General features: G+C 60.3%; 40 protein-coding genes. 27 read left to right on the top strand and 13 right to left on the bottom strand.

Annotated features, from left to right (window positions below; translation table 11 throughout):
- The 7 genes from GIW04_RS07025 to GIW04_RS07055 form a co-directional block, all read left to right on the top strand.
- The coding region (locus GIW04_RS07025) for an MFS transporter small subunit (protein ID WP_236478951.1) at window positions 1–725 on the top strand (725 nt) is incomplete at its 5' end.
- Window positions 726–1,028: 303 nt separating this feature from the next.
- On the top strand, window positions 1,029–1,625 hold the full coding sequence (gene hisB, locus GIW04_RS07030) for an imidazoleglycerol-phosphate dehydratase HisB (protein ID WP_003187781.1): 597 nt from the start codon (window positions 1,029–1,031) through the stop codon (window positions 1,623–1,625).
- On the top strand, window positions 1,625–2,263 hold the full coding sequence (hisH, locus tag GIW04_RS07035) for an imidazole glycerol phosphate synthase subunit HisH (RefSeq protein WP_003187782.1): 639 nt from the start codon (window positions 1,625–1,627) through the stop codon (window positions 2,261–2,263). The genes hisB and hisH overlap by 1 nt, the downstream gene beginning before the upstream one ends.
- Window positions 2,264–2,521, top strand: coding sequence for a DUF2164 domain-containing protein (locus GIW04_RS07040; protein WP_120247894.1), 258 nt, complete (start codon window positions 2,264–2,266; stop codon window positions 2,519–2,521).
- A gap of 39 nt (window positions 2,522–2,560) precedes the next feature.
- Complete coding sequence (gene hisA / locus GIW04_RS07045) at window positions 2,561–3,298, top strand: 1-(5-phosphoribosyl)-5-[(5-phosphoribosylamino)methylideneamino]imidazole-4-carboxamide isomerase (protein WP_003187784.1); 738 nt, start codon at window positions 2,561–2,563, stop codon at window positions 3,296–3,298.
- A 9-nt stretch (window positions 3,299–3,307) separates the two neighbouring features.
- Window positions 3,308–4,078, top strand: a complete 771-nt coding sequence (hisF, locus tag GIW04_RS07050) for an imidazole glycerol phosphate synthase subunit HisF (RefSeq protein WP_003187786.1) — start codon at window positions 3,308–3,310, stop codon at window positions 4,076–4,078.
- 66 nt (window positions 4,079–4,144) lie between these two features.
- Window positions 4,145–4,900: a substrate-binding periplasmic protein gene (locus GIW04_RS07055; RefSeq protein WP_120247895.1), complete on the top strand. Its 756-nt coding sequence runs from the start codon at window positions 4,145–4,147 to the stop codon at window positions 4,898–4,900.
- Window positions 4,901–5,004: 104 nt separating this feature from the next.
- Here the strand turns inward: GIW04_RS07055 and GIW04_RS07065 are convergent, their stop codons facing one another.
- The 4 genes from GIW04_RS07065 to gpmI form a co-directional block, all read right to left on the bottom strand.
- Window positions 5,005–5,778 (bottom strand): divergent polysaccharide deacetylase family protein, encoded by a 774-nt coding sequence (locus tag GIW04_RS07065; protein WP_120247896.1) that lies wholly within the window; start codon window positions 5,776–5,778, stop codon window positions 5,005–5,007.
- Between the two features lie 2 nt (window positions 5,779–5,780).
- Window positions 5,781–7,094 (bottom strand): S41 family peptidase, encoded by a 1,314-nt coding sequence (locus GIW04_RS07070; RefSeq protein ID WP_003187790.1) that lies wholly within the window; start codon window positions 7,092–7,094, stop codon window positions 5,781–5,783.
- Between the two features lie 30 nt (window positions 7,095–7,124).
- Window positions 7,125–8,420, bottom strand: a complete 1,296-nt coding sequence (locus GIW04_RS07075; protein WP_003187792.1) for a murein hydrolase activator EnvC family protein — start codon at window positions 8,418–8,420, stop codon at window positions 7,125–7,127.
- Window positions 8,421–8,678: 258 nt separating this feature from the next.
- Complete coding sequence (gene gpmI / locus GIW04_RS07080; RefSeq protein ID WP_003187794.1) at window positions 8,679–10,205, bottom strand: 2,3-bisphosphoglycerate-independent phosphoglycerate mutase; 1,527 nt, start codon at window positions 10,203–10,205, stop codon at window positions 8,679–8,681.
- 151 nt (window positions 10,206–10,356) lie between these two features.
- On the opposite strand from gpmI, the gene GIW04_RS07085 reads away from it, so the two are divergent.
- The 3 genes from GIW04_RS07085 to secB are packed head-to-tail and all read left to right on the top strand — an operon-like array spanning window position 10,357 to window position 11,547.
- Window positions 10,357–10,770: a rhodanese-like domain-containing protein gene (locus GIW04_RS07085; protein WP_032901811.1), complete on the top strand. Its 414-nt coding sequence runs from the start codon at window positions 10,357–10,359 to the stop codon at window positions 10,768–10,770.
- Window positions 10,771–11,025 carry a glutaredoxin 3 gene (gene grxC, locus GIW04_RS07090; protein WP_032878355.1) on the top strand — a complete coding sequence of 85 codons (255 nt, stop codon included), beginning with the start codon at window positions 10,771–10,773 and terminating at the stop codon, window positions 11,023–11,025. It abuts the gene before it with no gap.
- A 42-nt stretch (window positions 11,026–11,067) separates the two neighbouring features.
- Window positions 11,068–11,547 carry a protein-export chaperone SecB gene (gene secB / locus GIW04_RS07095; protein ID WP_003187799.1) on the top strand — a complete coding sequence of 160 codons (480 nt, stop codon included), beginning with the start codon at window positions 11,068–11,070 and terminating at the stop codon, window positions 11,545–11,547.
- 159 nt (window positions 11,548–11,706) lie between these two features.
- Here the strand turns inward: secB and GIW04_RS07100 are convergent, their stop codons facing one another.
- Window positions 11,707–12,162 (bottom strand): tRNA (cytidine(34)-2'-O)-methyltransferase, encoded by a 456-nt coding sequence (locus GIW04_RS07100; RefSeq protein WP_003171120.1) that lies wholly within the window; start codon window positions 12,160–12,162, stop codon window positions 11,707–11,709.
- On the opposite strand from GIW04_RS07100, the gene GIW04_RS07105 reads away from it, so the two are divergent.
- Window positions 12,161–12,601 (top strand): hypothetical protein, encoded by a 441-nt coding sequence (locus GIW04_RS07105; RefSeq protein ID WP_003187800.1) that lies wholly within the window; start codon window positions 12,161–12,163, stop codon window positions 12,599–12,601. The two genes, GIW04_RS07100 and GIW04_RS07105, sit on opposite strands and share 2 nt — an antisense overlap.
- 445 nt (window positions 12,602–13,046) lie before the next feature.
- Here the strand turns inward: GIW04_RS07105 and ntrC are convergent, their stop codons facing one another.
- The 4 genes from ntrC to glnA form a co-directional block, all read right to left on the bottom strand.
- The gene (ntrC, locus tag GIW04_RS07110; protein WP_003187806.1) at window positions 13,047–14,483 is read right to left on the bottom strand and encodes a nitrogen regulation protein NR(I); all 1,437 of its coding nucleotides are present in this window, start codon (window positions 14,481–14,483) and stop codon (window positions 13,047–13,049) included.
- Window positions 14,480–15,565, bottom strand: coding sequence for a nitrogen regulation protein NR(II) (gene glnL / locus GIW04_RS07115; protein WP_014716523.1), 1,086 nt, complete (start codon window positions 15,563–15,565; stop codon window positions 14,480–14,482). Before glnL ends, ntrC begins: the two co-directional genes overlap by 4 nt.
- A gap of 363 nt (window positions 15,566–15,928) precedes the next feature.
- On the bottom strand, window positions 15,929–16,465 hold the full coding sequence (locus GIW04_RS07120) for a chorismate mutase (RefSeq protein WP_003187810.1): 537 nt from the start codon (window positions 16,463–16,465) through the stop codon (window positions 15,929–15,931).
- A gap of 204 nt (window positions 16,466–16,669) precedes the next feature.
- A complete protein-coding gene (gene glnA, locus GIW04_RS07125; RefSeq protein WP_003187811.1) occupies window positions 16,670–18,076 on the bottom strand; it encodes a type I glutamate--ammonia ligase in 1,407 nt (468 codons plus the stop codon).
- A gap of 335 nt (window positions 18,077–18,411) precedes the next feature.
- Here glnA and thiI point away from each other — a divergent pair, with 335 nt between their 5' ends.
- On the top strand, window positions 18,412–19,866 hold the full coding sequence (thiI, locus tag GIW04_RS07130; protein WP_034134693.1) for a tRNA uracil 4-sulfurtransferase ThiI: 1,455 nt from the start codon (window positions 18,412–18,414) through the stop codon (window positions 19,864–19,866).
- Window positions 19,867–20,005: 139 nt separating this feature from the next.
- The gene (gene typA / locus GIW04_RS07135; protein ID WP_003187814.1) at window positions 20,006–21,826 is read left to right on the top strand and encodes a translational GTPase TypA; all 1,821 of its coding nucleotides are present in this window, start codon (window positions 20,006–20,008) and stop codon (window positions 21,824–21,826) included.
- A 197-nt stretch (window positions 21,827–22,023) separates the two neighbouring features.
- Here typA and GIW04_RS07140 read toward each other — a convergent pair whose 3' ends face one another.
- On the bottom strand, window positions 22,024–22,458 hold the full coding sequence (locus GIW04_RS07140; protein ID WP_003187815.1) for a YkgJ family cysteine cluster protein: 435 nt from the start codon (window positions 22,456–22,458) through the stop codon (window positions 22,024–22,026).
- Window positions 22,459–22,695: 237 nt separating this feature from the next.
- Here GIW04_RS07140 and GIW04_RS07145 point away from each other — a divergent pair, with 237 nt between their 5' ends.
- Both GIW04_RS07145 and GIW04_RS07150 read left to right on the top strand, forming a co-directional pair.
- Window positions 22,696–25,146 carry a glycogen/starch/alpha-glucan phosphorylase gene (locus GIW04_RS07145; RefSeq protein ID WP_120247897.1) on the top strand — a complete coding sequence of 817 codons (2,451 nt, stop codon included), beginning with the start codon at window positions 22,696–22,698 and terminating at the stop codon, window positions 25,144–25,146.
- A 233-nt stretch (window positions 25,147–25,379) separates the two neighbouring features.
- On the top strand, window positions 25,380–26,390 hold the full coding sequence (locus tag GIW04_RS07150) for a class 1 fructose-bisphosphatase (protein ID WP_003187818.1): 1,011 nt from the start codon (window positions 25,380–25,382) through the stop codon (window positions 26,388–26,390).
- Window positions 26,391–26,447: 57 nt separating this feature from the next.
- Here GIW04_RS07150 and GIW04_RS07155 read toward each other — a convergent pair whose 3' ends face one another.
- Together GIW04_RS07155 and GIW04_RS07160 are read right to left on the bottom strand one after the other, a co-directional pair.
- The gene (locus tag GIW04_RS07155; RefSeq protein ID WP_120247898.1) at window positions 26,448–26,771 is read right to left on the bottom strand and encodes a type II toxin-antitoxin system RelE/ParE family toxin; all 324 of its coding nucleotides are present in this window, start codon (window positions 26,769–26,771) and stop codon (window positions 26,448–26,450) included.
- On the bottom strand, window positions 26,768–27,040 hold the full coding sequence (locus GIW04_RS07160) for a type II toxin-antitoxin system Phd/YefM family antitoxin (protein WP_003171142.1): 273 nt from the start codon (window positions 27,038–27,040) through the stop codon (window positions 26,768–26,770). The genes GIW04_RS07155 and GIW04_RS07160 overlap by 4 nt, the downstream gene beginning before the upstream one ends.
- Window positions 27,041–27,260: 220 nt before the next feature.
- On the opposite strand from GIW04_RS07160, the gene GIW04_RS07165 reads away from it, so the two are divergent.
- Together GIW04_RS07165 and GIW04_RS07170 are read left to right on the top strand one after the other, a co-directional pair.
- Complete coding sequence (locus GIW04_RS07165) at window positions 27,261–27,515, top strand: hypothetical protein (protein ID WP_003187823.1); 255 nt, start codon at window positions 27,261–27,263, stop codon at window positions 27,513–27,515.
- Window positions 27,516–27,545: 30 nt separating this feature from the next.
- Window positions 27,546–28,115, top strand: coding sequence for a lipocalin family protein (locus GIW04_RS07170; protein WP_014716529.1), 570 nt, complete (start codon window positions 27,546–27,548; stop codon window positions 28,113–28,115).
- 126 nt (window positions 28,116–28,241) lie between these two features.
- On the opposite strand, the gene GIW04_RS07175 is transcribed toward GIW04_RS07170, so the two are convergent.
- Window positions 28,242–29,606, bottom strand: a complete 1,365-nt coding sequence (locus GIW04_RS07175) for a formimidoylglutamate deiminase (protein ID WP_120247899.1) — start codon at window positions 29,604–29,606, stop codon at window positions 28,242–28,244.
- Between the two features lie 147 nt (window positions 29,607–29,753).
- Here GIW04_RS07175 and hutC point away from each other — a divergent pair, with 147 nt between their 5' ends.
- The 10 genes from hutC to GIW04_RS07225 form a co-directional block, all read left to right on the top strand.
- On the top strand, window positions 29,754–30,464 hold the full coding sequence (gene hutC, locus GIW04_RS07180) for a histidine utilization repressor (RefSeq protein ID WP_224796965.1): 711 nt from the start codon (window positions 29,754–29,756) through the stop codon (window positions 30,462–30,464).
- Complete coding sequence (locus GIW04_RS07185; RefSeq protein ID WP_003187831.1) at window positions 30,461–31,021, top strand: HutD/Ves family protein; 561 nt, start codon at window positions 30,461–30,463, stop codon at window positions 31,019–31,021. Before hutC ends, GIW04_RS07185 begins: the two co-directional genes overlap by 4 nt.
- Before the next feature lie 342 nt (window positions 31,022–31,363).
- Window positions 31,364–33,034: a urocanate hydratase gene (gene hutU, locus GIW04_RS07190; protein ID WP_014716533.1), complete on the top strand. Its 1,671-nt coding sequence runs from the start codon at window positions 31,364–31,366 to the stop codon at window positions 33,032–33,034.
- Window positions 33,035–33,182: 148 nt separating this feature from the next.
- Window positions 33,183–34,628, top strand: coding sequence for a purine-cytosine permease family protein (locus GIW04_RS07195; protein WP_120247986.1), 1,446 nt, complete (start codon window positions 33,183–33,185; stop codon window positions 34,626–34,628).
- Between the two features lie 69 nt (window positions 34,629–34,697).
- A complete protein-coding gene (locus GIW04_RS07200; RefSeq protein WP_120247900.1) occupies window positions 34,698–35,663 on the top strand; it encodes an ABC transporter substrate-binding protein in 966 nt (321 codons plus the stop codon).
- A gap of 71 nt (window positions 35,664–35,734) precedes the next feature.
- On the top strand, window positions 35,735–36,586 hold the full coding sequence (locus tag GIW04_RS07205; RefSeq protein ID WP_003187838.1) for an ABC transporter permease: 852 nt from the start codon (window positions 35,735–35,737) through the stop codon (window positions 36,584–36,586).
- On the top strand, window positions 36,583–37,407 hold the full coding sequence (locus GIW04_RS07210) for a quaternary amine ABC transporter ATP-binding protein (protein ID WP_014716537.1): 825 nt from the start codon (window positions 36,583–36,585) through the stop codon (window positions 37,405–37,407). Before GIW04_RS07205 ends, GIW04_RS07210 begins: the two co-directional genes overlap by 4 nt.
- 152 nt (window positions 37,408–37,559) lie before the next feature.
- A complete protein-coding gene (gene hutH / locus GIW04_RS07215; RefSeq protein WP_120247901.1) occupies window positions 37,560–39,068 on the top strand; it encodes a histidine ammonia-lyase in 1,509 nt (502 codons plus the stop codon).
- A gap of 26 nt (window positions 39,069–39,094) precedes the next feature.
- On the top strand, window positions 39,095–40,633 hold the full coding sequence (gene hutH / locus GIW04_RS07220) for a histidine ammonia-lyase (RefSeq protein WP_087149707.1): 1,539 nt from the start codon (window positions 39,095–39,097) through the stop codon (window positions 40,631–40,633).
- Window positions 40,634–40,797: 164 nt separating this feature from the next.
- The coding region (locus GIW04_RS07225; protein WP_236478952.1) for an amino acid permease at window positions 40,798–41,917 on the top strand (1,120 nt) is incomplete at its 3' end.

Below are 41,917 nucleotides of genomic sequence, written 5' to 3' on the forward strand. Positions count from 1 at the left end.
GTGTTGATGTGCCATTTGGTCAACTGGATGCTGGTCAACTGGCCTCCATTGCAGCCATTGCCGCTGGTTTTACCGGCCTGTTGAGCTTGTTCAACATCGGTGGTCGGTTCTTCTGGGCCTCGTTCTCTGACTACCTGGGGCGTAAAAACACCTACTTCGTGTTCTTCGCCCTGGGCTTTGCCCTGTATGCGCTGATCCCGAACCTGGGGCATCTGGGCAACGTGGCGCTGTTTGTGGCCGCGTTCTGCATCATCCTGTCGATGTACGGCGGTGGTTTTGCCACGGTCCCGGCTTACCTGGCCGACTTGTTCGGGACCCAGATGGTCGGCGCGATCCACGGTCGCCTGCTGACCGCCTGGGCTGCGGCGGGCGTACTGGGCCCGGTGCTGGTGAACTACCTGCGTGAATACCAGTTGAGCATCGGCGTTGAACGCGCCGCGGCCTACGACATCACCTTGTACATCCTCGCCGGCCTGCTGGTGCTGGGCTTTATCTGCAACCTGCTGGTGCGCCCGGTGGCCGACAAGTACTTCATGACCGATGCCGAACTTGCCGCCGAACAGGCGCTGGGCCATGACAAAGGTGCTGATGCGAGCACCGTGCTGGAGTGGAAGGCCTCCGCCGCCAGCAAGCCGCTGGCGATTGCCGCGTGGCTGGTAGTGGGTATTCCGTTGGCGTGGGGTGTGTGGGTGACCCTGCAGAAGACCGCAGTACTGTTCCACTGATACCGTGGCTGATCGTTGGCTGATCGTTCCCACGCTCCCGCGCTGATCGTTCCCACGCTCCCGCGTGGGAATGCATCCCGTGACGCTCTGCGTCACCCTCTGCGCAGGGCTTGGGCCCTGCGGTGTGATCGGAACGCGGAGCGTTCCTGGCGGCATTCCCACGCGGAGCGTGGGAATGATCGCGCGCACCATGCTGGGGCGCCGAGATTAACTCGTCAGTCTTATCCCCTTCGTTGTTTCTGTTTAGCGCCCGCGCCCCTATAATGGCTGCCTTTTTCGCCCAATGATTTTGCGGAGCTGGTGATGGCCGAACGTAAGGCATCTGTCGAGCGCGACACTCTGGAAACCCAGATCAAAGCCTCGATCAACCTGGATGGCACCGGAAAGGCCCGATTTGATATCGGTGTCCCTTTTCTTGAGCACATGCTGGACCAGATCGCCCGTCACGGGCTGATCGACCTGGATATCGTCGGCAAAGGCGACCTGCACATCGACGACCACCACATGGTGGAAGACGTGGGCATCACCCTCGGCCAGGCGTTTGCCAAGGCCATCGGCGACAAAAAAGGCATCCGTCGCTACGGCCATGCCTATGTCCCGCTGGACGAAGCGCTGTCCCGTGTGGTCATCGACTTCTCCGGTCGCCCGGGTTTGCAGATGCACGTGCCTTACACCCGCGCGAACGTGGGCCGTGGCTTTGACGTCGACCTGTTCCAGGAATTCTTCCAAGGTTTCGTTAACCACGCACTGGTCAGCCTGCACATCGACAACCTGCGCGGCACCAACACTCACCACCAGATCGAAACCGTGTTCAAGGCTTTCGGCCGCGCACTGCGCATGGCTGTGGAAGTCGATGAGCGCATGGGCGGGCAAATGCCGTCGACCAAGGGCGTCCTGTAATGCAGACGGTCGCGGTTATCGATTACGGCATGGGTAACCTGCACTCGGTGGCCAAGGCCCTTGAGCATGTAGGTGCCGGCAAGGTGCTGATCACCAGCGATGCCAACGTGATTCGCGAAGCCGACCGCGTGGTGTTCCCCGGTGTTGGCGCGATTCGCGATTGCATGGCCGAGATCCGCCGCCTGGGTTTTGACAGCCTGGTGCGCGAAGTCAGCCAGGACCGCCCGTTCCTCGGCATCTGCGTGGGCATGCAAGCCTTGCTCGACAGCAGTGAAGAGAACGGCGGAGTCGACTGCATCGGCCTGTTTCCGGGCCAGGTGAAGTTCTTCGGCAAAGACCTGCATGAAGAGGGCGAGCACCTCAAAGTCCCGCACATGGGCTGGAACGAAGTGCGCCGCACCGTCGACCACCCGCTGTGGCACGACATCCCGGACATGGCGCGTTTCTACTTCGTGCACAGCTACTACATCGCCGCCGGTAACCCGCGCCAGGTGGTGGGTGGCGGGCATTACGGCGTCGACTTTGCCGCCGCGCTGGCCGATGGTTCGCGCTTTGCCGTGCAGTTTCACCCGGAGAAGAGCCATACCCATGGCCTGCAATTGCTGCAGAACTTCGCCGCGTGGGATGGTCGCTGGTAAATGGCCAGGAAACCGAAGCAGCCGATCTTGAACCTCGCGCCCGAGCAGGAGCGTGAGGCTACTGACAAGATCAAGCGATTCATGGAGGACCGCTTCGAGCTCAAGCTGGGCTCGTTCGAGGTCGCCGAGATTCTTGAGCTGTTTACCACCGAAGTGGCGCCGCATTATTACAACAGGGCGATTTTCGACACGCAGACGCTCCTTAAAGAAAGGTTCGAAAGCATCGAAAGCGACTTGTGGTCGCTTGAGAAACACTGATTTCCCAAGCATTGCTGAATATCGAATAAGGTTTGCCAGATGCTGATTATCCCCGCTATCGATCTCAAGGACGGCGCTTGTGTACGCCTGCGCCAAGGCCGCATGGAAGATTCCACCGTGTTCTCCGATGACCCGGTGAGCATGGCTGCCAAATGGGTAGAAGGGGGCTGCCGTCGTCTGCATCTGGTGGACCTGAACGGCGCCTTCGAAGGCCAGCCGGTCAACGGCGAGGTGGTTACTGCCATCGCCAAGCGCTACCCGAACCTGCCGATCCAGATCGGCGGCGGTATCCGCTCCCTGGAAACCATCGAGCACTACGTCAAAGCGGGCGTGAGCTACGTGATCATCGGCACCAAGGCCGTGAAAGATCCAGCCTTCGTCGCCGAAGCCTGCCGCGCTTTCCCGGGCAAAGTGATCGTAGGCCTGGATGCCAAAGATGGCTTCGTCGCTACCGACGGCTGGGCTGAAATCAGCACAGTGCAGGTGATCGACCTGGCCAAGCAGTTCGAAGCCGACGGCGTGTCTGCCATTGTTTATACCGACATCGCCAAAGACGGCATGATGCAGGGCTGCAACGTACCCTTCACCGCAGCCCTGGCAGCGGCCACCAAGATTCCGGTGATCGCTTCCGGCGGCATTCATAACCTGGGTGACATCAAGTCGCTGCTGGACGCCAAGGCTCCCGGCATTATCGGCGCCATCACCGGCCGTGCGATCTATGAAGGCACTCTGGACGTCGCCGAAGCTCAGGCTTACTGCGACGCCTACAACGGCTGAGGACTGACCATGGCGCTGGCCAAACGCATCATCCCTTGCCTGGACGTCGACAACGGTCGCGTGGTCAAGGGCGTCAAGTTCGAGAACATCCGTGATGCCGGCGACCCGGTGGAAATCGCCCGTCGCTACGATGAGCAAGGTGCCGACGAGATTACCTTTCTCGACATCACTGCCAGCGTCGATGGCCGCGACACCACGCTGCATACCGTCGAGCGCATGGCCAGCCAGGTGTTTATCCCACTGACCGTGGGCGGTGGCGTGCGCACCGTGCAAGACATCCGCAACCTGCTCAATGCCGGTGCAGACAAGGTCTCGATCAACACCGCCGCCGTATTCAACCCCGAGTTTGTCGGCGAAGCCGCGCAGCACTTCGGCTCGCAATGCATCGTGGTGGCTATCGACGCCAAGAAGGTATCCGGCCCGGGCGAAACCCCGCGCTGGGAGATCTTCACCCACGGCGGGCGCAAGCCTACCGGGCTGGACGCGGTGGAGTGGGCGATGAAGATGGAAGGCCTGGGCGCCGGTGAAATCCTGCTGACCAGCATGGACCAGGACGGCATGAAAAACGGCTTCGACCTGGGCGTTACCCGCGCCATCAGCGATGCCCTGGGCATTCCGGTGATCGCATCGGGTGGCGTCGGCAACCTGCAACACCTGGCCGATGGTGTACTGGAAGGCCACGCCAGCGCGGTGCTGGCGGCGAGTATTTTCCACTTTGGCGAATACACCGTGCCCGAGGCCAAGGCCTACATGGCCGCACGCGGTATCGTCGTGCGCTAAACGCTGCTGGACACCATGGCAGGCTCGCGGCACTCTCTGCGCTTGCCATGGATTCCGGTAGCCTTCATGTTCAAACACCTGCTGCTCGCCCTCGCCAGTTCCTCCATGCTCATGGTGGCTACGGCACACGCCGAACAACCGTCTGACGCCTCCCTGGTGTTGCTGACAGAAAATTTCCCGCCCTACAACATGGCGAAAAACGGCAAGAACTTCGCCAAGGACGAGAACATCGAAGGCATCGCCGTAGACATCATGCGCGAAACCTTCAAACGTGCCGGCATTTCCTACAACCTGACCCTGCGTTTCCCTTGGGAGCGAATCTACAAACTCGCCCTGGAAAAGCCGGGTTACGGCGTGTTTGTGATGGCGCGGTTGCCAGACCGTGAAGCCTTGTTCAAATGGGTCGGCCCCATCGGCCCGGACGATTGGGTGCTATTGGCCAAGGCCGACAGCAAGATCCAACTGGAAAACCTTGAGCAGGCGCGCCGCTACAGGATCGGCGCCTACAAAGGCGACGCCATTGCCGAAAGCCTGGACAAGCAGGGGCTCAAGCCGATTGTTGCCTTGCGTGACCAGGACAATGCGCAAAAGCTCATGGAGGGCCAGATCGACCTGTGGGCCACTGGCGATCCTGCAGGACGTTACCTGGCGCGGCAAGTGGGTGTGAACGGGCTCAAGACGGTATTGCGCTTCAACAGTGCGCAGCTTTACCTGGCGTTGAACAAGGACGTGCCGGATGAGGTGGTGGCCAAGCTTCAGTCCGCGCTGGACCAGTTGCGTGAAGAAGGCCTTATCGACCAGATCATGGCCAACTACCTGTAGGAGCGAGCTTGCTCGCGAAGGACGTCAACGATGACGCGGGTATCCAGGGGGTACGCGGCGGTCTCAAGTTTTTCGCGAGCGAGCTCGCTCCTACAGGGGGGGCGTCAGCGGTAGATGCCGTTCTTGCCATGCCCGGCCATCGCCCGGTTACTGCGCACGCTGATCATCAATTTGATATCGATCCACTCCACGCCCTGCGCCTTGAGCTTGGGCAATTCGCGCTCCAGCACCGCCAGCGTCTGTGGGTAAGGATGCCCGATCATGACTGCCGAACCCTGCTTGTGCGCCAGTTTGATCGCGGTTTGCAGCTGCGTGGTAATCGCCGCTTCGGTGCGTTCGTCGTCGAGAAATACATCCCGCGACACATGGGCCAAACCGATCTTCTGCGCCTCGGCGGCGGCAACGGTTTGCGCGCTGGTGCGGCTGTCGACGAAGAACTTGTGGCGCCGTTGCAACTCACCCATCAGCCAGGCCATCGCCGCCGGTTGTGCAGTCATGCGGCTGCCCATGTGGTTGTTGATACCGGCGGTGTAGGGCACTGCGTCGAACGCAGCGTCCAGGCGCTTGCCCAGTTCTTCGATCGACAGCTCCGGGTGCCAGGCGAATGGGCCGGTGGCCGGGTCCATGGGCATGTGCAGGATCACGATCTTGCCAGCCTTGTGGGCCTCACGGGCGAATTCGGCGGCGTGGGGCGTGTCCGGCATGATGGCGGTAGTCACCGGGCCGGGTAGCGCGAGCACGCGGCGATCCCGAGGCAGGTTTTGCCCCAGGTCGTCGATGATCAGTGTCAGGTAGGCTTTGTGCGGTTCGCCGGCAGGGGCCGCTTGAGCGACCCCTGCCAGGCTGCACAGCACAGCGAGGATCAGGGCAAGGCGCATGATCAACGGCTGCGGGTGATGCTCAAGCCCTTGAGCAGGCTGAGTGCCTGGGCCAGTTGGTAGTCATCGTCCTGCGGCATCGGCTTGGCCTTGGCGCGGCTGCCGGTTGGCTGGTCGGCACCGCCGTTGCCATTGCCCAGGTGACCTTGCAGGTCGGCCTCTTTGTAGTATTCGCCGTCGATCTCGTTGGTGATCTTGGCGCGGCGTACTTCGATGTCCGGCACGATGCCCTGGGCCTGGATCGAGCGGCCGTTGGGCGTGTAGTACAGCGCCGTGGTGATCTTCAGCGCACGCTCGTTGTTCAGCGGCAATACGGTCTGCACCGAGCCTTTGCCGAAGCTGGTGGTGCCCATCAGCACGCCGCGCTTGAGGTCTTGCAGGGCACCGGCGACGATTTCCGAAGCCGAGGCGCTGCCACCGTTGATCAATACCGCCAGTGGCACGTTCTCGCTGAGGTCGTTGCCGGTGGCCGAGAAGCGCAACTCTGAGTTGGCGATACGGCCCTTGGTGTAGACGATCAGGCCCTTGGTGACGAAGTGGTCGACCACCTCGACCGCCGACTGCAACACGCCGCCTGGGTTGTTGCGCAGGTCAAGCACGATGCCGTTGAGCTTCTTGCCGTTGTCTTTGCGCAGCTTGGCCAGGGCCTTGGCCACTTCGTCGCCGGTCTTGACCTGGAACTGGGTGATACGGATATAACCGTAGCCCGACTCCAGCAGCTGGCTTTTCACGCTCTTGACCGTGATGGTCGCGCGGGCCAGGGTCACGTCAAACGGGTTGCCGCCGTCGCGTACCAGGGTCAGGGTGATCTTCTGGCCGAGCTTGCCGCGCATCTTGTCGACGGCTTCGGTCATGGTCTGGCCGCGGGTTGGCTGGCCGTTGATCTTCACGATCAGGTCGCCGGCCTGGATACCGGCCTTGGACGCCGGGGTGTCGTCGATAGGCGAGACCACTTTGATCTGGCCGTCTTCGGAGCCCACTTCGATGCCAAGGCCGCCGAACTCACCGCTGGTGCTTTCCTGCAACTCGGCGAAATCTTCCGGGCCCAGGTAGGCGGAGTGCGGGTCGAGGTTGCTGAGCATGCCCTTGATGGCATTTTCCAGCAGGGCCTTGTCGTCTACGGGTTCGACATACGCTGCCTTGATCCGGTCCATGACCTCGGCAAAGGTACGCAGCTCGTCCAGCGGCAATGGCGCCTTGGTCGTCGCAGCCGTGGCGGGTGCAGCCGGTGCGGCCTGGTCGGCAAAAGCCAGAGGCGCGCCGATCACCAGGGCGATCGTCAGGGCCAGCGAAGTGAGGCGGGACAAATGCAGCATGTCGAACGAACTCCTAATGTAGATGCGACCCTATCCTTGGGACCGGCACCATTGTGCAGGGTCGCTCGGGCGGCCCTGCTGACGAATAGCGAAGTACAGCGCCGGGGTGTCCTGGCCACCACTGTTACCGACAGTGGAGATGGATTCACCGGCTTTTACAACATCACCTGCCGACTTGAGTAATGTCTGATTGTGGCCGTAAAGGCTCAAATAGCCATTACCGTGGTCAAGAATCACCAGCAAGCCGGCGCCCCGCAACCAATCGGCAAACACCACGCGGCCACCATGCACGGCGTGGACCTGGCTGCCGGCAGAGGCGCTGATCATCACGCCATCCCACTTGGCGCGGGTGTCATCGCCACGGGTTTCCCCAAAGCGTGCCAGTAATCGACCATCAACCGGCCATGGAAGTTTGCCGCGCGCTGAAGCAAAAGGGCCGCCGAACGACTCGCCACTGCTGGAAACCAGCGGGCCAGGGGCTGCGCGCGCGGGTTTGCGCGGGGCCGGAGCGTCGGTGGTGGCAGCCAGTTCAGCCTCACGCTGACGCTTTTTTTCGGCTTCCTGCTGGGCGATCAGCGCTTTTTGCCGCGCTTCTTCGGCCTCGCGTGCCTGGCGGGCCAGGGTTTCTTCGATGGTCTTGAGGACTTTGGCCAGGTCGGCCTGGTCCTGCTCGCGGGCCTGGAGCTTGGCGTCGCGGGCTTTTACGTCGCTGTTGAGCTTGGCCAGGGCCTGCTGGCGTTCCTTGCGTACTTTATCGAGCTGGTCGCGCTGGGTGTCGAGGGCGGTTTTCTGGTCGAGTAGCTGGGATTGCTGGTCGGCGATTTCCTGTTCGACATTGGCCAATTGACGCAGGGTTTCGTTAAACCCCTTCAATTGCGCCAGGCGCGCCTGGCTCAGGTAATCGTAATAGGTGAGGGTACGGGCGAATTTTTCCGGATTCTGCTGGTTGAGCAGCAGCTTGAGGTACTCCTGGCGGCCGCTCTGGTACGCGGCACGGGCCTGGATCGCGATCAGGCGTTGCTGTTCAACGCGCGCGCTCTGGAGTTTTTTTTTCTCAGCGTCGAGTCGCTCCAGTTCCGACTCGCTCTTCTTTAGTTCTTTTTGCAGCTCCTGGACCTGCTTCTCCAGCTTGCCCATTTCGGTTTCCGTGCCGCGCAGGTCTTTCTGCACCCCGGATTTTTCTTCCTGGAGCTTGCCGAGCAGCTTTTTCAGCTCGGTAATGTCCTGACGCGTAGCGTCCAACTGTTGTTGGGTTTGTGCGCGCTCATCGGCAAACGCCGGTTGGAGCAGGCAGACAAGAGCAAGGGTTATCAAGGCGCGAAGCATAGAGGCGGGCGACACCAGGGGAAAAGGACGGCCTAGTATGCCCGCCAAGCGCTGCAAAAAAAACGCCCAATTGGGGCTGGTGGGCAAGATAGGTGCCGAGTGGTGCTGGTATGGCAAAAAGATATCTCTCAAAGCGCCACAAACCAATGTGGGAGCGGGCTTGCCCGCGATTGCGGTGGGTCAGCGACATAGATGTCGACTGATTAGCCGCTATCGCGGGCAAGCCCGCTCCCACACTGTTTTGTGGCGTACTTTGGATCAGACCAGGATCGAGGTGCCGGTCATCTCCTTCGGCTGCTCCAGCCCCATCAGCTTGAGCATGGTCGGCGCCACATCCGCCAGCACGCCACCTTCACGCACTTTCAGGTCACGTTTGCCAACATAGATGAACGGCACCGGCTCGGTGGTGTGCGCGGTGTGCGCCTGGCCGGTGGATTCGTCGGACATCTGTTCGCAGTTGCCATGGTCGGCGGTGATCAGCGCTTCGCCGCCGACTTTTTCCAGCGCGTCGACAATGCGGCCAACGCACAAGTCCAGGCATTCAACTGCCTTGACCGCCGCTTCCAGGTTGCCGCTGTGGCCAACCATGTCGCCGTTGGCGTAGTTGACCACGATCACGTCATAACGCTGGTTATCAATGGCATCGACGATCTTGTCGGTGACTTCCGGCGCGCTCATTTCCGGCTGCAAGTCGTAGGTCGCGACTTTTGGTGACGGGATCAGAATGCGCTCTTCGCCGGGGAACGGCTCTTCGCGGCCACCGGAGAAGAAGAACGTCACGTGGGCGTATTTCTCGGTTTCGGCGATGCGCAGCTGGGTCTTGCCGTTCTTGGCCAGGTAGTCGCCCAGCACGTTCTCCAGGCTGCCCGGCGCGAACGCCGAAGGGGCCGGGATGTTGGCGGCGTATTGGGTGAGCATGACGAACTCGACCTTCGGCTGGCGCGCGCGTTCGAAGTCCTTGAAGCCTTCATCGACAAACACATGGCTCAGCTCACGGGCACGGTCGGCGCGGAAGTTCATGAACACCACGGCGTCGCCGTCTTCGACCTTCACCGGCTCGCCGATGGTGGTGGCCTTGACGAACTCATCGCTCTCGCCACGGGCGTAGGCTGCTTCCAGACCTTCCTGGGCGGTGGCCGCGTTGAATTCGGCCTGGCCGTCGACGATCAGGTTGTAGGCTTGAGAGACTCGGTCCCAACGGTTGTCGCGGTCCATGGCGAAGTAGCGGCCCACCAGGCTGGCGATACGGCCCTTGCCCAGAGCGGCGAAGGTGGCGTCCAGCAGTTCGATAGAGGATTGCGCGCTTTTGGGCGGCGTGTCGCGGCCGTCGAGGAAGGCGTGCAGGTAGATTTTGTCAGCGCCGCGCTTGAACGCCAGTTCGGCCATAGCGACCAGGTGATCCTGGTGGCTGTGTACACCGCCGTCCGACAACAGGCCCATGAAGTGCACGGCCTTGCCGGCGGCAACGGCTTTATCAACCGCCGCGCAGATGGTCGGGTTCTCGAAGAACTCGCCATCGCGGATCGCTTTGGTGACACGGGTGAAGTCCTGGTACACCACTCGTCCGGCGCCGAGGTTCATGTGGCCGACTTCCGAGTTGCCCATCTGGCCGTCCGGCAAGCCCACGTCCATGCCGGAACCTGAGATCAGGCCGTTAGGCACGGTGGCGGTCAGACGGTCCAGTACTGGCTTGTTGGCCGAGTAAACCGCGTTGTCGTGGTGGCTTTCACTGTGTCCGAAGCCATCGAGAATTATCAGGACCAAAGGTTTAGGCGTGGTAGTCATAGATCCTCTCGCGGCGTTAATAAAGGAAGACAATTGAAAAGGGAGTGGCAGTTTAAAGCGAAGTTCCAACCACGTCACCGCTTTACGGGGGTTGGCCCCCCCTGGCGGCTGTGTATACTTACCGCCATTTTAACGCCCTGGAACCTCCTTGATGGTTGATCACCTGATTGCATTTGCCACTGCCCACTACCTGCTTGTGGGCGCCTTCGTCATCCTGCTGGCGCTGCTGATCGCTCATGAACTGAGCCGCGGTGGTCGCAGCCTGAGCACGTCGGAGCTGACCGCGCTGGTCAACAAGGATGAGGCCGTCGTCGTCGATATTCGCCCGGCCAAGGATTATGCCGCCGGCCATATCGTTGGCGCCCTGAACATTCCCCAGGACAAGCTGATCGCGCGCCTGGGCGAACTGGAAAAGCACAAGGCCAAGACCATCATCCTGGTCGATGCCCAGGGCCAGCACTCCGGCACCCACGCCCGTGAGATGCTCAAGTCCGGCTTCACCGCTGCCAAGCTGTCCGGTGGTATCAGCAGCTGGCGTGGCGATAACCTGCCGTTGGTGAAGTGAATGAGCCAGGTTGTCGTGTATTCCAGCGATTATTGCCCTTATTGCATTCGAGCTAAGCAGTTGCTCCAGAGCAAAAAGGTTGCCTTCGAAGAGATCAAGGTCGATGGCAAGCCCCAGGTGCGCGCCGAAATGGCCCAGAAAGCCGGCCGCACGTCGGTCCCGCAGATCTGGATCGGCACCCGGCACATCGGTGGTTGCGACGATCTGTTTGCCCTGGAGCGCGCCGGTAAACTTGATGCGCTGCTGTCCGTCTGACTCCTAAACCCTTAAGAACCCCAAGATAAAGAAGGATCTGCGATGACTGATCAACAGAACACCGAAGCAGCGCAAGACCAAGGCCCACAGTTCTCGCTGCAGCGGATCTACGTGCGTGACCTGTCGTTCGAAGCGCCAAAAAGCCCGGCCATCTTCCGTCAGGAGTGGACCCCAAGCGTTGCGCTGGACCTGAACACTCGTCAGAAATCCCTGGAAGGTGACTTCCACGAAGTGGTGCTGACCCTGTCGGTCACCGTCAAGAATGGTGAAGAAGTCGCTTTCATCGCTGAAGTGCAACAGGCCGGTATCTTCCTGATCCAGGGCCTGGACGAAGCGTCCATGAGCCACACCCTGGGCGCGTTTTGCCCGAACATCCTGTTCCCGTATGCCCGTGAGACCCTGGACAGCCTGGTCACCCGTGGCTCGTTCCCGGCACTGATGCTGGCGCCGGTGAACTTCGATGCCCTGTACGCCCAAGAGCTGCAGCGCATGCAACAGGAAGGCGCGCCGACCGTTCAGTAATTTGCTGAGCGGCGCCGTTCTAAAATGTGGGAGCGGGCTTGTGTGGGAGCTGGCTTGCCTGCGATAGCATCACTGCGGTGTGACTGACACACCGAGGTGCCTGCATCGCGGGCAAGCCCGGCTCCCACACAAGCCCGCTCCCACATTTGTTATGCGGTGTTATTTAAAGCCCAGTTGGCGCCAGCCTTCATAGACGGCGACGGCCACGGTATTGGACAGGTTCAGGCTGCGGCAGCCTTCACGCATCGGCAAGCGCAGGCGATGGCCATCGGGCAACGCGTCAAGCACCTCGGCCGGCAGGCCTCGGCTCTCCGGGCCGAACAGAAACGCGTCGCCCTCGGCAAAGCTGGCATCATGAAACGGCCGCGAGCCCTTGGTGGTGAACGCGAACAGCCGTGGGTGGCCCAGGCTCTCCAGGCAACTGGCGAGGTCGGCATGGCGCTTGAGGGTGGCGTACTCGTGGTAGTCCAGCCCGGCACGGCGCAGGCGCTTGTCGTCCATGTCAAAGCCTAAAGGCTCGATCAAATGCAGGTGGCAGCCACTGTTGGCGCACAGCCTGATAACGTTGCCGGTATTCGGCGGAATTTCTGGTTGAAAAAGGATGACGTGAAACATGCACGGCTCCGAAGGCAAAGATGCGCTGCATTCTACCCCCGAAGACGACCCGAGACCGAAGCTATTGCCGAGGGTGTTGGGGTCATTGGCGATTGTCGGCTTGATGATTGGCTTGATGATCGGCCGCTTGACCACCCCCGAACCGCTTGAACTGCAACAGGTAGAACCTGCGGCGGATGGCTTGGTGGTGTGGTTCAACAACGAACCCAAGCTGCACGGCGAGCATATCGACGGCACCGTGGCGCTGCTGTTTGACGCCCAGGGCAAGGCTGCCAGCGGGCAGCTCAAGGTCAATGCCAAGGACGTGAATTGGCGCATACGCAAGACCGATGCTGGCTTGCTGCTGAACCTGGTAGCGGCCCGGCCGTTGCGTGGGGAGTGGAGCGGTGCAGAGGTTGATGGCCGCTGGCGGCTGGAGATCCATCTCCAAGAGCAATAAAAGAGGGAGTTCCCGGCCTGCCTGTACCAGGGCTCCCAAAACGGGGTGAAGCCTGAGGCTTCGGTGTTAAAGAGGGGATTCTCGGCCTGCCTGTACCAAGGTCCCCGAAACTGGGTAGTACAAGGGTTATTGCAGGGGGCGTGCCAAAACTTGCAATTGCGGCTTGAAAAAAATGCCAAAAAGCGCAAAGCCCCGGAATACGGGGCTTTGGTTGTTTCTACGGTTATGAACTTCGCAGCGAAAGCGCTCTGTGAGGTTTCGGGTCTGTGCTCAATGGCGGTTCATCGTGCATTGAAGCGGTGCACAGTCTGCTGGCATTGCACAAAACAAATGTGGGAGCTGGCTTGCCTGCGATAGCGGTGTGTCAGCCCTATATCGGGTGACTGGCACACCGCCATCGCGGGCAAGCCCGGCTCCCACACTGGGCTTTCAGTGGTCTTGGGGTTCAGGCCTCATCACCCTCATCATCATCCCCACCATCCACCTTCATCCCCAATTCCTTGATCTTGCGCGTCAGGGTATTACGCCCCCAGCCCAGCAGCACGGCGGCATCGCGGCGGCGGCCGGCAGTGTGTTTCAACGCAGTCTCGATCATGATCCGCTCGAACGCCGGCACGGCGCTGTCCAGCAGGTTCGACTGGCCGCGTGCCAAGGCCTGGTCGGCCCATTGGCGCAGCGCCTGTTCCCAGTTGGTCACGGGTGCCGAGTCCTGCGGCAGGCTCAGCAGCTCCGGCGGCAGGTCGCTGATGTGTACTTCTCGCCCGGAGGCCATCACGGTGATCCAGCGGCAGGTGTTCTCCAGCTGGCGAACGTTGCCGGGCCACGGCAGGTTCTTGAGGTATTCCTCGGTCTCGCTTTTGAGCAGCTTGGGTTCCACAGCCAGCTCCAGGGCGGCGCGGCTGAGGAAGTGGCGGGCGAGGGTGGGGATGTCTTCGCGACGGTCCGACATGCGCGGGATGTGGATGCGGATCACGTTGAGGCGGTGGAACAAGTCCTCACGGAATTTACCCGCATGCACCAGGGTTTCCAGGTTCTGGTGGGTGGCCGCGATGATGCGCACATCCACCTTGACCGGCGTATGCCCGCCCACACGGTAGAACTCACCGTCAGCCAGCACACGCAGCAAGCGAGTCTGGGTATCGGCCGGCATGTCGCCGATCTCATCGAGGAACAGTGTGCCGCCGTCCGCCTGTTCAAAGCGTCCGCGACGCAGGTTAGCCGCGCCGGTGAATGCGCCTTTTTCATGGCCGAACAGCTCGGACTCCATCAAATCCTTGGGAATCGCCGCCATGTTCAGTGCGATAAACGGCGAGGCCGCCCGTGGGCTGTGGCGGTGCAGCGCATGGGCCACCAGCTCTTTACCGGTCCCCGATTCGCCGTTGATCAGTACGGTGATGTTGGAATGGCTCAAGCGCCCGATGGCGCGAAACACTTCCTGCATCGCCGGTGCTTCCCCGATGATTTCCGGGGTGCGGGTCAGGGTTGGCGGGGCTTCCTGGTTCTGTTGTTCCTGGGCGTGCTGGTTGGCGCGCTTGACCAGCGCCACCGCCTCATCCACGTCGAATGGCTTGGGCAGGTATTCAAAGGCGCCGCCCTGATAAGACGCGACAGCGCTGTCCAGGTCCGAGTGGGCGGTCATGATGATCACCGGCAAGCGCGGATGCTGCTCGCGAATGCGCGCCAGCAAGTCCAGGCCACTGGCGCCAGGCATGCGGATATCGGAAATGATCACATCCGGCTGCTGGCGTGCCAGGCGGCTCATCACCCCATCGGCGCTGTCGAAGCTCTGGGTGGTCATGCCTTCTTGTTGCAAGGCTTTTTCGAGGACCCAGCGGATAGAACGGTCGTCGTCGACGATCCAGACAGTTTCACTACGGCTCATGTCGTGGGGGCTCCTTGTTCCAATGGCAGGAAGATCGAGAACGTGGTGTGGCCGGGGTGGCTCTCACATTCGATCAGGCCCTGGTGCTGGCTGATGATGTTCTGGGTAATGGCCAGGCCCAGCCCGGTACCGTCCGGGCGGCCGCTGACCATGGGAAAGAAGATGGTTTCCTGCAGCTCTGCAGGAATGCCGGGGCCGTTGTCGATGATCTCGACCTTGGTCACCAGGCGATGGCGCACATGGCCAATGGTGAACTGGCGCAGGGCGCGGGTGCGCAGGCTGATGCGGCCCAGGCGCAGCTCGTTCTGGCTGCTGATGGCCTGCATGGCGTTGCGCACGATGTTGAGCACCGCCTGGATCATCTGTTCGCGGTCGATCAACACGTCGGGAATGCTTGGGTCGTAGTCGCGCACCAAGGTGATGCAGCCTTGGCTTTCGGCCTCGACCAGTTGGCAGACGCGCTCCAGCACCTCATGCACGTTGGTCATCGCCAGGGACGGCAGCTTGTTGGAGCCGAGCATGCGGTCCACCAGGTTACGCAGGCGGTCGGCTTCTTCGATGATGACGTTGGTGTAGTCCTTGAGGTGCTCGTCTGGCAGCTCGCGGGACAACAACTGTGCCGCGCCGCGAATACCGCCCAGCGGGTTCTTGATCTCATGGGCGAGGCCGCGCACCAGCATCTTGCTGGTTTCCTGCTTGGACAGCTGCGCTTCCTCCTTGGTGATGCGCAGCAGGCGGTCGCGGGGGTGGACTTCGAGCAGCAGCAGGGTCGCGCCATTGCTCAGGATCGGGGTCACCGCGTAGTCGACGGTCAACGTCTGCCCAGTGAGTGCGGTGAGCATCGCTTCGCGCTTGGTAAACGGATGAGCCTGCTCCACGGCCTGGCGCAACGAGCTCAAGGCTTCGGCCGATTCGGTGAACAATTCGCTGATGAACTGCCCATGGCTGCGCTGGCCGCTGATGGCCAGGAGCATCTCCGCCGCCGGGTTCATGTACTCAAGACGCAGGTCGGCATTGAGCAGGATGGTCGCGGTGGTCAGGTTGTCGAGTAACAAACGGTGCAGTGCATCGCTGATGGTCATCGGGACCTCTTTTGGAGCAAGGCGCGGGCTTGAGGCACACGCTGATACAAGGAAAATGCAAAAACCAAACCAAGGCTCCGAAAAGAAGCGCTAACCCCCTGAAATAAGGGGTTTAGGCGCGAAACTGTGGCGTTCTGCCAGCTTGAACGGGAAGTTTCGAACCAAAATGGGCTGGGCACTTGAGAAGGGTGCAGGCTATCGCACCAATATAGTGCGGTTTTGTGAAGGTTGTTCAGCAACTGAAGCTTGAAGGCAAATCGCAGTCAGTGTGGGAGCTGGCTTGCTTGCGATAGCTGTGGTGCATTCAACACCGTTATCGCAGTCAAGCCAGCTCCCACATTTTTAATTGGATTTGCAGTCCTTTTAACCTTTATAGATGCAAAGCTCGGCGGTGGCGCGGATCATCGCCAGTTGGCGCAGCGGATCATTCAGCGGTTCGTGCACGGCCTCGGCCAGCCATTGCGGGCACTGCGGGTCGGTGCGCTGTGGAGTGAAGTCGGCCAACTGCTGCAACAGCCTTTTTTGCAGCTCGTCCAATCGCGGGCGGATCTGCTGGACCAGGTCCGGGCGTGGATCGTCGGGGGCTTTGCCTTGGAACTGCCAGTCGGACAGGTGGGTGTATTGCACCAGTTTATTGGCTTCGATCTGCGCGGCGAAAAACTGCTCAGCAGCGGCCGGGTCCAGCTTGTAACCAGATGCCTGGGCCGTAACGCTGGCGATCACCTCTTGTTCGCGCTTCTTGTCCTCCACGGGCTTGTGGCTGTCCCATTTGCTCAGCGCCACCTGGTCGGCAATCTCCAGGCGTTCGGCGATGCTGTTGAGCAAGGGTTCGAGCGTAGGCGGCGCAGCGCTCGCACTGGCACTGATGAACAGCAGGGCAAATACAAGTCGATATCTCAAAGGTGATCTCCTGTGGGAGCGGGCTTGCCCGCGATGGCGGTGTGTCAGTGATACAGCAGGTGGCCGGCAGTGCGCCATCGCAGGCAAGCCAGCTCCCACACGTTGATTGGGTTTGCAGAGCTGGCGTAGCGTAACGCCCAGGCAAAAAAAAGACCTCCCGAAGGAGGCCTTTTTCATCACGCTACCTTAAGCAGCGCTACCGGATCAGCAGCTGTAGTACAGCTCGTATTCCAGTGGGTGTACGAAGGTACGTACTTTGATTTCTTCTTCGCTTTTCAGGGCGATGTAAGCGTCGATGAAGTCGTCGCTGAAAACGCCGCCTTTGGTCAGGAACGCACGGCCCTTGTCCAGCTCTTCCAGGGCTTCTTTCAGGCTGCCGCACACTTGTGGGATCTCTTTGGCCTCTTCAGGCGGCAGGTCGTACAAGTTTTTGTCGGCGGCGTCGCCAGGGTGGATCTTGTTCTGGATACCGTCCAGGCCGGCCATCATCAGGGCGGCGAAGGCCAGGTAAGGGTTGGCAGCCGGGTCTGGGAAGCGCGCTTCGATACGACGGCCTTTAGGGCTGTTGACGTAAGGAATACGGATCGAGGCGGAGCGGTTGCGTGCCGAGTAGGCCAGCATCACCGGCGCTTCAAAACCTGGGACCAGACGCTTGTAGGAGTTGGTCGACGGGTTGGTGAAGCCGTTCAGCGCTTTGCCGTGCTTGATGATGCCGCCGATGAAGTACAGGGCGGTATCGGACAGGCCGGCATAGCCTTCGCCAGCGAAGGTGTTCTTGCCGTCTTTGGAAATCGATACGTGAACGTGCATGCCCGAGCCGTTATCGCCGTACAGCGGCTTAGGCATGAAGGTAGCGGTGCGGCCATAGGCATCGGCAACGTTGTGCACGCAGTATTTCAGGGTTTGAACTTCGTCAGCCTTCTTCACCAGCGTGTTGAATTTCACGCCGATTTCGTTCTGGCCGGCAGTCGCCACTTCGTGGTGGTGAACTTCAACGGTCTGGCCCATTTCTTCCAGTGCGTTGCACATGGAGGTACGGATTTCGTGGTCGAAGTCGAACGGTGGTACTGGGAAGTAGCCGCCTTTCACGCCTGGACGGTGGCCTTTGTTACCGCCTTCCACGTCCTGGTCGGACATCCACGAGCCTTGCTCGGAGAAAATCTTGAACATGGAGCCGGAGATGTCGGATTTGAACTTCACCGAGTCGAAGATGAAGAACTCTGGCTCAGGGCCGAAGAATGCGGTGTCGCCGATACCGGTGGACTTCAGGTATTCCTCGGCACGGTGGGCGATGGCGCGTGGGTCGCGGTCATAGCCTTGCATGGTCGAAGGCTCGATGATGTCGCACACCAGGATCAGGGTTGGCTCTTCGGTGAACGGGTCGAGTACGGCGGTGCTGTCGTCTGGCAGCAGGATCATGTCGGAGGCTTCGATGCCTTTCCAGCCGGCGATGGAGGAACCGTCGAACATCTTGCCGACTTCGAAGAAGTCATCTTCCAGCGCATCGCGAGCCGGCATGGTCACGTGGTGCTGAGTGCCTTTTGTGTCCGTGAAGCGCAGATCAATCCATTTAACGTCATGATCTTTGATGAGTTGAACCGACTTCGACATGGTGTCCTCCGGGTGGCTTCGGGCTTGGGGTAGTGGAGTTAGCCCTTAGAATTTGGGTGATGCCGGCGCGGATACTCCGCCAAGGCAACCTGCCTCACAAGAGAGCAAATTGCATGCCAGTGCGCCAACATGGCCGTTTTGCCTCAAAATGGCCCCTATAACGGTGCAATCGGCAAAAACGGCATAAATCGCGCACTGCAATGTAGCGTTTATTTGGGTAAATGACCCGTTTTGGTGCATTGCATGTGCAATGCATATTAACTGGTTAAACCTTGAGCGATTTCCGCTATAATCCGCGCCCCCCTTTTTCAGCAGGCCCGGCGCGCGCTGTTTCCATGAAATTAATCGTTAAAGTCTTCCCCGAGATCACCATCAAAAGCCGACCGGTACGGACGCGTTTCATCCGTCAGTTGGCCAAGAACATCCGTGCCGTGCTCCGTGACCTGGACCCGGCTGTGGTGGTGAACGGCGTGTGGGACAACCTCGAGTTGGAAACCCGCATTACCGACGCCAAAGCCTTGAAGGACATGACCGAGCGCCTGAGCTGCATGCCGGGCATCGCGCATTTCCTGCAGGTGGATGAGTACCCGCTGGGCGACTTCGACGACATCACCGAAAAGTGCAAGCAGCACTACGGCAGTGCGCTTGAAGGCAAGATTTTTTCGGTGCGTTGCAAGCGTGCCGGCAAGCACCCGTTCAGCTCCATGGACGTCGAGAAATACGTTGGCAGCAAGCTGCGTCGTGAGTGCGGCGCCGCTGGAATTTCCTTGAAGGCGCCACAAATTGAAGTGCGCATGGAAATTCGCGACCAACGGTTGTTTGTGATCCACAGCCAGCACAACAGCATCGGCGGCTACCCGCTGGGCGCCCTGGAACAGACCCTGGTATTGATGTCCGGCGGTTTCGATTCCACGGTGGCGGCCTACCAGATCATGCGTCGCGGCCTGATGAGCCATTTTTGCTTCTTTAACCTGGGCGGGCGTGCACACGAATTGGGCGTGATGGAAGTCGCGCACTTTATCTGGAAGAAATACGGCAGCTCCCAACGCGTGCTATTTGTAAGCGTACCGTTCGAGGAAGTGCTGGGCGAAATTCTCGGCAAAGTCGATAACAGTCATATGGGCGTAGTATTGAAGCGTATGATGTTGCGCGCTGCGTCCCGAATCGCCGATCAATTGCAGATTGACGCCCTGGTAACCGGTGAAGCGATTTCCCAGGTCTCCAGCCAGACGCTGCCGAACCTGTCGATCATTGATTGCGTGACCGAGAAGCTGGTGCTGCGCCCGCTGATCGCCAGCCACAAGCAGGACATCATCGACCTGGCAGAGCAAATCGGCACCGCCGACTTTGCCAAGCATATGCCTGAATACTGCGGGGTCATTTCGGTGAACCCCAAGACCCACGCCAAGCGTCACCGCGTGGAGCATGAAGAAAAAGAATTCGACATGGCGATTCTGGAGCGTGCGCTCGAGAACGCCAAGCTGGTGCCAATCGATCGAGTGATCGACGAATTGGGCCAGGATGTGCAGATCGAAGAAGTCAGCGAAGCCCTGGCCGGCCAGATCGTCATCGACATCCGTCACCCGGATGCCGCCGAAGATGAGCCGCTGGAAATCGCTGGCATCGACGTGCAAGCGCTGCCGTTCTACGCACTGAACGCGCGTTTCAAGGAACTGGATAACAGCCGTCAGTACCTGTTGTATTGCGACAAAGGCGTGATGAGTCGCCTGCATGCCCACCATTTGCTCAGTGAGGGGCATGCCAATGTGCGCGTTTATCGACCGAGCTAAGAGCCCGGGGCTGTTTGCCTGTGGCCTGCGTCACCGGCCCCCCGACTCTGCCGTCAAGCTGTAACGGCAAGGCCTGACTCTACTGTTAATCGCTGCCACGACCTGTCAGCACACCGAATCCTCTGATCGAGATACACAAGTGATCGAAAATCTACGTAACATCGCCATCATTGCTCACGTTGACCATGGTAAAACCACCCTGGTAGACAAACTCCTGCGTCAATCCGGCACCCTGGAGCGCAACGAGCTCAACGACGAGCGCGTGATGGACTCCAACGACCAGGAAAAAGAGCGCGGTATTACCATCCTGGCAAAAAACACCGCTATCAACTGGAACGGCTACCACATCAACATCGTGGATACCCCGGGCCACGCCGACTTCGGCGGCGAAGTAGAACGCGTAATGTCGATGGTTGACTCCGTTCTGCTGCTGGTTGACGCTCAAGACGGCCCTATGCCGCAAACCCGTTTCGTGACCAAGAAGGCTTTCGAAGCCGGCCTGCGTCCGATCGTGTGCATCAACAAGGTTGACCGTCCAGGCGCGCGTCCGGACTGGGTTCTGGACCAGATCTTCGACTTGTTCGACAACCTGGGTGCTACCGAAGAACAGCTGGACTTCCAAGTCATCTACGCCTCGGCCCTGAACGGTATTGCTGGTCTTGACCACACCGACATGGCTGAAGACATGACTCCGCTGTACCAGTCGATCGTCGACAACGTACCAGCACCGAAAGTCGACCGTGAAGGCCCGTTCCAGATGCAAATCTCGGCACTGGACTACAACAGCTTCCTGGGTGTTATCGGCGTTGGCCGTATCGCTCGTGGTAGCGTCAAGCCGAACACCCCGGTTGTCGCTATCGGCGCTGACGGCAAGAAGCGTAACGGTCGTATCCTGAAGCTGATGGGTCACCACGGTCTGCACCGTGTAGACGTTGAAGAAGCTTTCGCTGGCGACATCGTATGCGTGAGCGGTATGGACTCGCTGTTCATCTCCGACACCCTGTGCCAGCCGGACAACGTCGAGGCGATGAAGCCTCTGACCGTTGACGAGCCAACCGTTTCCATGACCTTCCAGGTAAACGACTCGCCTTTCTGCGGTAAAGAAGGCAAGTTCGTGACCTCCCGTAACATCAAGGAACGTCTGGACAAGGAGCTGCTGTACAACGTTGCTCTGCGCGTTGAAGAAGGCGACTCGGCTGACAAGTTCAAGGTTTCCGGCCGTGGTGAGCTGCACCTCTCGGTACTGATCGAAACCATGCGTCGCGAAGGCTTCGAAATGGGTGTTGGTCGTCCTGAAGTGATCATCCGTCAGGTTGACGGCGTGAAGCAGGAACCGTTCGAAAACGTCACCATCGACACCCCTGAAGAATCCCAGGGCAAGGTCATGGAAGAGATGGGCCTGCGTAAGGGCGACCTGACCAACATGGTGCCGGATGGCAAAGGCCGTGTACGTCTGGAATACAACATCCCTGCTCGTGGTCTGATCGGTTTCCGTAACCAGTTCCTGACCCTGACCAACGGTGCTGGCATCCTGACCTCGATCTTCGATCGCTACGACACCATGAAGTCCGGCGACATGTCCGGCCGTCAGAACGGTGTTCTGGTATCGGTAGAAACCGGCAAGGCGCTGACCTACTCCCTGGAAACTCTCCAGGCGCGTGGCAAGCTGTTCGTTGAACACGGTCAAGAGATCTACAACGGCCAGATCGTTGGTCTGAACAGCCGTGACAACGACATGGGCGTCAACCCAACCAAAGGCAAGAAGCTCGACAACATGCGTGCTTCGGGCAAAGACGAAACCATCGCTCTGGTTCCACCTGTTCGCTTCACCCTGGAACAGGCCCTGGAATTCATCCAGGACGACGAGCTGTGCGAAGTCACGCCTAAGTCGATCCGCCTGCGTAAGAAGATCCTGGACGAAGGCGAGCGTACCCGCGCTGCCAAGAAAGCCAAGAACTGAGTTAACTCAGGCTGAATGAAAAACGCCCCCGGTCGAAAGGCCGGGGGCGTTTTTTTATGCCTGCAGTCTGTGTGTTGTGATCGTTCCCACGCTCCGCGTGGGAACGCCGCGTGGGACGCTCCGCGTCCTGCTTTCAAGAGCGGACGCAGAGCGTCCACAGCTGTATTCCCACGCAGAGCGTGGGAACGATCAAAAACTTAGAACTTGTCGAGGGTCTTGAAGTTGGTCTCGCGCACCACTTCCTTGGGCTTGTACGCGCAATACCCTGGCCGCGGCCCGATTTTCGGGTGATTGCGGCAGGTATCCGGGCGCTTGTCATAAATAGTGCAAAAGCGCGTCTTACGATCCAGGTACAGGCAGTCGTTGTTGCTCATGCGCTGCAGGGTGAAAATTTCGGACTTGTTGTTGTAGCGCTCGACGATGCCTTCTTTCTGCAAACGCTTGGCGATGTTCTTCGGCGGATCGCCGCGCTCGAACTCATCGACGATGCCAATGCGGATCAGGTCCTTGATCTTCACCTCCACCGGCAGCGTGCAGCAGCTGGACACGCAGCCGCCGCACATATGGGCGGAGTATTTCTGCCAGGTCTCTAGACGGTCGAGTTCCGCGGCGGCGATCAGTTGAGGCTTCATCAAGGTTCCAAGGTGGGGCGTTATCCGGGCGCGCGATCATACCGGGATTGGTGGTTTTTTGAACAATATTTTGCAGGTTTCAGCTCAAAGGTTTGGCCAGGGCCTGATCGGGCACGACCCCTGCATCAAATTCAGCCACAGGCCAATGAGTTAAAAAACTGCCGAACCAGCACGTCTACCGTCTGTCAGACCGACTAGGCTCTAGCAACTCCTTCAATCTCGCCCGAGGTCGCACCGATGTCTCAGGAACCGCTTGCACGAGAAGCAGAGGTAGCCGCATTCCGCGATGCTGTCTTGACCAAACTCACCTACGCGGTGGGCAAGGACCCGGATCACGCCTTCGACCATGACTGGTTCGAAGCCATTGCCCTGGCCGCGCGCGACCAGATGGTCGACCACTGGATGGACCACACGCGGCGTATTTATCGCAAAGGCCAGAAGCGCGTTTATTACCTGTCCCTGGAATTTCTCATCGGCCGTCTGCTCTATGACAGCCTGAGCAACCTGGGTGTGCTGGAGATCGCGCGCGAAGCGCTGTCGGAGCTGGGCGTCGACCTGGAGCGCATCCGCCTGCTGGAGCCCGACGCGGCGCTCGGCAATGGTGGCCTGGGCCGTCTGGCGGCGTGCTTTATGGAAAGCATGTCGACCCTCGGCATTGCTGGCCACGGCTATGGCATCCGTTATGAACACGGCTTGTTCCGCCAAGCGATTGTCGACGGTTGGCAGCAGGAACAGACCGAGCGCTGGCTGGATTTCGGTAACCCTTGGGAATTCGAACGTGCCGAGGTGATTTACCCGATTGGCTTTGGCGGCAGTGTCGAAACCGTGGCGGACGCCTCCGGCAAGATGATCCAGGTATGGTCGCCCAACGAAATCGTGCGCGCCGTGGCCTATGACACGCCGGTCGTCGGTTGGCGCGGCGCCAGCGTCAACACCCTGCGCCTTTGGCGTGCGCGCGCCGTAGAAGACCTGCACCTGGAGCGCTTCAACGCCGGTGACCATTTGGGCGCTGTCGCCGAAGTGGCCCGTGCCGAAAGCATCTCCCGCGTGCTTTACCCGGCCGACAGCACCGAAGCAGGGCAGGAACTGCGCCTGCGCCAGGAATATTTCTTCGTTTCCGCGTCCCTGCAGGACTTGTTGCGTCGCCACAAAAACATGCACGGTTCGGTACTGAGCCTGGGCGAGCACGCCGCCATCCAACTCAACGACACCCACCCGTCCATCGCCGTGGCCGAGTTGATGCGCCAGCTGGTCGACCTGCATGACATTCCCTGGGAAGCCGCGTGGGATGTCACCGTCGAGACCCTTTCGTATACCAACCACACCCTGCTGCCCGAAGCGCTGGAAACCTGGCCGGTAGGTTTGATGGAGCGCATGCTGCCGCGGCACATGCAGATCATCTACCTGATCAACGCCCAGCACATTGACTCGCTGCGTGCCAAAGGCATCCACGACTTTGATGTTTTGCGCGCTGTGTCGCTGATCGAAGAAGACAACGGCCGCCGCGTGCGCATGGGCAACCTGGCGTTCCTGGGTTCCCATAGCGTCAACGGCGTGTCCGGTTTGCATACCCAGCTAATGCGCAGCACGGTGTTCTCCGAACTGCACAAGCTCTACCCCGAACGCATCAACAACAAAACCAACGGCATTACCTTCCGCCGCTGGCTGTACCAGGCCAACCCCAAGCTGACCGATATGCTAGTGGAAGCCTTGGGCCCGGGCATTCTCGATCAGCCCGAACAGCGCCTGATCGAGTTGGAACCCTTTGCCGAGAAACCGGCCTTTCGCAAAGCATTTGCTGAGCAGCGCCTGCACAGCAAGCGCGCCCTGGCGCAGATCATCCATGAGCGCCTGGGCATCGCGATCAACCCGGCGGCGATGTTCGACGTGCAGGTCAAGCGTATTCACGAATACAAGCGCCAACTGCTCAACCTGCTGCACACCGTAGCGCTGTACCAGGCGATCCGTGCCGAGCCGGGCATCGACTGGGTGCCTCGGGTCAAGATCTTTGCCGGCAAGGCAGCGGCCAGCTACCACCAAGCCAAGCTGATCATCAAGCTGACCAACGACATCGCCCGCACGGTCAACAACGACCCGACCGTGCGCGGTCTGCTCAAGGTGGTGTTCCTGCCCAACTACAACGTCAGCCTGGCGGAAAGCATCATTCCGGCAGCGGATTTGTCGGAGCAGATTTCCACCGCCGGCTTCGAAGCTTCCGGCACCAGCAACATGAAGTTCGGCCTCAACGGTGCGCTGACCATCGGCACCATGGACGGCGCCAATGTGGAGATGCACGAGCGTGTCGGCGCCGAGCACATGTTTATCTTTGGCCTCAGTGCCCAGCAGGTGGAAGCTCGCAAACACGCCGGCGAGTTCAGCGCCGGGCCGGACATCGCCGCGTCCCATCGTTTGAACGACGTGCTGCAAGCCATCCGTGGCGGGGTGTTCTCGCCGGATGACCCGGGGCGTTATGTGGGCCTGATCGATGGGCTGGTCGACTACGACCGCTTCCTGGTGTGTGCCGACTTTGACGCCTACTGGGACGCCCAGGCACGGGTCGAGGCGCATTGGCACGACTCCAAGGCCTGGTGGCGCTCGGCGGTGCTCAACACGGCGCGCATGGGCTGGTTCAGCTCTGACCGGACCATCAGGGAGTACGCCACCGAGATCTGGAAAGCCCTCGACTGACCCCTGATGCCACTGTAGGAGCGAGCTTGCTCGCGAAGAACCTCAACGATAACGCGTGCTTCCTGAATGAACGCGGCGCCTATGAGTTTTTCGCGAGCAAGCTCGCTCCTACAGAGGTGTCGTTGCTCCGTTGCGTGAACTCTATTGGCGTTAAATCCTCTGATTAGAGGAAATCAGCCCCGACTCGCGCTAAACTGCGCGGGTTTTTAGCCCCCCATTCTCCGGAGCCGTCCATGTCCCGCGTTACCTTGAGTCGCTATTTGATCGAGCAGACCCGCAGCAACAACACGCCTGCCGATCTGCGCTTCCTTATCGAAGTGGTGGCGCGTGCTTGCAAGGAAATCAGCCACGCCGTTTCCAAAGGCGCACTGGGCGGTGTCCTGGGCAGCATGGGCACTGAAAACGTGCAGGGCGAAGTGCAGAAGAAACTGGACGTGCTGTCCAATGAAATCCTGCTCGAAGCCAACGAATGGGGCGGTCACCTGGCCGGCATGGCGTCCGAAGAAATGGACAATGCCTACCAGATCCCAGGCAAATACCCGAAGGGCGCATACCTCTTGGTATTCGACCCACTGGACGGTTCGTCCAACATCGATATCAACGCACCGGTCGGCACCATCTTCTCGGTATTGCGTTGCCCGAACGAATACCTGAGCCAGAACGAAGCGCTGAACGAAAAGGCCTTCCTGCAGCCAGGCACTGAGCAGGTTGCTGCCGGCTACGCGATCTACGGCCCACAGACCATGCTGGTGCTGACTCTGGGCGATGGCGTCAAAGGCTTCACGCTGGACCGTGAAATGGGCAGCTTCGTACTCACCCACGAAGACATTTCGATTCCTGCTTCTACCCAGGAATTTGCCATCAACATGTCCAATCAGCGCCACTGGGAAGAACCGGTGAAGCGCTACGTCAACGAGCTGATGGAAGGCGAAGAAGGCCCGTTGAAGAAGAACTTCAACATGCGCTGGGTGGCCGCGATGGTTGCCGACGTGCACCGCATCCTGACCCGTGGTGGCTTGTTCATGTACCCACGCGACAGCCGCGAGCCGTCCAAGCCGGGCAAGCTGCGTCTGATGTACGAAGCCAACCCGATGTCGTTCCTGGTTGAGCAGGCAGGCGGTGCGTCCACCGACGGCCACCAGCGCATCCTCGACATCCAGCCAGAAGGCCTGCACCAGCGTGTGGCGGTGTTCCTGGGTTCGAAGGAAGAAGTTGAGCGTGTAACGGCTTATCACAAGAAGTAAAATCTTGCGGTAACAAAAAAGCCCCGAAATGCGCTTAGCGCTTCGGGGCTTTTGTTTTTATTGAATAAGGTTTTTCAGCAGCAACGCCTGCAGGCTTTTCTGAGTGTCGGCGATGATGTGGACGTAAATGATCGGGTCTCGAATTTCGTAGATGATCCGATTCATGCCACAGACAACCTGTCGATATTGGCTGAGATTCAACTTCTCGATCTCTTGCGGTATCGAGCCAGCATAGGGTTGAGACTCAAGCAGCCGTATGGCCTGTTTCATCGCGTCGTAGGACTGCTGCCAAGTCGATGTCGAGAACTGCCGGATGAGGTATGACTTGATGTCTTTAAGGTCGCGTTTTGCCGAGTGAAGAATCACAACCTTGAATGTCATTGAGCGTCGTCCTTGTCCAGCTCGGCGAACACGTCCTCCATGTCTTGAAACTGCCCCAACTCAATCTGCCGGTTGCCCAAGGCCAATAGCTTTAACAAGGCCATGGTTTCTGCCTGTTCCTCAAAACTCTTCACATCCATCACCACCAGCTTCGCTTCGCCATTTTGGGTGATGACCAGGGGTTCGCGGCTTTCAGTGAGTGTTTTGACGATCTCGGCGGTATGACTTTTCAAGTAGCTGATCGGCTTTATCTGCGAAGAAAATTTCATGGTTTGGCCCTGGTTCGAGATGGGACTGATTTTAGTCTTAATTTGGTCTTTGGCAGACAGCAACTGATGAAAGGCCGTGATTTTCCATTCGAAAACACGGTTCCAGGGGGCAGTTCACATAAAAAATAAATAGCACCCCCCATCGGGAACCAGACACCCCTTTTCCCTTCTAAGCTTCTGGCAGATACCCCAGCTGCTTTGTCTCTCCAGGAGCTTTTCCATGTCTATACGCCGTCTCGCCCTGCTGGCTTTTTGCGTGCTCTTAGCCGCTTGCAGCAAGGTCACCCAAGAAAACTACCAAAAGCTCTCAGCCGGCATGGCCAAGGCCGAGGTGGAGTCGTTGCTGGGCAAGCCAACCGATTGTTCCGGCGCACTGGGCATGTCCAGCTGCACCTGGGGCGATAAAAACAGCTTTATCAGCGTGCAGTACGCCGGTGACAAAGTTCTGATGTTTTCCGGGCAAGGCCTGAAGTAAACCGGGGCGCGAGCCTGCGGGAGAAGAAGAATGATGCGTTTTGTTTTGTTCCTTTGCGCCAGCCTGTTTTTGGCGGGCTGTGCCAGCCATTCTGGCGATGATCTGCAACCCAAGACGGCGAGCAACGTCAACCTCAAGCGTTACCAGGGCACCTGGTATGAGTTGGCCCGGTTGCCGATGTACTTCCAGCGCAACTGTGCGCAATCCGAAGCCCGCTATACCTTGCTGCCTGATGGTGACATGTCGGTGTTCAACCGCTGCCTGACACCTGAATGGAAGTGGCAAGAGGCCAAAGGCACGGCGACGCCGCAGGTGCCAGGCAAGACCGACAAGCTGTGGGTGGAATTCAATAACTGGTTTACGTCACTGTTGCCGGGCGTTGCCAAGGGCGACTACTGGGTGCTGTATGTCAGCGATGACTACAAGACCGCCATCGTCGGCAGCCCGAGCCGTCGCTATATGTGGATCCTGTCGCGCACGCCAACGGTGAGTGCCGATACCCGCGAAGACCTGCTGAGCAGGGCGCGACAGCAAGGGTACGACACCACGCGGCTGATCTGGCGTACATCGGACAAGCAGATGGCAAAGTCCTCTCAGTAATCCTGAGTACCCTCAATCCAATGTGGGAGCTGGCTTGCCTGCGATACAGGCACCTAGGTGCATCAGTTGCACCGGGTTGATGCTATCGCAGGCAAGCCAGCTCCTATAGTTGTTATGGATTGGCTGTTAGTTCAGCAAGTCCTTCAGGACCTGGGTGAATGCCCGGCGGCTGTCTTCTTCGCCAGCATGATGTCCATCTCGCACCACCCACTTGCCATTGACCAGTACATCGCGCACTTGCCGATCCCCACCGGCAAATAGCCAGCGGTTGAGAATCCCATCCTCACTGGCCGTCGCCAAGTACGGATCGCTACCGTCCAGCACAATCCAATCCGCACGCTTGCCCACTTGCAGTTGACCAATCGGCTGGCCCAGCGCTTGAGCACCACCGTCCAGCGCAGCATCGAACAGCGTGCGACCCACCATCGGTTGATCACTGCGGTACAGCCGATTACGCCGCTGATCACGCAGGCGCTGGCCGTATTCCAGCCAACGCAATTCTTCCACCACGCTCAGTGATACATGGCTGTCGGAGCCGATGCCCATGCGGCCGCCCTGGGCGAGGAAGTCTACCGCCGGAAAAATCCCATCGCCCAGGTTGGCTTCGGTGGTCAGGCAAAAACCGGCAATCGCTCGGCTGTTGGCCATGCGGGTGACTTCATCGGCATCGGCATGGGTGGCATGCACCAGGCACCAGCGCTCATCCACCTCGACATTGTCATACAGCCACTGCAACGGGCGCTTGCCGCTCCAGGCCAGGCAGTCGTCGACTTCCTTTTGCTGTTCAGCGATGTGGATATGCACCGGGCAGGCCTTGTCACTGGCGGCCAGCACGGTATGGATTTGTTCGGGGGTGACGGCACGCAGGGAATGGAAGCACAGGCCCAGTTGCTGCGCCGGTTGTGCCGCCAGAATGGGCTGCAAGCGGGCTTGCAGGTCCAGGTAGTTTTCAGTGCTGTTGATAAACCGTCGCTGGCCTTCATTCGGCGCTTGGCCACCAAAGCCTGCGTGGGTGTAGAGCACCGGCAGCAAGGTCAGGCCGATCCCGCTGCTGGCGGCCGCCAGGCTGATCTGGCGGGACAGCTCCGTACGGTCGGCGTAGGGCTGGCCGCTGAGATCGTGATGCACATAATGAAACTCGGCCACCGAGGTGTAGCCGGCCTTGAGCATTTCGATATACAGCTGACGGGCGATGACCTGTAACTGCTCGGGGTTGATCTTGCCGACCATGCGGTACATCAAATCGCGCCAGGTCCAGAAACTGTCATTGGGGTTGCCGGCCACTTCGGCCAAGCCTGCCATGGCGCGCTGGAAGGCATGGGAGTGCAGGTTCGGCATGCCCGCCAACACCGGGCCCCTGAGCCGTTCGGCGCCTTCTGCACTGGCATTGGGCTCAACCTTTGTCAGCAGGCCATCGGCGCTGACTTCAAGACGTACATCGTTGGCCCATCCATTAGGCAGCAGTGCGCGTTCGGCAAAGAAAGCGGACATGATCAAGGCACCCCGGTCGTGTGTTTATTTGTATATACATATACAGACGTTTGCCTGCTCGGTAAACTCCGGCAATCTATGCATCTTTTTCCCCCGCAAGGATTCCCTGTGCCGACTCCGCCCGCCAACTCTTCGCTGGCTGCCCACATGGACGAAAGTCCGGCGCCCTTGTATGCCCGCGTCAAACAGATGATCAGCCAGCAGATCCTCAACGGCAACTGGCCGCCCCATTACCGCGTGCCGTCGGAAAGCGAGTTGGTCAGCCAGTTGGGCTTCAGCCGCATGACCATCAACCGTGCCCTGCGCGAGCTGACCGCCGAAGGTTTGCTGGTGCGCATGCAAGGCGTCGGTACGTTCGTGGCTGAGCCCAAAAGCCAGTCGGCCCTGTTTGAAGTGCACAACATCGCCGATGAAATCGCCTCCCGCGGGCATCGGCACACTTGCCAAGTGATCACCCTGGGCGAAGAGGCCGCCGGTTCCGAGCGCGCCGTTGCCTTGGAAATGCGTGAAGGCGGGCGCGTGTTCCACTCGTTGATCGTGCATTACGAGAACGACATTCCTGTGCAAATAGAAGACCGATTCGTCAACGCCCTGGTCGCGCCGGAATACCTGCAACAGGACTTCACCCAGCAAACCCCTTATGCCTATTTGAACCAGGTGGCGCCGTTGACTGAGGGCGAGCATGTGGTTGAGGCGATCCTCGCCGATGCCGCCGAGTGCAAGTTGTTGCAGATCGAGCCGAGCGAGCCGTGCCTGTTGATTCGCCGACGCACCTGGTCGGGTCGCCAGCCGGTGACTGCGGCGCGGTTGATCCACCCCGGTTCCCGTCACAGCCTCGAAGGACGTTTCAGCAAATGAGTACTGTGAAAGTCTGGCGCGCCGCCGACTACGTGCGCATGCCGTGGAAGAACGGCGGTGGCAGCACTGAAGAAATCGCCCGCGATGCGGGCACCGGCCTGGATGGATTTGGCTGGCGTTTGTCGATTGCCGACATTGCCGAATCGGGTGGGTTTTCCACCTTCGCCGGTTACCAGCGCGTGATCACCGTGATCAAAGGCGCCGGCATGGTGCTGACCGTGGACGGTGAGGAACAACGTGGGTTGTTACCGCTACAGCCGTTCGCGTTCAAGGGCGAAAGCCAGGTGTCATGCCGCTTGATCACGGGGCCGATTCGCGACTTCAACCTGATCTACTCGCCACAGCGTTACCATGCACGCTTGCAGTGGGTGGATGGCGTGCAGCAGTTTTTCAGCACCGCGCAGACGGTGCTGGTGTTCAGCGTGGCGGATGAAGTGAAGGCGCTGGGCGAGAAGCTCGGCCACCATGATTGCCTGCAGGTGGACGGTAACACGGGCCTGCTGGATATCGGCGTCACTGGCCGCTGCTGCATCATCGAACTGACCGCACGCGGTTAAAAACTGTGGGAGCAGGCAAGCCAGCTCCCACATTTGTTTTTTTGCATTGTTCACAAAATCTGTTTCCACTCCGCGCACCAATTTGTTACCGAACGCCCCAGCGTGACGCAAAGCCACGCTGTCGTGACAAATCCTCTTTGCTGTAAAACGCCTCCGTAAGAAATTTCATCAAGCCTCCAAGCCTTGATTATCAAGGCTTGCGCGCGCCTTGGAAAAAAATCTGCAAGGCTCATTTCAAAAGTTGGCCGCTCGATTGCATATGCTTGTACATACAAGTAAAGATGTGTGCGTAAGACCTCGCACCATCCATGTCCGCGCATCGATCGCCGAGGAGTCCTAGCTGTGACCAAGCCTACAAAATACCGTGACGTCGAAATCCGCGCCGCCCGCGGTAACAAGCTCACCGCCAAAAGCTGGCTGACCGAAGCGCCGCTGCGCATGCTGATGAACAACCTCGACCCGCAAGTGGCCGAGAACCCCAAGGAACTGGTGGTGTACGGCGGTATCGGCCGTGCGGCGCGCAACTGGGAGTGCTACGACCAGATCGTCGAGAGCCTCACTAACTTGAACGACGACGAAACCCTGCTGGTGCAATCCGGTAAGCCGGTCGGCGTGTTCAAGACCCACAGCAACGCCCCGCGCGTGCTGATTGCCAACTCCAACCTGGTGCCGCACTGGGCCAGTTGGGAGCATTTCAACGAACTGGATGCCAAGGGCCTGGCCATGTACGGCCAGATGACCGCCGGCAGCTGGATCTACATCGGCAGCCAAGGCATTGTCCAAGGCACCTACGAAACCTTCGTCGAAGCCGGCCGCCAGCACTACAACAGCGACCTGACCGGCCGTTGGGTACTCACCGCCGGCCTCGGCGGCATGGGCGGCGCGCAGCCTTTGGCCGCGACCCTGGCCGGCGCCTGCTCGCTGAACATCGAGTGCCAGCAAGTCAGCATCGACTTCCGCCTGAACAGCCGCTACGTCGACGAGCAGGCTACCGACCTCGACGACGCCCTGGCGCGCATCGCCAAATACACCAAGGAAGGCAAAGCCATCTCCATCGCGTTGCTGGGCAACGCCGCAGAGATCCTGCCGGAACTGGTCAAGCGTGGCGTGCGCCCGGACATGGTCACCGACCAGACCAGCGCCCACGACCCACTCAACGGTTACCTGCCGGCCGGCTGGACCTGGGACGAATACCGCGCTCGCGCCAAGACCGAGCCGGCCGCCGTGATCAAGGCCGCCAAGCAGTCGATGGCCGTACACGTCAAAGCCATGCTCGAATTCCAGAAGCAAGGCATCCCGACCTTCGACTACGGCAACAATATCCGCCAGATGGCTCAGGAAGAAGGCGTGGAAAACGCGTTCGACTTCCCAGGTTTCGTACCGGCCTACATCCGCCCACTGTTCTGCCGTGGCATCGGCCCGTTCCGTTGGGCGGCGCTGTCCGGCGACCCGCAAGACATCTACAAGACCGACGCCAAAGTCAAAGAACTGATCCCGGACGACGCCCACCTGCACAACTGGCTGGACATGGCTCGCGAGCGCATCAGCTTCCAGGGCCTGCCGGCACGTATCTGCTGGGTCGGCCTGGGCCAGCGTGCCAAGTTGGGCCTGGCGTTCAACGAAATGGTGCGCAGCGGCGAGCTGTCTGCGCCGGTCGTGATCGGCCGTGACCACCTGGACTCCGGCTCGGTCGCCAGCCCGAACCGCGAAACCGAAGCCATGCAGGACGGCTCCGACGCTGTGTCCGATTGGCCACTGCTCAACGCCTTGCTCAACACCGCGAGCGGCGCCACCTGGGTCTCGCTGCACCACGGTGGTGGCGTGGGCATGGGCTTCTCCCAGCACTCGGGGATGGTGATTGTCTGCGACGGTACTGACGAAGCGGCCGAGCGGATTGCCCGCGTGCTGCACAACGACCCGGCGACCGGGGTGATGCGCCATGCCGATGCCGGTTATCAGATTGCTATCGACTGCGCCAAGGAACAGGGCCTGAACCTGCCGATGATCAAGTAACGGCCGGCGCAGTACTTGTGGGAGCTGGCTTGCCTGCGATGCAGACGACGCGGTCTGGAAGTACGACCGAGGTGATGCTATCGCAGGCAAGCCAGCTCCCACAGAAGAGCAAGATGCGTACAAAACAATCCATCAGAGGTTGAACAACATGGCTGCAAACGACACCACCCCGTTGATCGAGAAACGTTCGATCGACTACATCCCGGAAGCGGAAAGACATGGTCGTCTATTCAGTCAATTCACCCTGTGGATGGGTGCCAACCTGCAGATCACTGCGATTGTCACCGGGGCGTTGGCCGTGGTGCTGGGTGGTGATGTGTTCTGGTCGTTGATCGGCCTGCTCATCGGTCAACTGATCGGCGGTGGCGTCATGGCGCTGCATGCGGCGCAAGGGCCCAAGCTTGGCCTGCCGCAGATGATTTCCAGCCGGGTGCAGTTCGGCGTGTATGGGGCGGCCATTCCGATTGTGCTGGTGTGCTTGATGTACCTGGGCTTCACCGCCACCGGTACCGTGCTGTCGGGCCAGGCGCTGGGCCAGTTGTTCGGGGTCAGCGACAGCGTCGGCATCCTGATTTTCGCCAGTGTCATCGTGCTGGTCACGGTGCTGGGTTACCGGGTGATCCACTTCATCGGCCGGGTTGCCAGCCTGATTGGCGTGGTTGCCTTTGTGTACCTGTTCAGTCGCTTGATGAGCCAGACCGACGTTGGCGCACTCCTGCAAATCCGCCACTTCAGCTGGAGCAGCTTCCTGCTGGCCGTGTCACTCGCGGCCTCCTGGCAGATCGCCTTCGGGCCGTACGTGGCGGACTACTCGCGTTACCTGCCGAGCCACACGTCATCGGTGAAGACCTTTCTCGCGGCTGGCGCAGGTTCGGTCATCGGTGCCCAAGTGGCGATGGTCCTCGGCGTGTTTGCCGCGGCCATGTCCAACGGGCAGTTTGCCGGCCACGAGGTGGCGTACATCGTTGGCTTGAGCGGCACGGGGGCTACCGCTGCGTTGCTGTACTTCAGCATCGCGTTCGGCAAGGTCACCATCTCGACGCTCAATTCCTACGGCAGCTTCATGTGTATCGCCACCATCATCAGCGGCTTTCGTGGGCACTTGGAGGTTACGCGTCTGCAGCGTCTGGTGTTCGTGCTGATGATCGTCGGCACGGCCACGCTGATAGCGTTGCTTGGCCAGCATTCGTTCCTCGGTGCATTCAAGTCGTTCATCTTGTTCCTGCTGGCGTTCTTTACGCCCTGGAGTGCGATCAACCTGGTGGATTACTACTGCATCACCCGTGAGCGTTATGACGTGCCGGCGCTGGCCGACCCGAACGGTCGCTACGGCCGTTGGAACCTGCTGGGCATCAGCGTCTACGTATTCGGCGTGCTGGTGCAGTTGCCGTTCATCTCCACCAAGTTCTACACCGGCCCCCTGGTGGCAGCGCTGGGGGATGTGGATATCTCCTGGATCATCGGCCTGGTACTGCCGGCGGCCCTGTATTACGTGTGTGCGAAAAAATGGCACGGCACGGTACCCGATCACCTGATCCTGCCAAAAGAGCAGGGCGCTTTACCCATAACAAACGAGCTGGCTGCACAAGCCTGATGGGACGTGGACAGGGCAGGACGCCTACTGACTGCCGTAATCCATTTCATGATTGGGAGCGTCACAACAATGACTATGAATAAGACCTTGCTGGCTACTCTGTTCGCAGCTGGCGTGCTGGCAAGTGCCGGCGCCCAGGCGGCTGGTTGGTGCGAGTCGGGTAAACCGGTGAAATTCGCCGGCCTGAATTGGGAAAGCGGCATGTTGCTCACCGACATCCTGCAAACCGTGTTGGAAAAAGGCTACGACTGCAAAACCGACAGCTTGCCAGGCAATTCCATCACCATGGAAAACGCCCTGGGCAGCAACGACATCCAAGTGTTCGCCGAGGAGTGGGTAGGTCGCAGCGAGGTCTGGAACAAAGCCGAGAAGGCCGGCAAAGTCGTCGGCGTCGGTGCTCCGGTGGTCGGCGCGGTAGAAGGCTGGTACGTGCCGCGCTATGTGATCGAAGGCGACGCCAAGCGCAAACTCGAACCCAAGGCCCCGGACCTGAAAAGCATTGCCGACCTGGCCAAATACGCCTCGGTGTTCAAGGACCAGGAAGAACCGTCCAAGGGCCGTTTCTACAACTGCCCGGCCGGCTGGACCTGCGAGCTGGACAACAGCGAAATGCTCAAGAGCTACGGCCTGGAAAGCACCTACACCAACTTCCGCCCGGGCACCGGCCCGGCGCTGGATGCGGCGGTGCTGTCGAGCTACAAGCGCGGCGAACCGATTCTGTTCTACTACTGGTCACCGACGCCGCTGATGGGCCAGGTCGATCTGGTCAAGCTGGAAGAAAAGCCCGGCGTGGATAAAAGCGTGAGCATCAAGGTCGGCCTCTCCAAAACTTTCCACGAGCAAGCTCCGGAACTGGTGGCCGTGCTGGAAAAGGTCAACCTGCCCATCGACCTGCTGAACCAGAACCTGGGCCGCATGGCCAAAGAACGAATCGAATCGCCGAAACTGGCGAAAATTTTCCTCAAGGAACATCCTGAAGTCTGGCACGCCTGGGTGAGCGAAGACGCAGCCAAGAAAATCGACGCGGCCTTGTAGGTCAAGGGTGCACGGCTACCCTCAAGGGTGGCCGGGCGGCTGGCCACAACCCACTGGATCGAGAGCACGATATGTTTCCTGAGAGTTTTACCTTTTCCATCGCCGACTGGGTCAACGGTTGGGTGGACGCACTGGTCACCAACTACGGCGATGTGTTCCGGCACATCTCCGACACGCTGCTGTGGGCCATCGTCAACCTGGAAGGCCTGCTGCGCGCGGCGCCCTGGTGGCTGATGTTGGCCATCGTCGGCGGTATTGCCTGGCACGCCACCCGCAAGGTGGTGACCACGGCGGTGATTGTCGGCTTGCTGTTCCTGGTGGGCGCGGTTGGCCTGTGGGACAAGCTGATGCAAACCCTGGCATTGATGATGGTGGCCACGGTGATCTCGGTGTTGATCGGCATCCCCTTGGGCATCCTGTCGGCGCGCAGTAACCGCCTGCGTTCGGTGCTGATGCCGTTGCTGGACATCATGCAAACCATGCCCAGCTTCGTGTACCTGATCCCGGTGCTGATGCTGTTCGGCCTGGGCAAGGTCCCGGCGATTTTCGCCACGGTGATCTACGCCGCGCCGCCGCTGATTCGCCTCACAGACCTGGGTATTCGCCAGGTCGATGGCGAAGTCATGGAAGCCATCAACGCCTTCGGCGCCAACCGCTGGCAGCAACTGTTCGGCGTGCAATTGCCGCTGGCGCTGCCAAGCATCATGGCCGGGATCAACCAGACCACCATGATGGCGCTGTCGATGGTGGTGATCGCCTCGATGATCGGTGCCCGTGGCTTGGGTGAAGACGTGCTCGTCGGCATCCAGACCCTCAACGTCGGCCGCGGCCTTGAAGCCGGGCTGGCGATCGTGATTCTCGCAGTGGTCATCGACCGCATTACCCAGGCTTATGGCCGCCCACGGCATGAGGCGAGCAAATGACGACTGTCAGCAAAATCGAAGTCAAAAACGTCTTCAAGATTTTCGGCGCACGCGCCAAGGATGCGCTGGCCATGGTAGGCCAGGGCAAGACCAAGGACCAGGTACTGGCCGAGACCGGTTGCGTGGTCGGCGTCAATGACCTGTCCCTGAGCATCGGCACCGGTGAGATCTTCGTGATCATGGGCTTGTCGGGTTCGGGCAAATCCACCCTGGTGCGCCACTTCAACCGCCTGATCGACCCCACCAGCGGCGCGATCCTGGTGGACGGCGAAGACATCCTGCAACTGGACATGGAAGCCCTGCGTCAATTCCGTCGGCACAAGATCAGCATGGTGTTTCAGAGCTTCGGCCTGCTGCCGCACAAGAGCGTGCTCGACAACGTTGCCTACGGCCTCAAAGTACGTGGCGAAACCAAGCAGGTCTGCGCCGAACGTGCGTTGCACTGGATCGAAACCGTGGGCCTCAAAGGCTACGAAAACAAATACCCCCACCAGCTGTCCGGCGGCATGCGCCAGCGCGTGGGCCTGGCTCGCGCCTTGGCGGCCGACACCGACATCATCCTGATGGACGAAGCCTTCAGCGCCCTCGACCCGTTGATCCGCGCCGAGATGCAAGACCAGTTGCTGGAGCTGCAAAAGACCCTGCACAAGACCATCGTGTTCATCACCCACGACCTCGACGAGGCCGTGCGCATCGGCAACCGCATTGCGATTCTCAAGGACGGCAAGCTGATTCAGGTCGGCACCCCGCGAGAGATTCTGCACTCGCCGGCGGATGAATATGTGGACCGCTTTGTTCAGCGCCGGGCGGCGGTGGTCTGATCCGGGCTGTGTTGATCGTTCCCACGCTCCGCGTGGGAACGCATTTCGTGACGCTCCGCGTCACTTGGGGGGACGCAGAGCGTCCCAGGCGGCGTACCCACGCAGAGCGTGGGAACGATCAATGCTGCCTAAGAATTGAAGAAGGTATAAAGATGTCCCAGGCAACCAAAATCATCATCGCCGACACCCCCATGCGCTGGCAGGACGTCACCGCCGTCGCCCGCCACGGCGCGGTGCTCGAACTGTCGGGCCACGCCTGGGCGCGCATCGACAATGCCCAAGCCATCGTGCAACGCATCGTCACCAGCGGCGAGCGCGCCTATGGCGTGAACACCGGCCTGGGCGCGCTGTGCAACGTCTCGCTCAAGACCGAGCAACTGAGCCAACTGTCGCGCAACACATTGCTGAGCCACGCCTGCGGCGTCGGCCCGGTGCTCAGCGATGAGCAGACCCGCGCGATCATTTGCGCGGCGATCATCAACTACAGCCACGGCAAGTCCGGCCTGCATCCGCAGGTGGTGCACGCACTGCTGGCGCTGCTCAACCACGGCATTACCCCGCAAGTGCCGTCCCAAGGCTCGGTGGGGTATCTGACCCACATGGCCCATATCGGTGTGGCCCTGCTGGGCGTCGGCAATGTGAGTTACCGCGGCCAGATCGTCACGGCGCAACACGCGTTGCAGGCTGAAGGCTTGCAGCCGGTGGTGCTCGGCGCCAAAGACGGCCTGTGCCTGGTCAATGGCACGCCGTGCATGACCGGCCTGAGCTGCCTGGCCCTGGCTGATGCGCATCACTTGCTGCAATGGGCCGACGTGATCGGTGCCATGAGCTTCGAAGCCCAGCGCGGCCAGATCGACGCCTTCGATGAAGCCATCATCGCCCTCAAGCCACACCCAGGCATGCAGCAAGTGGGTATCAACCTGCGTGCCCTGCTCGACGGCAGTGAGGTGATCGCCAGCAGCAAAGGTATTCGCACCCAGGACGCCTTGAGCATACGCTCGATCCCGCAGATTCACGGCGCGGCCCGCGACCAGGTGGAACACGCCACGCGCCAGGTCGAAACCGAACTCAACAGCGCCACCGACAACCCGCTGGTGCTGGGCACGCCGGATAATTACCGTGTGGTGTCCCAGGCCAACCCCCACGGGCAGTCCGTTGCGATGGCGGCCGACATACTCGCCATCGCCATGGCCGAGATCGGCTCGGTGGCCGAGCGCCGCCTGGACCGTCTGGTCAACCCGCATGTCAGCGGCCTGCCAGCCTTTCTGGTGAGCAACCCGGGCGTCAATTCCGGAATGATGATCGTGCAATACGTCGCCGCGTCCTTGTGCGGGCAGAACCGCCAGTTGGCGCAACCTGCCGTGCTCGACAACTTCGTCACCTCGGGCCTGCAGGAAGACCACTTGAGCATGGGCACCAACGCTGCGCTCAAGCTGCACCAGGTGCTGGCCAACGTCACCCAGATTCTTGCCATCGAGTACCTGCTGGCGGCCCAGGCTTTCGAGTTTCTCAAGGGCCAGCGCTTCGGCGCCGGTACCGACCGCGCCTGGCGTCTGCTGCGCGAAGAGGTCCCTGCCTATGAACAGGACCGTTGGCTGGCGCCTGATATTGCCGCCGCTGCCCAGCTGCTTAAAAACACTGCATTACCGAATTTGCACTGAACACCTAAGAACAATTCACAAGGAGTATGAATGTGACTGCGCTAAACCTGATTCCAGGCCAACTGAGCCTCGCCCAACTGCGTGCCATCTACCAGCAGCCAGTAACCCTCAGCCTGGATGACAGTGCCTCGGCCCAGATCGAAGCCAGCGTTGCCTGCGTGGAGCAGATTCTCGCCGAGAACCGCACCGCCTATGGCATCAACACCGGTTTTGGCTTGTTGGCCTCGACCCGCATCGCCAGCGAAGACCTGGAAAACCTCCAGCGTTCCCTGGTGCTGTCCCACGCCGCCGGCGTCGGTGAGCCGATCAGCGATGCGCTGGTGCGACTGGTCATGGTGCTCAAGGTCAACAGCCTGAGCCGTGGCTTCTCCGGGATTCGTCGCCAGGTGATCGACGCGCTGATCGCGCTGATTAATGCCGAGGTGTACCCGCACATTCCGCTCAAGGGTTCGGTCGGCGCCTCCGGTGACCTGGCGCCGCTGGCGCACATGTCCCTGGTACTGCTTGGCGAAGGCAAGGCGCGTTACAAGGGCGAATGGCTGGAAGCCACCGAGGCACTGAAAATCGCCGGCCTCACGCCGCTGACCCTGGCCGCCAAAGAAGGCCTGGCCCTGCTCAACGGCACCCAGGTGTCCACGGCCTACGCCCTGCGTGGCCTGTTCGAAGGCGAAGACCTGTTCGCCGGTGCCCTCGCGTGCGGCGGCCTCACCGTGGAAGCGGTACTGGGTTCGCGCTCGCCGTTCGATGCGCGTATTCATGCGGCACGTGGCCAACGTGGCCAGATCGACTCGGCAGCGGCCTATCGCGACCTGCTCGGTGAGAGCAGCCAGGTGTCCCAATCGCACCAGAACTGCGACAAGGTACAAGACCCGTACTCCCTGCGTTGCCAGCCACAGGTCATGGGCGCCTGCCTGACCCAATTGCGCCAGGCCGCCGAGGTGCTGGTGGTAGAAGCCAACGCAGTGTCGGATAACCCGCTGGTCTTTGCCGCCGAGGGTGACGTGATTTCCGGTGGCAACTTCCACGCCGAGCCGGTGGCCATGGCGGCCGACAACATGGCGCTGGCCATTGCCGAAATCGGCTCCCTGAGCGAGCGCCGTATCTCGTTGATGATGGACAAGCACATGTCGCAACTGCCGCCGTTTCTGGTGGGCAATGGCGGGGTGAACTCCGGTTTCATGATCGCCCAGGTGACCGCAGCCGCGCTCGCCAGCGAGAACAAGGCACTGGCCCATCCCCACAGCGTCGACAGCTTGCCGACCTCGGCCAACCAGGAAGACCACGTGTCCATGGCCCCGGCTGCGGGCAAGCGTCTGTGGGAAATGGCCGAGAACACCCGGGGCATCCTCGCGGTGGAATGGCTCGCTGCGTGCCAGGGCCTGGACCTGCGCGACGGCCTGAAGACCTCGCCCAAGCTGGAAAAAGCCCGTGGCATCCTGCGCGGCAAAGTGGCGTTCTATGACAAGGACCGTTTCTTCGCCCCCGACATCAACGCCGCCAGCGAACTGCTCGCCAGCCGCTGCCTGAATGAGCTGGTGCCGGCCAGGTTGCTGCCAAGCCTCTGACCGCGACTCGGTCTGTGCCTGATCATTCCCACGCTCCGCGTGGGAATGCATCCTGTGACGCTCTGCGTCACCGCTCTTAAAGCGGACGCGGAGCGTCCAGGTCGGAGTTCCCACGCCGAGCGTGGGAACGATCTTCTCCTCATAAGAATAATTAGGGACGAGAAATGCACCAGCCAGAAAAAGGTTTGAAACGCGGGCTCAACGCCCGACATATTCGCTTCATGGCCCTGGGTTCCGCGATCGGCACCGGGTTGTTCTATGGCTCTGCCTCCGCCATCCAGATGGCCGGCCCGGCTGTGCTGCTGGCCTACCTGATCGGCGGCGCTGCGGTCTTCATGGTGATGCGCGCCCTCGGCGAGATGGCTGTGCACAACCCGGTGTCCGGCTCCTTCGGTCAGTACGCCAGCACCTACCTGGGGCCGATGGCCGGGTTTATCCTCGGTTGGACCTACGCCTTTGAAATGATCATCGTCTGCCTCGCCGACGTCACCGCGTTCGGCATCTACATGGGCTTCTGGTTTCCCGAAGTGGCCCGTTGGGTCTGGGTGCTTGGCATCGTGTTTTTGATCGGCGGCCTGAACCTGTGCAACGTCAAAGTCTTTGGCGAGATGGAGTTCTGGCTGTCGCTGCTCAAGGTCGGCGCCATCGTGGCGATGATCCTCGGCGGTTTTGGCATCATGCTGTTCGGCATTCATTCGGCAGGCGAAACCCAGGCCAGCGGTCTGAGCAACCTGTGGGCTCACGGCGGCTTCATGCCTAACGGCATCGGCGGGTTAATTGCCTCGTTTGCGGTGGTGATGTTCGCCTTTGGCGGCATCGAAATCATCGGCATCACCGCCGGTGAAGCCAAGGACCCGCAACGCGTGATCCCCAAGGCGATCAACGCGGTGCCGCTGCGTATATTGCTGTTCTACGTGCTGACCCTGTTCGTGTTGATGGCGATCTACCCGTGGCCGCAGATCGGCAGCCAGGGCAGCCCGTTCGTGCAGATCTTCAGCAACCTGGGGATTGGCTCGGCGGCGACTATCCTTAACATCGTGGTGATCTCGGCGGCGGTGTCGGCGATCAACAGCGACATCTTCGGCGCCGGCCGCATGATGTACGGCCTGGCTCAACAAGGGCAGGCGCCCAAGGGCTTCGCGCAATTGTCCAAACAAGGCGTGCCGTGGATGACCGTGGTGGTCATGGGCGCCGCTTTGCTCGGCGGTGTGGTGCTCAACTACCTGATCCCGGAAAACGTATTCCTGCTGATCGCCTCGATTGCCACCTTCGCCACCGTGTGGG

Origin of the sequence: Pseudomonas sp. PA-4-8C (assembly GCF_021606625.1) — a bacterium.
Lineage (GTDB): Bacteria > Pseudomonadota > Gammaproteobacteria > Pseudomonadales > Pseudomonadaceae > Aquipseudomonas > Aquipseudomonas lactis.

Excerpts from the sequence above, each read along its gene's own strand:
- hutH (WP_087149707.1), top strand. The coding sequence starts at position 39,095 with ATGAATGTGACTGCGCTAAACCTGATTCCAGGCCAACTGAGCCTCGCC.
- glnL (WP_014716523.1), bottom strand. The coding sequence starts at position 15,565 with ATGACCATCAGCGATGCACTGCACCGTTTGTTACTCGACAACCTGACC.
- GIW04_RS07065 (WP_120247896.1), bottom strand. The coding sequence starts at position 5,778 with ATGCGCCTTGCCCTGATCCTCGCTGTGCTGTGCAGCCTGGCAGGGGTC.
- hutC (WP_224796965.1), top strand. The coding sequence starts at position 29,754 with ATGGACGAAAGTCCGGCGCCCTTGTATGCCCGCGTCAAACAGATGATC.
- GIW04_RS07200 (WP_120247900.1), top strand. The coding sequence starts at position 34,698 with ATGACTATGAATAAGACCTTGCTGGCTACTCTGTTCGCAGCTGGCGTG.
- GIW04_RS07070 (WP_003187790.1), bottom strand. The coding sequence starts at position 7,094 with ATGCTGCATTTGTCCCGCCTCACTTCGCTGGCCCTGACGATCGCCCTG.
- GIW04_RS07055 (WP_120247895.1), top strand. The coding sequence starts at position 4,145 with ATGTTCAAACACCTGCTGCTCGCCCTCGCCAGTTCCTCCATGCTCATG.
- hisH (WP_003187782.1), top strand. The coding sequence starts at position 1,625 with ATGCAGACGGTCGCGGTTATCGATTACGGCATGGGTAACCTGCACTCG.
- thiI (WP_034134693.1), top strand. The coding sequence starts at position 18,412 with ATGAAATTAATCGTTAAAGTCTTCCCCGAGATCACCATCAAAAGCCGA.
- hisF (WP_003187786.1), top strand. The coding sequence starts at position 3,308 with ATGGCGCTGGCCAAACGCATCATCCCTTGCCTGGACGTCGACAACGGT.
- GIW04_RS07185 (WP_003187831.1), top strand. The coding sequence starts at position 30,461 with ATGAGTACTGTGAAAGTCTGGCGCGCCGCCGACTACGTGCGCATGCCG.
- GIW04_RS07155 (WP_120247898.1), bottom strand. The coding sequence starts at position 26,771 with ATGACATTCAAGGTTGTGATTCTTCACTCGGCAAAACGCGACCTTAAA.
- GIW04_RS07195 (WP_120247986.1), top strand. The coding sequence starts at position 33,183 with ATGGCTGCAAACGACACCACCCCGTTGATCGAGAAACGTTCGATCGAC.
- GIW04_RS07205 (WP_003187838.1), top strand. The coding sequence starts at position 35,735 with ATGTTTCCTGAGAGTTTTACCTTTTCCATCGCCGACTGGGTCAACGGT.
- GIW04_RS07175 (WP_120247899.1), bottom strand. The coding sequence starts at position 29,606 with ATGTCCGCTTTCTTTGCCGAACGCGCACTGCTGCCTAATGGATGGGCC.
- GIW04_RS07075 (WP_003187792.1), bottom strand. The coding sequence starts at position 8,420 with ATGCTTCGCGCCTTGATAACCCTTGCTCTTGTCTGCCTGCTCCAACCG.
- grxC (WP_032878355.1), top strand. The coding sequence starts at position 10,771 with ATGAGCCAGGTTGTCGTGTATTCCAGCGATTATTGCCCTTATTGCATT.
- GIW04_RS07085 (WP_032901811.1), top strand. The coding sequence starts at position 10,357 with ATGGTTGATCACCTGATTGCATTTGCCACTGCCCACTACCTGCTTGTG.
- GIW04_RS07105 (WP_003187800.1), top strand. The coding sequence starts at position 12,161 with ATGCACGGCTCCGAAGGCAAAGATGCGCTGCATTCTACCCCCGAAGAC.
- GIW04_RS07210 (WP_014716537.1), top strand. The coding sequence starts at position 36,583 with ATGACGACTGTCAGCAAAATCGAAGTCAAAAACGTCTTCAAGATTTTC.
- secB (WP_003187799.1), top strand. The coding sequence starts at position 11,068 with ATGACTGATCAACAGAACACCGAAGCAGCGCAAGACCAAGGCCCACAG.
- glnA (WP_003187811.1), bottom strand. The coding sequence starts at position 18,076 with ATGTCGAAGTCGGTTCAACTCATCAAAGATCATGACGTTAAATGGATT.
- GIW04_RS07145 (WP_120247897.1), top strand. The coding sequence starts at position 22,696 with ATGTCTCAGGAACCGCTTGCACGAGAAGCAGAGGTAGCCGCATTCCGC.
- GIW04_RS07165 (WP_003187823.1), top strand. The coding sequence starts at position 27,261 with ATGTCTATACGCCGTCTCGCCCTGCTGGCTTTTTGCGTGCTCTTAGCC.
- GIW04_RS07170 (WP_014716529.1), top strand. The coding sequence starts at position 27,546 with ATGATGCGTTTTGTTTTGTTCCTTTGCGCCAGCCTGTTTTTGGCGGGC.
- ntrC (WP_003187806.1), bottom strand. The coding sequence starts at position 14,483 with ATGAGCCGTAGTGAAACTGTCTGGATCGTCGACGACGACCGTTCTATC.
- hutH (WP_120247901.1), top strand. The coding sequence starts at position 37,560 with ATGTCCCAGGCAACCAAAATCATCATCGCCGACACCCCCATGCGCTGG.
- GIW04_RS07150 (WP_003187818.1), top strand. The coding sequence starts at position 25,380 with ATGTCCCGCGTTACCTTGAGTCGCTATTTGATCGAGCAGACCCGCAGC.
- GIW04_RS07160 (WP_003171142.1), bottom strand. The coding sequence starts at position 27,040 with ATGAAATTTTCTTCGCAGATAAAGCCGATCAGCTACTTGAAAAGTCAT.
- GIW04_RS07100 (WP_003171120.1), bottom strand. The coding sequence starts at position 12,162 with ATGTTTCACGTCATCCTTTTTCAACCAGAAATTCCGCCGAATACCGGC.
- GIW04_RS07140 (WP_003187815.1), bottom strand. The coding sequence starts at position 22,458 with ATGAAGCCTCAACTGATCGCCGCCGCGGAACTCGACCGTCTAGAGACC.
- hisA (WP_003187784.1), top strand. The coding sequence starts at position 2,561 with ATGCTGATTATCCCCGCTATCGATCTCAAGGACGGCGCTTGTGTACGC.
- gpmI (WP_003187794.1), bottom strand. The coding sequence starts at position 10,205 with ATGACTACCACGCCTAAACCTTTGGTCCTGATAATTCTCGATGGCTTC.
- hisB (WP_003187781.1), top strand. The coding sequence starts at position 1,029 with ATGGCCGAACGTAAGGCATCTGTCGAGCGCGACACTCTGGAAACCCAG.
- GIW04_RS07040 (WP_120247894.1), top strand. The coding sequence starts at position 2,264 with ATGGCCAGGAAACCGAAGCAGCCGATCTTGAACCTCGCGCCCGAGCAG.